Source organism: Allorhizobium ampelinum S4 (genome assembly GCF_000016285.1).
GTDB classification, from domain to species: Bacteria; Pseudomonadota; Alphaproteobacteria; order Rhizobiales; family Rhizobiaceae; genus Allorhizobium; species Allorhizobium ampelinum.
In genome coordinates, this window is sequence record NC_011989.1 from 1,893,005 (window position 1) to 1,948,787 (window position 55,783).

64 protein-coding genes (1 of these 64 only partly in view) are annotated in these 55,783 nt (G+C 56.5%); 48 read left to right on the forward strand and 16 right to left on the reverse strand.

Annotated elements, in window-relative coordinates; genetic code table 11:
* The first annotated feature begins 529 nt into the window (after positions 1-529).
* Positions 530-1,168: a hypothetical protein gene (locus tag AVI_RS09020; protein WP_139192390.1), complete on the forward strand. Its 639-nt coding sequence runs from the start codon at positions 530-532 to the stop codon at positions 1,166-1,168.
* A gap of 226 nt (positions 1,169-1,394) precedes the next feature.
* Here the strand turns inward: AVI_RS09020 and AVI_RS29555 are convergent, their stop codons facing one another.
* On the reverse strand, positions 1,395-1,586 hold the full coding sequence (locus AVI_RS29555; RefSeq protein ID WP_080516976.1) for a YegP family protein: 192 nt from the start codon (positions 1,584-1,586) through the stop codon (positions 1,395-1,397).
* A 164-nt stretch (positions 1,587-1,750) separates the two neighbouring features.
* On the opposite strand from AVI_RS29555, the gene AVI_RS09025 reads away from it, so the two are divergent.
* The 23 genes from AVI_RS09025 (at position 1,751) to AVI_RS09140 (ending at position 23,584) form a co-directional block, all read left to right on the forward strand.
* Positions 1,751-2,380 (forward strand): phage tail protein, encoded by a 630-nt coding sequence (locus tag AVI_RS09025; protein WP_015916069.1) that lies wholly within the window; start codon positions 1,751-1,753, stop codon positions 2,378-2,380.
* 244 nt (positions 2,381-2,624) lie between these two features.
* Positions 2,625-3,227 (forward strand): hypothetical protein, encoded by a 603-nt coding sequence (locus AVI_RS09030; RefSeq protein WP_015916070.1) that lies wholly within the window; start codon positions 2,625-2,627, stop codon positions 3,225-3,227.
* On the forward strand, positions 3,224-5,239 hold the full coding sequence (locus AVI_RS09035) for a terminase gpA endonuclease subunit (RefSeq protein ID WP_015916071.1): 2,016 nt from the start codon (positions 3,224-3,226) through the stop codon (positions 5,237-5,239). The genes AVI_RS09030 and AVI_RS09035 overlap by 4 nt, the downstream gene beginning before the upstream one ends.
* Positions 5,236-6,873: a phage portal protein gene (locus tag AVI_RS09040; RefSeq protein WP_015916072.1), complete on the forward strand. Its 1,638-nt coding sequence runs from the start codon at positions 5,236-5,238 to the stop codon at positions 6,871-6,873. The genes AVI_RS09035 and AVI_RS09040 overlap by 4 nt, the downstream gene beginning before the upstream one ends.
* Complete coding sequence (locus AVI_RS09045; RefSeq protein WP_041696611.1) at positions 6,873-7,139, forward strand: hypothetical protein; 267 nt, start codon at positions 6,873-6,875, stop codon at positions 7,137-7,139. The genes AVI_RS09040 and AVI_RS09045 overlap by 1 nt, the downstream gene beginning before the upstream one ends.
* Positions 7,140-7,148: 9 nt before the next feature.
* A complete protein-coding gene (locus AVI_RS09050; RefSeq protein ID WP_015916073.1) occupies positions 7,149-8,069 on the forward strand; it encodes a S49 family peptidase in 921 nt (306 codons plus the stop codon).
* 145 nt (positions 8,070-8,214) lie between these two features.
* Positions 8,215-8,667, forward strand: coding sequence for a hypothetical protein (locus AVI_RS09055; protein WP_139192389.1), 453 nt, complete (start codon positions 8,215-8,217; stop codon positions 8,665-8,667).
* A gap of 3 nt (positions 8,668-8,670) precedes the next feature.
* On the forward strand, positions 8,671-9,033 hold the full coding sequence (locus tag AVI_RS09060; protein ID WP_015916075.1) for a head decoration protein: 363 nt from the start codon (positions 8,671-8,673) through the stop codon (positions 9,031-9,033).
* 11 nt (positions 9,034-9,044) lie between these two features.
* Entirely contained in the window at positions 9,045-10,061 is a 1,017-nt protein-coding gene (locus AVI_RS09065) for a major capsid protein (RefSeq protein ID WP_015916076.1), read from the forward strand.
* A gap of 77 nt (positions 10,062-10,138) precedes the next feature.
* Positions 10,139-10,618 carry a hypothetical protein gene (locus AVI_RS09070; protein ID WP_015916077.1) on the forward strand — a complete coding sequence of 160 codons (480 nt, stop codon included), beginning with the start codon at positions 10,139-10,141 and terminating at the stop codon, positions 10,616-10,618.
* Positions 10,619-10,621: 3 nt separating this feature from the next.
* Positions 10,622-10,993 carry a hypothetical protein gene (locus AVI_RS09075; RefSeq protein WP_015916078.1) on the forward strand — a complete coding sequence of 124 codons (372 nt, stop codon included), beginning with the start codon at positions 10,622-10,624 and terminating at the stop codon, positions 10,991-10,993.
* Between the two features lie 2 nt (positions 10,994-10,995).
* Positions 10,996-11,781 (forward strand): hypothetical protein, encoded by a 786-nt coding sequence (locus AVI_RS09080; protein ID WP_041696613.1) that lies wholly within the window; start codon positions 10,996-10,998, stop codon positions 11,779-11,781.
* Positions 11,778-12,320, forward strand: coding sequence for a phage baseplate assembly protein V (locus tag AVI_RS09085; RefSeq protein ID WP_015916079.1), 543 nt, complete (start codon positions 11,778-11,780; stop codon positions 12,318-12,320). Before AVI_RS09080 ends, AVI_RS09085 begins: the two co-directional genes overlap by 4 nt.
* A complete protein-coding gene (locus AVI_RS09090) occupies positions 12,317-12,712 on the forward strand; it encodes a GPW/gp25 family protein (RefSeq protein ID WP_015916080.1) in 396 nt (131 codons plus the stop codon). Before AVI_RS09085 ends, AVI_RS09090 begins: the two co-directional genes overlap by 4 nt.
* A gap of 3 nt (positions 12,713-12,715) precedes the next feature.
* Entirely contained in the window at positions 12,716-13,573 is an 858-nt protein-coding gene (locus AVI_RS09095; RefSeq protein WP_015916081.1) for a baseplate J/gp47 family protein, read from the forward strand.
* On the forward strand, positions 13,570-14,703 hold the full coding sequence (locus AVI_RS09100; RefSeq protein WP_015916082.1) for a phage tail protein: 1,134 nt from the start codon (positions 13,570-13,572) through the stop codon (positions 14,701-14,703). Before AVI_RS09095 ends, AVI_RS09100 begins: the two co-directional genes overlap by 4 nt.
* Positions 14,704-14,715: 12 nt before the next feature.
* Positions 14,716-17,925, forward strand: a complete 3,210-nt coding sequence (locus tag AVI_RS09105; RefSeq protein ID WP_015916083.1) for a DUF4815 domain-containing protein — start codon at positions 14,716-14,718, stop codon at positions 17,923-17,925.
* 9 nt (positions 17,926-17,934) lie between these two features.
* The gene (locus tag AVI_RS29035; RefSeq protein ID WP_015916084.1) at positions 17,935-19,092 is read left to right on the forward strand and encodes a hypothetical protein; all 1,158 of its coding nucleotides are present in this window, start codon (positions 17,935-17,937) and stop codon (positions 19,090-19,092) included.
* On the forward strand, positions 19,092-19,316 hold the full coding sequence (locus tag AVI_RS09120; protein ID WP_041696617.1) for a hypothetical protein: 225 nt from the start codon (positions 19,092-19,094) through the stop codon (positions 19,314-19,316). Before AVI_RS29035 ends, AVI_RS09120 begins: the two co-directional genes overlap by 1 nt.
* A gap of 96 nt (positions 19,317-19,412) precedes the next feature.
* A complete protein-coding gene (locus AVI_RS09125) occupies positions 19,413-20,675 on the forward strand; it encodes a phage tail sheath protein (protein ID WP_015916085.1) in 1,263 nt (420 codons plus the stop codon).
* Positions 20,676-20,701: 26 nt separating this feature from the next.
* Positions 20,702-21,235 carry a phage major tail tube protein gene (locus tag AVI_RS09130; RefSeq protein ID WP_015916086.1) on the forward strand — a complete coding sequence of 178 codons (534 nt, stop codon included), beginning with the start codon at positions 20,702-20,704 and terminating at the stop codon, positions 21,233-21,235.
* On the forward strand, positions 21,232-21,702 hold the full coding sequence (locus AVI_RS09135) for a phage tail assembly protein (RefSeq protein WP_015916087.1): 471 nt from the start codon (positions 21,232-21,234) through the stop codon (positions 21,700-21,702). Before AVI_RS09130 ends, AVI_RS09135 begins: the two co-directional genes overlap by 4 nt.
* A gap of 4 nt (positions 21,703-21,706) precedes the next feature.
* A complete protein-coding gene (locus AVI_RS09140; RefSeq protein WP_041696618.1) occupies positions 21,707-23,584 on the forward strand; it encodes a phage tail tape measure protein in 1,878 nt (625 codons plus the stop codon).
* Positions 23,585-23,731: 147 nt separating this feature from the next.
* Here AVI_RS09140 and AVI_RS09145 read toward each other — a convergent pair whose 3' ends face one another.
* Complete coding sequence (locus tag AVI_RS09145) at positions 23,732-23,995, reverse strand: Arc family DNA-binding protein (protein ID WP_041696620.1); 264 nt, start codon at positions 23,993-23,995, stop codon at positions 23,732-23,734.
* 93 nt (positions 23,996-24,088) lie between these two features.
* Between AVI_RS09145 and AVI_RS29560 the strand changes: the two genes are divergently transcribed.
* The 18 genes from AVI_RS29560 (at position 24,089) to AVI_RS09230 (ending at position 33,944) form a co-directional block, all read left to right on the forward strand.
* Positions 24,089-24,256 carry an Arc family DNA-binding protein gene (locus AVI_RS29560; RefSeq protein ID WP_080516977.1) on the forward strand — a complete coding sequence of 56 codons (168 nt, stop codon included), beginning with the start codon at positions 24,089-24,091 and terminating at the stop codon, positions 24,254-24,256.
* Between the two features lie 50 nt (positions 24,257-24,306).
* A complete protein-coding gene (locus tag AVI_RS09150; RefSeq protein ID WP_015916089.1) occupies positions 24,307-24,615 on the forward strand; it encodes a hypothetical protein in 309 nt (102 codons plus the stop codon).
* A complete protein-coding gene (locus AVI_RS09155; protein WP_041696622.1) occupies positions 24,612-24,884 on the forward strand; it encodes a hypothetical protein in 273 nt (90 codons plus the stop codon). The genes AVI_RS09150 and AVI_RS09155 overlap by 4 nt, the downstream gene beginning before the upstream one ends.
* A complete protein-coding gene (locus AVI_RS29040) occupies positions 24,881-25,672 on the forward strand; it encodes a BRO family protein (RefSeq protein ID WP_015916090.1) in 792 nt (263 codons plus the stop codon). The genes AVI_RS09155 and AVI_RS29040 overlap by 4 nt, the downstream gene beginning before the upstream one ends.
* A gap of 90 nt (positions 25,673-25,762) precedes the next feature.
* A complete protein-coding gene (locus AVI_RS29045; RefSeq protein WP_015916091.1) occupies positions 25,763-26,698 on the forward strand; it encodes a Rha family transcriptional regulator in 936 nt (311 codons plus the stop codon).
* Positions 26,699-26,780: 82 nt separating this feature from the next.
* Positions 26,781-27,200: a phage tail protein gene (locus tag AVI_RS09170; RefSeq protein WP_015916092.1), complete on the forward strand. Its 420-nt coding sequence runs from the start codon at positions 26,781-26,783 to the stop codon at positions 27,198-27,200.
* Positions 27,197-27,430, forward strand: coding sequence for a tail protein X (locus tag AVI_RS09175; protein ID WP_041696624.1), 234 nt, complete (start codon positions 27,197-27,199; stop codon positions 27,428-27,430). The genes AVI_RS09170 and AVI_RS09175 overlap by 4 nt, the downstream gene beginning before the upstream one ends.
* Positions 27,430-28,443 carry a phage late control D family protein gene (locus AVI_RS09180; protein WP_015916093.1) on the forward strand — a complete coding sequence of 338 codons (1,014 nt, stop codon included), beginning with the start codon at positions 27,430-27,432 and terminating at the stop codon, positions 28,441-28,443. The genes AVI_RS09175 and AVI_RS09180 overlap by 1 nt, the downstream gene beginning before the upstream one ends.
* A 64-nt stretch (positions 28,444-28,507) precedes the next feature.
* The gene (locus tag AVI_RS09185; protein ID WP_041696625.1) at positions 28,508-28,753 is read left to right on the forward strand and encodes a DUF7940 domain-containing protein; all 246 of its coding nucleotides are present in this window, start codon (positions 28,508-28,510) and stop codon (positions 28,751-28,753) included.
* Positions 28,740-29,318 (forward strand): lysozyme, encoded by a 579-nt coding sequence (locus AVI_RS09190; protein WP_015916094.1) that lies wholly within the window; start codon positions 28,740-28,742, stop codon positions 29,316-29,318. Before AVI_RS09185 ends, AVI_RS09190 begins: the two co-directional genes overlap by 14 nt.
* Before the next feature lies 1 nt (position 29,319).
* Positions 29,320-29,664: a ubiquitination-like system serine protease family protein gene (locus AVI_RS09195; protein WP_041696627.1), complete on the forward strand. Its 345-nt coding sequence runs from the start codon at positions 29,320-29,322 to the stop codon at positions 29,662-29,664.
* The gene (locus AVI_RS09200; RefSeq protein ID WP_015916095.1) at positions 29,661-30,065 is read left to right on the forward strand and encodes a secretion protein HylD; all 405 of its coding nucleotides are present in this window, start codon (positions 29,661-29,663) and stop codon (positions 30,063-30,065) included. Before AVI_RS09195 ends, AVI_RS09200 begins: the two co-directional genes overlap by 4 nt.
* A complete protein-coding gene (locus AVI_RS09205) occupies positions 30,040-30,246 on the forward strand; it encodes a hypothetical protein (RefSeq protein WP_041696629.1) in 207 nt (68 codons plus the stop codon). The genes AVI_RS09200 and AVI_RS09205 overlap by 26 nt, the downstream gene beginning before the upstream one ends.
* A 27-nt stretch (positions 30,247-30,273) precedes the next feature.
* Positions 30,274-30,900: a hypothetical protein gene (locus AVI_RS09210; RefSeq protein WP_081358837.1), complete on the forward strand. Its 627-nt coding sequence runs from the start codon at positions 30,274-30,276 to the stop codon at positions 30,898-30,900.
* A 91-nt stretch (positions 30,901-30,991) separates the two neighbouring features.
* Entirely contained in the window at positions 30,992-31,294 is a 303-nt protein-coding gene (locus AVI_RS09215; RefSeq protein WP_139192388.1) for a hypothetical protein, read from the forward strand.
* A 3-nt stretch (positions 31,295-31,297) separates the two neighbouring features.
* Positions 31,298-31,480, forward strand: a complete 183-nt coding sequence (locus AVI_RS09220) for a hypothetical protein (RefSeq protein ID WP_041696633.1) — start codon at positions 31,298-31,300, stop codon at positions 31,478-31,480.
* Positions 31,477-33,396 (forward strand): hypothetical protein, encoded by a 1,920-nt coding sequence (locus AVI_RS31335; RefSeq protein ID WP_015916098.1) that lies wholly within the window; start codon positions 31,477-31,479, stop codon positions 33,394-33,396. The genes AVI_RS09220 and AVI_RS31335 overlap by 4 nt, the downstream gene beginning before the upstream one ends.
* Before the next feature lie 26 nt (positions 33,397-33,422).
* On the forward strand, positions 33,423-33,944 hold the full coding sequence (locus tag AVI_RS09230; RefSeq protein WP_041696635.1) for an NAD-dependent epimerase/dehydratase family protein: 522 nt from the start codon (positions 33,423-33,425) through the stop codon (positions 33,942-33,944).
* A 357-nt stretch (positions 33,945-34,301) separates the two neighbouring features.
* Here the strand turns inward: AVI_RS09230 and AVI_RS29055 are convergent, their stop codons facing one another.
* Positions 34,302-34,700: a hypothetical protein gene (locus AVI_RS29055; RefSeq protein ID WP_015916099.1), complete on the reverse strand. Its 399-nt coding sequence runs from the start codon at positions 34,698-34,700 to the stop codon at positions 34,302-34,304.
* A 323-nt stretch (positions 34,701-35,023) separates the two neighbouring features.
* Here AVI_RS29055 and AVI_RS30510 point away from each other — a divergent pair, with 323 nt between their 5' ends.
* Positions 35,024-35,203 (forward strand): hypothetical protein, encoded by a 180-nt coding sequence (locus AVI_RS30510; protein WP_139192387.1) that lies wholly within the window; start codon positions 35,024-35,026, stop codon positions 35,201-35,203.
* 418 nt (positions 35,204-35,621) lie between these two features.
* Here AVI_RS30510 and AVI_RS09245 read toward each other — a convergent pair whose 3' ends face one another.
* The 5 genes from AVI_RS09245 to recG all read right to left on the reverse strand — a co-directional run bounded on the left by AVI_RS09245 (position 35,622) and on the right by recG (position 40,436).
* Positions 35,622-36,851, reverse strand: coding sequence for an RDD family protein (locus tag AVI_RS09245; RefSeq protein WP_015916100.1), 1,230 nt, complete (start codon positions 36,849-36,851; stop codon positions 35,622-35,624).
* 476 nt (positions 36,852-37,327) lie between these two features.
* Entirely contained in the window at positions 37,328-37,546 is a 219-nt protein-coding gene (locus AVI_RS09250; RefSeq protein WP_139192604.1) for a hypothetical protein, read from the reverse strand.
* A 67-nt stretch (positions 37,547-37,613) separates the two neighbouring features.
* On the reverse strand, positions 37,614-37,853 hold the full coding sequence (locus AVI_RS09255) for a hypothetical protein (protein ID WP_015916101.1): 240 nt from the start codon (positions 37,851-37,853) through the stop codon (positions 37,614-37,616).
* A 233-nt stretch (positions 37,854-38,086) separates the two neighbouring features.
* On the reverse strand, positions 38,087-38,218 hold the full coding sequence (locus AVI_RS31710; protein WP_267889558.1) for a hypothetical protein: 132 nt from the start codon (positions 38,216-38,218) through the stop codon (positions 38,087-38,089).
* 112 nt (positions 38,219-38,330) lie between these two features.
* A complete protein-coding gene (recG, locus tag AVI_RS09260; protein WP_041697990.1) occupies positions 38,331-40,436 on the reverse strand; it encodes an ATP-dependent DNA helicase RecG in 2,106 nt (701 codons plus the stop codon).
* Positions 40,437-40,903: 467 nt separating this feature from the next.
* On the opposite strand from recG, the gene AVI_RS09265 reads away from it, so the two are divergent.
* From AVI_RS09265 to AVI_RS09275, 3 genes are all read left to right on the forward strand, one after another.
* Positions 40,904-41,251, forward strand: coding sequence for an FAD assembly factor SdhE (locus AVI_RS09265; RefSeq protein WP_015916104.1), 348 nt, complete (start codon positions 40,904-40,906; stop codon positions 41,249-41,251).
* Positions 41,248-44,775: a transcription-repair coupling factor gene (gene mfd, locus AVI_RS09270; protein ID WP_015916105.1), complete on the forward strand. Its 3,528-nt coding sequence runs from the start codon at positions 41,248-41,250 to the stop codon at positions 44,773-44,775. The genes AVI_RS09265 and mfd overlap by 4 nt, the downstream gene beginning before the upstream one ends.
* A 65-nt stretch (positions 44,776-44,840) precedes the next feature.
* On the forward strand, positions 44,841-45,818 hold the full coding sequence (locus AVI_RS09275) for a hypothetical protein (RefSeq protein ID WP_015916106.1): 978 nt from the start codon (positions 44,841-44,843) through the stop codon (positions 45,816-45,818).
* A 44-nt stretch (positions 45,819-45,862) separates the two neighbouring features.
* Here the strand turns inward: AVI_RS09275 and AVI_RS09280 are convergent, their stop codons facing one another.
* From AVI_RS09280 to AVI_RS09290, 3 genes are all read right to left on the reverse strand, one after another.
* Positions 45,863-46,798, reverse strand: coding sequence for a DMT family transporter (locus AVI_RS09280; protein WP_015916107.1), 936 nt, complete (start codon positions 46,796-46,798; stop codon positions 45,863-45,865).
* 92 nt (positions 46,799-46,890) lie between these two features.
* Positions 46,891-47,562 carry a DsbA family oxidoreductase gene (locus AVI_RS09285; RefSeq protein ID WP_015916108.1) on the reverse strand — a complete coding sequence of 224 codons (672 nt, stop codon included), beginning with the start codon at positions 47,560-47,562 and terminating at the stop codon, positions 46,891-46,893.
* 75 nt (positions 47,563-47,637) lie between these two features.
* Positions 47,638-49,443, reverse strand: a complete 1,806-nt coding sequence (locus AVI_RS09290) for an extracellular solute-binding protein (RefSeq protein ID WP_041697993.1) — start codon at positions 49,441-49,443, stop codon at positions 47,638-47,640.
* A 371-nt stretch (positions 49,444-49,814) separates the two neighbouring features.
* On the opposite strand from AVI_RS09290, the gene AVI_RS09295 reads away from it, so the two are divergent.
* A complete protein-coding gene (locus AVI_RS09295) occupies positions 49,815-50,450 on the forward strand; it encodes an invasion associated locus B family protein (RefSeq protein ID WP_015916110.1) in 636 nt (211 codons plus the stop codon).
* 81 nt (positions 50,451-50,531) lie between these two features.
* Here the strand turns inward: AVI_RS09295 and hspQ are convergent, their stop codons facing one another.
* The 3 genes from hspQ to AVI_RS09310 all read right to left on the reverse strand — a co-directional run bounded on the left by hspQ (position 50,532) and on the right by AVI_RS09310 (position 52,860).
* Positions 50,532-50,861, reverse strand: coding sequence for a heat shock protein HspQ (gene hspQ / locus AVI_RS09300; protein WP_041697996.1), 330 nt, complete (start codon positions 50,859-50,861; stop codon positions 50,532-50,534).
* A gap of 189 nt (positions 50,862-51,050) precedes the next feature.
* On the reverse strand, positions 51,051-52,460 hold the full coding sequence (glnA, locus tag AVI_RS09305) for a type I glutamate--ammonia ligase (protein ID WP_015916112.1): 1,410 nt from the start codon (positions 52,458-52,460) through the stop codon (positions 51,051-51,053).
* A gap of 61 nt (positions 52,461-52,521) precedes the next feature.
* Entirely contained in the window at positions 52,522-52,860 is a 339-nt protein-coding gene (locus AVI_RS09310; protein ID WP_015916113.1) for a P-II family nitrogen regulator, read from the reverse strand.
* 336 nt (positions 52,861-53,196) lie between these two features.
* On the opposite strand from AVI_RS09310, the gene AVI_RS09315 reads away from it, so the two are divergent.
* Complete coding sequence (locus tag AVI_RS09315) at positions 53,197-54,678, forward strand: bifunctional ADP-dependent NAD(P)H-hydrate dehydratase/NAD(P)H-hydrate epimerase (protein WP_015916114.1); 1,482 nt, start codon at positions 53,197-53,199, stop codon at positions 54,676-54,678.
* Here the strand turns inward: AVI_RS09315 and AVI_RS31945 are convergent.
* Together AVI_RS31945 and AVI_RS09325 are read right to left on the reverse strand one after the other, a co-directional pair.
* Complete coding sequence (locus AVI_RS31945) at positions 54,675-55,304, reverse strand: GNAT family N-acetyltransferase (protein ID WP_470207170.1); 630 nt, start codon at positions 55,302-55,304, stop codon at positions 54,675-54,677. The two genes, AVI_RS09315 and AVI_RS31945, sit on opposite strands and share 4 nt — an antisense overlap.
* Positions 55,222-55,783 carry the 3' portion of a DUF72 domain-containing protein gene (locus AVI_RS09325; RefSeq protein WP_015916116.1) on the reverse strand. The gene runs 242 nt beyond the window's last position, so the window shows 562 of its 804 coding nt (coding positions 243-804); its start codon lies off the right edge, out of view; its stop codon occupies positions 55,222-55,224. Before AVI_RS09325 ends, AVI_RS31945 begins: the two co-directional genes overlap by 83 nt.

Genomic DNA, 55,783 nt, shown 5'->3' on the forward strand with positions numbered 1-55,783 from the left:
CTTGGCTTATCCGAAAACCTCATCTACCACGGTTGTGGTATTCATCTGTCGTGTCGGCCCTTAGGCTCGACGCCCTTCCCCGTAACCCCTTCGCCGACCGGGAAAGTCGAAATAACTGTCTGAAATCTGACAGTTTTGACAGTTCGTCTGACAGTCGCACCGACAGTTTAAGCCGAAATTCACCAACGAAATCAACAAACCCTGACAGTTCGGATAGTTTTTCGACCCTATACGTATAAGGGTTTGGGGAGGTCGGGAGGTTGATGTTGAATTTTCTCTATATGTATGTGTGAAATAACTGTCAAAACTGTCTAACTTATTGTAATATATAAACATAACTGTCAATAAACTGTCAGGTCAACTGTCAAAACTGTCAGAAAGTATTCTCATGAAGAAAATGAGCATTGAAGCCTTTCTGAATTGGGCTTTCACGAAAGAACTGTGCAAAGTCGGATCTGGATCGAATGTCGGTCTGGCTTCAATTCCATCGTCTTGGGGTATGATCGGCTCATATGCCGCGTTAGGCACGATGATTGACCGCAGCCCGAACGGTTATGGCGTCATTCCTGATTTCATTGAGGATGGCCTGCCACATGCGGATGCGGTGCGGGCAGGGGATGCAGTGCGGCGTCTGACTTCAGTCGCTCTCGATATTCCGGAAGGTTGGAACCCGTTCCCGGAATGGGCGGATGATCATGGTCTGGTTGCTGCTGAGGTTGAGCGGGTGCGGGCAGAAGTGATGATCAAGGGCGATAGGCTGGCCGGTCGCCATGTTGCCGCGCTTGTCACCACCTGCGTCCTTCTTAACCGTGGCCCGGACTGGCAGGCCTCAAAACCGCGTGAAACCATGATTGCCGACAAGGATGGCACGCCGCGCTGGTTTTGCCAGAAAACATCGAAGGATGCCTTTGGCCGGTCCTATACCATTGAGACGGACGGCTATAACCGCCGCGCCCGCAAACCGCACCGTGGCGCCTACCATAAATACCAGCTTGCATCGTCCATCCGGGGTGCGATCCTCGACCGGATGGAATGGCAACAATGGCAAGCCGCCCTGTCCATCCTCGCCGCCGACCTGAAAAATGATTTGCTTGCCCATGAAATTCTACCCTTCGAACCGGATCTTGAGCCGTGGGCGAGCGAAGAAAAAATGCAGGAATGTGCGTAGTTCATTGAAAATACATCGAAATAATCGCAATTGCGGTCAATGGACGGCGGCCAAAGTTTGACATAGGTTGAACACACTGAAAAAGGTAAGAAAAACCCGCTGGCGGAAACGCTCGGCGGGTTTTGAGTTTTTGCGAACTCGGTGGGCTTGATAGCCCATCAAGAGAGTATCAATGTTATCATGGCGCATGATGTTGCCAGGCTGAAGGGCTCGGCTTAAGTCTTTTTTATTCGGTGTAGAACACGTCGGCGCTACTCGATCCCTTCAGTAAATTGATACTGTGTGTGCAATCACTTCGATTGACGTAACTTTCACTGCTGCGCGCAATCTCTTCTCCATTTTTCGCGTAGTATATCCAATACCACTGGCCGCGATTGTCCTTTTTTTGCCAGTAGCAAGGGTATGTTACTTCTGCCATTTCGAACTCCTTTAGTTGTAACGCACTGAAGTTTGAGCGCGAAGTTCAGCACGTGCAACGCAAAAGTTGCTATTCACAGCTATTCACAGTCTAGGATCGAATTAATGCTTGGTAATTCAGAAACTTCTTGATTTCTGCCGGAATCAAAATTTTGAAGGTATTCGATGGCTGATTTAACTGTGCGTTGGGGCGATGTTACTGGCCTTAAGCGTCTGGAAAACGCCATGAAGCGCCTTGACGGCCCGCAAAAGCGCATCGTGCTTCAGCGGGCGGTCAATCACACCGGTGATAAGGCGCTAACGCAGGTTAGCCGGACGCTGGCGAAGCAGACAGGCCTGCCCTACGGCGTCATCAAGAAGGCGTTGAAGGTTCGAAAGGCGACGGGAACCGGTATCAGCCGGGAAACTGGCGAGATCGTCTCGTTTACCGATGCCTCGTTCAACTACACGATCACATCTCGGGGCGGCGATATCGCCCTGAAATACTTCAAGGCTCGGGAAACCAAGGCTGGCGTGACCGCTGCCCCGTTCGGTAAGCGCACGCTGTTCGCCGGTGCATTCATGAAAGGCGGGCGTTTCCCTGGCCGAGTGAATGCGCCTTCCCTTCACGGTCACGTCTTCCGCCGGTCGGGAAAAGGTCGCAACCCTATCGAGCTTCAAAACTCTGGTGTGGTCATTCCGGCCGAGATGGTCTCAGGCGCAAGCGCCAAGGTCTTTACCGAGACGGTCGAGACCAGCCTGCCGACGCGTGTCATACATGAGATCGGGTATCTGATCCCCGGTTTCTTTGAATAAAAACAAAGACTTGAAGGTGAAAACGTTGCATTTTTGCATCGATTTCAACCCCAAAAGCCGGGTGTGGCAACCCTGCCACATCCCCCCCCCCGGTCTAGGGACCGTACCCAAGCCCGACAGACCCACGAACAGATTTGTGCCCGGGTTTCGGGCAGTCTCAGAGGTTTGAATGTTGGGTTAACGGGGTTGACGGGGTTAACGGGGGCGGTTGACGGGGTTGACGGCTGAAAGGTGATGGTGATCGATGTCTGATGTGATGTGGTCAATCACCGAAATTGCGGCGCGGGACAGTGTTTCGAAGGCGGCGATTTCCAAGGCGGTCAAGAGGTTGCTGGAAGCCCACCCGGATACGCCTGTTGATCGTGGTCCGCAGGGGCAAGTCATGCGGGTGTCTCTGGCGCACTATGACCATTACCGGGCGCGCTATATCAACCCTGCCAAGGCCACCGCGCCTGTTCGGCCTATTGGGTCAGATGAGGCGGCGGCAGGCGCAGGGCCGCAGGTGCCGCAGGGTGATAGACTGGAGGAGGCTCGCCGACAGAGAGAATGGTTGGCTCTTGGCCGTGAGCGATTGCGGGACCAGGAAGAACGCGGACAACTTGTTCGAAAGGACAAAGTGGATGCTGCGGTTCTTGCCATTGGCGCGGAATTACAGGCGATTCTTCGGCGGCTGCCAAACCGGGCGGACGATATTGCCCTGGCTGTCTCGAAAGAGGGCGTGCATAGCGTGCGGGTCCTGTTGCGGGAAATCGCTTTCGAGATCGGCAACGAGATGGCGGACAAGCTGGAGGCGATTGCCAGCGAAGCGCCGACCGGTGATGCTTTGATCGAGGAAGAGGAAGCGTGACAGTGCATCCTGGTGCGCTGCGCGGTGTTGCGTCCACGTTGGCGACAGCCATCAGGCCGACACCGCCGGTACCCTTTGATCGCTGGTTGACCCAGAATGTCGTGCTGGTGGACGGGCCGAAAAAGGGTGAACTTTGGTCCGCTGCGGATGCGCCTTACCTGGTCGAGATCGCGGAATGTCTTAGCCAGGAGCACCCGTGCAATCTGGTTTCGGTGCGCAAGTCGCAGCAAACAGGCGTGTCCATTCTGGCGTTGTCCTGGATGATGTACATTGCGGAGACCTGCCCTGATAACGCGCTGTATGGCGTTCCGGGCATCGATGCTCTGCAAGACATCAACTCCGGAAAGCTCCAGCCGCTGATTGACGCCTGGCAGAAGAAGACGAAAAAAGAGACGATCTACCCGTCGACCAGCCGTTCCGGGGTTGGATCGACCACGTATGAGAAGAAATTCGCCGGCGGTTCGATCTATCTGGCCAATGCCAATACGGTCATGGATCTGTCGGCCAAGACGGCGCGCTTCGGGGTTAAGGATGAGGTGTCCAAATGGAACCCTCTGCCGAATGGCGCAGACCCGGAAAACCTGTTTTTCGGTCGCTTTACAGCGTTCCGCCGGCAGAAGACCTATAAGATTTTTGAGCTGTCCACGCCGGAGCTGGACAGCGGTGATGCGCTGGGCGAGGGGCCGGGCCATTGCCGTATCGACCGGTCGTTCCGGCGTTCGGACCAGCGATTCTGGCATATCAAATGTCCGGAATGCGGTGTCGAGCAGGTTCAGGAAGATCAGAACTTTCTGATCAACCGGGGCCAGCCGCATAAATCTGTGATGCGGTGCGTGAAATGCAGGCATCATATTTCGGAAATGGAGCGGGTATCGGCGGTGCGGGAAGGGCGGTATATTCCGTCTCTCTCTGGGCCGGATCGTCATCCTGGCTTTCATGTCGATGCCTTCATGTCGTTGATGATGTCCTACGAGGCGATTGCCGAGGACAAGATCAGCTACGAGGCAAAGGGTGAGGCCGGCGCGAAGGACTACCATAATCTGATCCTGGCCAAGCCATATCAGATGAAGGGCAATGCACCGGACCACAAACGGCTGATGGAGCGCCGGGAAGATTACACGCCCGGCGTCATCCCATCTGGCGGACTGCTGTTTGTGGCCGGTGCAGACGTTCAAGGCTACGGCATTTACTGCGAAGGCGTTGCCTTCGGTGAAGATCGGCAGAGCTGGAACGTCTTCGCCGAATTCTTCGAAGGCGCGACGGACAATCCGCAGGCGGGTGCCTGGCTGCTGTTTGAGGAATTCGTTTCGCAGGAATTTCCGGATGCGTTCGGGGTTCTGCGGAAGATCGATGCTCTGGGCGTCGACGCTGGCTGGCGCACCAACCAGGTCATGGAATGGTGCCGTCGCCATCCGAATGCCTATGCCACGAAGGGCCAAGGCGGGCGGGGCCTGCCGGCTATCGGTATGCCGTCGCGCAAGACAGTCACCAAGCGGGGCAAGCGCAAGCGGTTCGGTTCGGCGATGTCCTGGCCGGTCGGCACATGGTCATTGAAGGCAGAGTTTTACGGCAATTTGCACAAGATTGGTCTTGCGGCTGGAGAGGCGCAGGACCCGTCCGGCTATTGCCATTTTCATAAGGAGCTTGGCGAGGAATATTTCCAGCAGATCACGGGGGAATATTTTCATCAGGCTTTGGTGAAGGGCAAGCTGCACGAAGAGTGGAAGAAGCGGCGGGAGCATAACCACTTTCTCGACTGCAGAATCGGCGCGATGGCCATGGCGGAACACCTTGGCCTGTCGAAGATGAGCGCCAGTGAGTGGGCAAGACTGAGGGCCATGCTGGAGCCGGAGATTGTGCCGGATCTTCTGTCCTCGGCCAGCCACAAGCTCTTGCATGAGGATCGGCCAGCAGAGCCGCAGAAAATACCGGTTGCCGCGCCAGCAGCGGCGGTACCGGCGCAGACCAAAGCAGACAAACCGACTGAAAACAGGTGGAAAAAGCGCAAATGACGGAAAAGCCACGGGTGAGGGTGAAGGCGGGTAGCGTGAGTGCGCCCGCAGTGCGCCCAACTGGTGCGCCCCGCAATGGGCGCGCTTCGTCCGCCTATATGCGCGATAGTCAGTCCGGTATCATTGCCTCTCGTCCGGCGTCTTTGCGTGAGCATCGTGACGAGGTTCGGCGCATCTGGTGGCGGGCAGCGGGCCTTGCCATGGACATGTTGCAGAATTCCGGCCGGTTGCGCGGGGCTGCTGACCAGATCCTGGCCGATACCATCGGTGTCGAGCTGCAATTGAACCCGAAGCCTGATCTAACCCGGTTTGGCTATGACACGCTTGAAGCCATCGAGTGGACGCGGCTGGTCAAGGCCGAATGGAAGACATGGAGCTGGAACCCGCGTGAATGCGATTTCCGCGCCAAGCTGACCATTCCGCAGCAGACAGATGTCGGCATGCGAAACTGGCTGGCTTTCGGCGAAAGCACGGGTGTTGTAGCGTATTTGCCGCGCTCACAGCGTCTTCCAGGCTGCCGTACCGGCACGAAAATGCTGATGCTGTCGCCTCAAAAGCTGGTGCAGGATACCAGCGAGATGATGGGTCTCTATCAAGGCATCTTCCATGATGCCTATGGCCGCCCACAGGTCTATCGTTTTAAGGAATGCCGGGACGGTTTGACCTATACGGTGGACTATGCGGCGGCGGATGCGGATGGGCGACAGCTTGTTTTGCATGCATTCGACCCGTTTTCGGCGGAAGACGTGCGTGGCATTTCCGTTCTGGTGCCGACGTTTCGCAAATATCTGATGGCCGAGAACACGGATGACGCGACGGCGCAGATCATGTTCATGCAGACCATCTATTCGGCGGTTCTGAAGAGCGATAAGCCGAGTGCCGAGGCGTTTGAGGCTTTGGAAAGCTTGAAGGATAGTGGTGCTCTTGGTGTCGAGGGCATTGCACAGGATTTCGTTGATTACTTTCGCGCCCAGCTCGACCGGGCCGCAGAATCGGAAATCCGGATGGGTGCCGGAGCTGGTGTGTCGCATCTCGCGCCCGGTGAAGATCTGGAGTTCAAGAACATCACGGCGCCTGGCTCCTATTATAAGGATTTCATGGCGTCGTTGCACCGGGAAACGGCCCGTGCGCTTGGTGTCAGCTATGGCGGGTATACGCTTGACTATACGGCTGCCACCTATGCCTCGACGATGATGGAGAATTCGGCGCTTTGGCCGATTGCCCAGCGTCGGACCCAGCGAATTGCCGCACCGCATGTGCTTGTGCCTTACGGTAGCTGGCTGGATGAGATGATCGAAGAGGGGCGCATTCCCTTCAAGGGTGGTCTCGAAGTCTACCGCGCCAACCGTGATGCGGTGCAATGGGCGCTGTGCAACGGTCCGGCCAAGCCGACAGCCGACGATTTGAAGCGGGCCAAGGCTTCCAGTGAGCGGATCGCGAACGGAACGGGTGACCTGACTGAGGAAATCAGCGAATTGGGCGGCGATGCCGAAGAGCGGTTTGAAAGCCGCCTCTGGTGGCACACTCGCTACAAGGATGCAGGAATGCCATCGCCATTCGAGCGTGGTTTGCCGAGCGATCCAGCCGGCAGCAATGAAACTGGCGCGAGCCAGGAACAGACGGCAGGTGCGTGATGGCGCTGGTGAAGATCAACGGTGTCGAGGTCGATCAGGACGATCCTTGCGCGCTGTTTCAGGCGCTTTATTCGGTGAAATTGAGGGCTTTGGCGGGCGAGCATGTCAGCCAGATGTCGATTCAGTCGCCTGTTACCCGCGACCAGGTGGTGTTTTCATCGGCCAATCTGTCGGCGCTCGACACCGAATTGAACCGGCTTGCCTCCGCCTGCCACGAAAAGACCACCGGACGGCGGCTTAGCCGCCGGTGGACCCTCAAGTATTAGAGGAACGTTATGAGTTTTCGCTATGGCCATATCGCGCAGCGGGTGTTCAACACACCGTTGCTCTACGATCCGCGCAAGGCGGAAGCTTTCTTGCAGGGCATGGGCAGCCGGATCGCCGGTGATACCATCGTCATCGCCAACCCGGCGGGCGCTGCGGATCATGTTGCTTTCGGCAATGGCCGTCCACTGGCGGGTAAGGTCGGGAACCGGCTGGAGCGAGCCTACCAGCGGGCCAATATGTTGCCGTTCGACATGATCGACAACATTGCAATTATTCCGGTCGAGGGCAGCCTTGTCCACAAGGGTGGGTGGGTCGGTTCGGCATCTGGCGAGACCTCCTATCAGGGTTTGCAGGCTCAAGTCGCGGCGGCGCGCAAATACGCGGGCGTCAAAGGCGTGGTGTTCGAATATGACAGCTATGGCGGCGAGGTGAACGGCGGGTTTGAAACCGCTGCTGCCATGCAGGCGCTTTCGCGAGAAAAGCCAACCTTGGCGATCCTGACCGATTTTGCCTATTCGGCGGGGTATCTGCTGGCATCGCAGGCGCGGGGCATCGTCATGCCGGAATTCGGCGGGGCCGGGTCGATTGGCGTGATTATCATGCATGCCGATTATTCGCAGGCCCTTGAACAAGATGGCATCAAGGTCACCATCATCCGTTCCGGCAAGAAAAAGGCGGATGGGAACCCCTACGAACCATTGTCCGCCGATGTTGCCGACCGCTGGCAGGCGCAGGCCGACCAGATGCGCGACAAATTCGCCGAAACCGTCGCCAAGGGCCGCAAGAACCGGATCACTAAGGCGAAGGCGCTGGCGTCTGAAGCCGATGTCTATGATGCAAAACAGGCCCTTTCCATGGGTTTGGTGGATGCCATCGGCGATCCCATCGAGGCGTTCGACGCCTTCGTGAAGGAAGTTAACCGGAGTTGATCCCATGACCAGTTTGATTGCCACGATCCGGGGGATTGTTTCTCCGGGATCGCACCCCCTTGCCCTCGATGAGGGTGAACCGGACGCAAATGCGTCCCTATTCGAAGCGCCTCTGACCCCTGAGGCATCAACCACTGGAGGTGACATGTCTGTAAATCAGACAGTGCCCGGCGCGGCTTCCGCGACCGGAGTAACCGCCGCCGTCGCTGCCGCCGTTCAGGGTGGTGTCGATGGCGCGCAGGCAGCCGTAGACCGGATCAATGCGATCCTGTCGGCAGACGGCATCAAGGGGGACGGCACCCGTATGAGCGCCGCCCTCGAACTGGCCAGCGCGGCCCCCGGGATGACGGCCGATCAGGTCGTGGCATTCGTGACGGGCAATGTTGCCGGTGCCAGCACCGCCGCGCCTGATGCTGCTACGGCGCCAGCGCCAGCCGCCGCTACGGTTAGCCCGCCCGGCGCATCCTATGAGCAGCAGCGCATTGCTGCCGCCAATCTTGCCATGCCCGGCGGCGGACAGCCGGCGGCCAAGGAAACCGTAGGTGCATCCTGGAAGGATGCCATTGCCAAGGCCGGCGTCGGCCGGAAGGGAGCATAACCCATGACCGTCCTGACCGAAAAACTCGGCCCCGGTTCCTGCATCATCCAGGAAGGCGACCACTTTTACAGTCGCGACGTTGTTGTCGTCGCGGCTGGTGTTGGCGTGACATATCCGGCCAATACCGTGCTGGGCAAAATCACCGCTTCTGGCAAGTACGCCATTTACAACCCCGCCAACAATGATGGCAGCCAGACGGTTGCCGCCATCCTCATTTATCCGGTGACCGGCGAGGACGAAGCGACGGTCCTGCGCCGTCATTGCCAAGTCAAGGCGCCAATCCTGAACTGGTTCAGCGGCGCCACCGACAACCAGAAAACCGCTGGGATCACCGCACTTGCGGCTCTCGGCATCATCGCGCGATAAGGAGCAATACCATGGCATCCATGGACATTTTCAGGGACGATGCCTTCAGCATGGTGGAGCTTTCCGCTGCGGTGAAGGAAGTCGAATACGTGCCTCAGTTGCTGGGATCGCTCGGCATTTTCGAGGAAAAGGGCGTATACGTCCGCAAGATTGCCGTCGAGAAAAAAGGCGATACTCTCAGCCTGATCCCGACCTCGCCGGATGGCGCTCCACCGCGCCAGTCCACACCAACAACGGGCAATATCCGTGATTTCCGGTCTGTTCGCCTGGCTGACGGTTTTACGCTCTACGCTTCCGAAGTTGCGGGCTTCCGTGCGTTCGGCACGGAAAGCGAGCTGAAGGTGGTGCAGACCGAATATGCCGAACGCATGGCGGATGTACGGACCAATATGGATCTGACCCACGAATATCATCGCCTCGGCGCATTGCAGGGCAAGCTGCTCGATGCCAATGGCACATCGGTCATTTATGACTATTTCGATGAATTCGACATTGCGGAACCTGCTGCCATCGATCTTGCTCTTGATGTCGATACCACTGACGTTCGTGGCAAATGCCATGAATTGACCCGCAGCATGGCGCGTTCCGCCAAAGGAGCGTTCACGACTGCGACAAGTGTTCACGCTCTCACTGGCGATGAATTCTACGACACTCTGGTGAACCATCCGAAGGTCATCCGGACTTATGAAAACTGGGCTGCGGCTGCCGATCTGCGGCAGAATATTGCGTTCCAGGCTTTCACCTTCGGTGGCGTCACCTGGCACAATTATCGCGGCACGGACGACAATTCGACGGTTGCCATTCCAACTGATGAAGCCAGCATTTTCCCGGTCGGTGCGAGCAATGTCTTCAAAAAGTTCGTCTCGCCTGCTGATGAATTTATGCCCTTCGTCAACACCAAGGGCCAGGATGTCTATGCCATGAACATCCTGGATAAAGACCGCGAGGCCTGGGCGAAGGGTGAGCTTTACTCCTACCCTCTCTACATGTGTGTTCAGCCGCAGGTCCTGCGCCGCGCCACGCTGTAATCTTCCATCCGAGATCGGAAAGGCGGGGTGACCCGCCTTTTCAGTTCTTTGTTTGCCTGGAATTGGAAGGAAAAATCATGGTTTCCTATGCTGTGACGAATAATGGGTTTCGGTCGCAGGCTATCCGCATTCGCGGCGGCCACTGCACCATCCGTCCCAACAGGACCGAGACGTTGACCCCTGATCCGGTGCTTGACGATGAAGACATTGAACGTTTGACTGCGCTCGATCTTGTCTTCGAGCAGGTGCTATCTGCTGATGAGCTGGCCGAGCAAGCTGCTGCCAAGGCGAAGGCCGATGAAGAGGCCGCCGCGAAGGCAAAGGCTGAGCAGGATGCTGCGGACGCCGCCGCTGCCAAGGTGAAAGCTGAGGAAGAGGCTGCCGCCAAGGCCAAAGCAGAGCAGGACGCCGCCGACAAGAAGGCTGCCGAGGATGCTGCTGCCAAGGCAAAGGCCGAACAGGACGCTGCGGACAAAAAGGCGGCTGACGAAGCTGCTGCGAAGAAGGCCGCTGATGAGGCCAAGCAGCTCGATTTGTCCGGCCAGAGCAAGGCTTGATCCATGGATATCGCTGCTGCCCGTGCTGCCTTGCCATCGATGACGCGGGCTCTTCTTGGTGAGCCCGCGACCATCACGCCGATGACGATCAGCAAAATGAAGTCAGGGCGCGACCTGTCGCGCGATTTGCAGACCGGCGTCATGGCGCGGTTCGATTCTGTGCCTGACGATACGGCATTGGGTGGCGGTGATGTGGTGCGCACCCGCGCCACCGTGGGCGCGGCAACCAAGACGGTCAGCTTTGACCGGGCAGCACTTGCCTGGTTGCCCAAACAGGGGGACCGGATCTCGCGTGCCAACGGCGATGTCTTCGAAGTCGTGCGACCCGGCGAGGATGCTGGCGCCGGCGTGATTTTCTGGCTGTCGGAGGTCTAATCATGGGTGTTGTTCGCCAGCTGATCCAGATTGCCGCGACGGAAGCGCTTCTTGGCCGGACCATTGCCGAGGATCGCGTCAAGGACAGCCTGATCATGGCGTTGCCGTTGATCATGGATGATGACCCAAAGCCAATCATCGCCGTTTCTGTCGAGGACAGTCTTAGCCCATCGACTGGCGACGGCTTGTTTCGCACGGATGTCAGCATGACATTGCAGTTGCAGATGGCCGTGGCGAAATCTGTTTCAGTCGCGGTGGAAGATGAAAACGGCGATCCGGGCAGCATGTCCATGCTGGAAATCGGCACCACGGATGCGGCGCTGGAAGCAAGTTTGAACCTGATGGACCGGCAATGGCGGCTGGCGCTTTCCGACCCGGGTAATGAATGGTCTCAGATCCTGCTTGGTCTTATCGGCGGTTTTGGGCGGATCAGCGATGTTCGCATGGTCGATCCGGAAAGCGGGCGAAAGCATGCGGCCCGGATCATCGAAGTCACGCTCGACCCGATTGCCGAGCCATCCCTGAGGCAGGATGTACCAGAGGTGATTGCGACCGGGTTGGCGAAAATGACCGCAACGGACGAATATGCCGATCTGGCGAGGATCTTCTCGGCCTCGCTGGCTGGTGGCGCCGGTCTTGCCAAATGGGAAGAGGTGCAGGCGATGCTGGGCGTCACCAAGCCGGTTCCCGCGCTGATCGGGGTTGGCACGCCGGATGATGGCATTGAAGTTCTGATCAGCGACGTGTCGTTGAACATCGCCGGTGAGATCGAGGTTCCCGGCGCATGAGCGACCAGGTGCTTGTCAACATCATCCTTGAGCTGAAGGCCGAGGTTGCAGGCCTGCGCCGTGCGGTGCAGGGCATGCAGCGTGTCGGCACGGTTCACGCGGTCGACGGCGATAGCCGACGCCTGCGGATGAAACTGGCGGGCGATGCTGGCAACGAATTCCTGACGCCATGGCGCCCATGGTCGGAAGTGGCTGGCGCAGAAAAGAGCTGGCGGCCACCATCCAAGGGCCAGCAAATGATACTGCTGTCGCCGTTTGGCGATATGCGGCAGGGGGTGGCGGTACCATTGACGTTTTCGGATGCCAATGGCGCCCCATCTTCGGGGCTCGATGCGCGCATCCTGTCGTCGTTTGGCTCCGGCCTGATCGGGTTTTCCGACAATGGCGGGGTGACCGAGCTGCATGGAGAGCGGGTCAATCTGGCTGGGACGGATGGCAAGCGGGTGGCGCGGCTGGGTGACCGGGTGCGCGTTGCCAGCGGTTCGTCTGCCGGTTTGTGGCCTATCGTCGAAGCGTCGGACAAGGTTTTTGCTGAATGAGCACGCAATATGGCATGGACCCGACGACCGGAAAGTGGGTTTCCGGCTGGGATAGCGTGGCGGTTGCTATCGGCAAGCTGCTGACGACGCGGTATTTCGAGCGGGTTTTGCGCGAATATGTCGGATCGCCCGTGCCAACCATCCTTGGTCAGACGGCGAATGTGCAGACGATCCTGAAATTCCGCTGGGCCTTGGTGTTGGCTATCGAGCTGTTCGAACCGCGCTTCAAGCCTACCAAAGTCACCATGGACGCGCTGGATCGCAAGGGAAACTCGACCTGGACCATTCGCGGCACCTATCGGCCACGGGCGCATCTTGGCGACCTGACCGAAGCCGGTGAAGTTTCGCTTTCATTCGGTTCTGACGGAACCTCAACGATCATTGCAGGGTAAATCATGGTCGATCTGACGACACTGCCGACCCCGCAGATGCTGCAAAGTATCGACGCGGAGGCGATGATTACCACCATGGCCACGGCCTTTGTTGCATGGGCGCAGGACAATTACGGTGTGGATGTGACCGGCATTGTCTCGCTGGAGGGTGAGCCGATTGCCGTGCAGATCGAGTTTCAGGCCTATCAGCGGGCGGCGCTCTATGCGTCTTTCAACGATGTGCTGAAATCCAACCTGCTGGCCTTTGCCGCTGGCAACGACCTCGATGCTCTTGCCGCCGATCATGGCGTGACCCGTTTGACCGGTGAGACGGACGCGCAGTTGCGGGCGCGGATCGTGCTGGCCGATCAGGGATCGTCCACGGCGGGGCCGGAAGAATGGTATGCCTATCAGGCCCGGTCTGTTTCCGCCGAGGTCGAGGCTGTTGCTGTCTACCGGACGGGCAGCGGCCCCGAAATCGAGGTGGCGATCCTTTCGACGGCGGAAGGCGGCACGCCATCTGCGGCGCTGTTGGCGCAGGTTTCGGCGAAAGTCACGTCCAACGCGGTGCGGTGCGTGAATGATATCGTGTCCGTCGTTTCCGGCGCCAAGACCACGGTCGATGTCGTGGCGGATGTCTGGCTGTTGCCGGATACGCCTCTTGCCGTGTTCGATGGTCTTGAGGCTGGGTTGCGGGCAGCAGCCGATAGCGAAGGGGGATTCGGCTTCGACGTGAACCGGGCCTGGCTGATTGCAAAACTGATGGTGTCCGGTGTGTCCAAGGTGTCGATAACGGCGCCAGTCGCCGATGTGGTGATGGACAGTAATTCGGCGGCGACATTCGGAACGATCACCTTGAACTATAAGGGCCGCTCGAAATGACGGCGGTGCTTGTTCCCAGCAATTCGACGGTGCTGGAAGAGGCGCTGGCGGTTGCCACTGATCCTTATGACTGCACATTGGCTGATATCGAGGCGGTGCGTGGGTTTCGTTATCAGCGCCCGCTGAATGCGACGGTTGCGCCCTATCTGGTGCAGGAATATGGGCTTGGGCCAATTGCTGACTTCTTCACGACGGTCGAGGATCTGATTGATACCGGCCGGGCGTGGCAGAGAATTCGCGGCACGCCGAAAGCCGTTCTCGATGCGCTGCGCTGGATTGCCTATTACGGCGCGCGGCTTGAAGATCAGGTGAAAGGCCGCCGTCGCTGGCATCTTTATCAGATCGCCATGGGTGAATTGCCCGGCGATGACGAGGTGCAGCGGCTGTATAATGCCTGGTATCTTGCGGATCTGTCAGACCCGGCGCGGTCGGAATTCTTCCGCGGCTATTTTGGTTATGACGTTCGCGGACTTGTCTGGAGCCGTCATCGCTGGGGCGGGGCGCTGTGGGGGGATTCGTCGGGCACGCGGATCGATGGAAATCCGGTCAAATGGAGCCATGGCCGCAGCCATGCGGTTGCCATCGAAGAGACATTCTACGAATGGGAATTGTTCGGCTGGAACGATCTGCTTTCCGCGTTCGGGGATGGTGGATGGCCCGGCATTGCGTGGTCGCAGGCGACAATTCCGTGGTCTGCCGCTGGTTCGTCAACAACCATGAAGGCATGGCTGCTGTTGCAACAGACAGCCTTTCTCGCATTTTATTCTGCTGGTGGGGACGTGATCGGCTATGCGCGGGTGATCATGGCGGCGGAAAACCAGACTGACGCCGATGATGAGCTGGTGACCGTCGCCTATAAGGTCCGGACCCGGTTCGGGAATGGAGCTGGGAAATCCGTGGCGAAGATCAGCATCATCTACGGACTGGAGCTTGCCGATGGGGTCAAGCCATACAAGGCCTGGCTGGAACCATCCGAGGCTATTGCCGGATCGGGTGTCGAAGTTGGCAAGACGAATTTTGCATTCACGTTCTTCAAGACAGTGCGCGAGTTGATCACCGTGACGCTGACCATCAATCCGATCCAGGTTGTGCCGGTGCATTACGCAAACCCTGCTCTGAGCCTCGGCTAATAGGATTTATCAATGACAACCAATGTTTTCGATACCGGGACGTACCCGGATCTTGCCAATGTGCATGACCGGTCGACGGATCGGCCGAACATTGACCGCGTCTATTTTGGCGAGGGTGACTTTGCGCAGGGCGCCGATATCAATGAGGCGTTTTCCATCGAGGAAAAGAAGCGCAGCGCGATTGGTGATCTGGTGGCCTCCGATGGCGACCGGCTGTCCGGTGCTGACATTGTCGTCAATGCCGACGCGGGAACCGTGCTGATCACGCAAGGGTCGATTTATCTGAAAGGTGCACCCCGCAGTGTTGACGCCCGAACGCTGACAGGCGTTGCGATGTCTGGCGATGTTTCACTGGGTGTGCGGGTTGTAACCTCGCCTGTGACTGCGGCTGATGACAGTATTTTCTACGGTCTGGTTTCCGGCACGGAAGGTTATGGCGAAGAAGGTGCGGTGCGCACCAATATGGCGATCACCTGGGCAACGGCGACGGACGGCGGGGAGGGCGATTTCTACTCCTACGCCATGCTGCGTGACGGTGCTGTCATTTCGCAGGACGCCCCGCCGACGCTGACCGGTGTGCAAAAGCAGATCGGCACCTATGATTATGATGCCCATGGCAATTATGTGGTGCGAGGCTGCGTTGTCACCGCGCTCGGCAAGACCGGTGCAGCGCAGGTGTTTTCCGTGGGTGCTGGCGTCTGCAATGTCCAGGGGACGAAAGTCACCCGAGGCAGCGACAACCGCCTGACCGTGGCGGAAGAACCCGATGTGGCATCGGTTAGCCTGGAAGGGCATACCTTTGCCAGCGGCGGCACGGGCACGGTCACCATTACCGTTCGCCGTCCGCCGATTGCGGCTATCGAAGATATCGTGATCACGCGGGAAAAAACCGTTTCGCTGACTAAAGGTGTCGGCGGCTCTTCCGACGCGCTGCCCGATACGGGCGTGGTCAGCATCATCAGCGTGGCGCAGCTCTCGACCACCTATGTGGTGGATACCGATTACATCCGATCCGGTGACAGTGTGAACTGGTCTCCCGCTGGCGCCGAGCCTGCGACCGGGTCGAGCTATCAGGTGACCTATCGCTATTATGACAATGTTGTGCCTGACAGCTTCACTTCGACCACGATTGTGGTTTCGGGCGGTGTCGATGGGACGGATATGTTCCTCGAATATTCCTACAAGTTGCCGCGCTATGACCGCATCCTGATTTCCTCCGATGGTTCTCTATCCTATCTCAAGGGTATCTCCTCGGTTGCCAATCCGCACGCGCCAGCAGAGCCGGAAGATGCCTTGTCGCTCTGCACCGTCCAGAATGATTGGTATGGCACGCCTGTTATCAACAATGATGCGACCCGGGCGATTGGTTACAAGCGGCTGAACTATCTTCAGGACAGGCTTTCCGAGGTGATCGACCTGGTGCTGATCGAGCGGCTGAAATCCGACGCCAATGCCCGCTCTGCCGGGCCGACGCTGGGGGTGTTTACCGATCCATTGTGGGATGACAGCTACCGGGATTTCGGGGTGGCCCAGACGGCGGCGGTGTTTGACGGATCGATGCAGTTGGCAATTGACGCCGATGTGCGGTCCGTTCGGCTGGCCGATTGGGGGCTGCTGGATTACAGCGAGGAAGTGGTTGTTTCGCAGGAGCTTTATACGGCTTGCGAAAAGATCAATCCCTACCAGAACTTCAACCCGGTCCCATTCGAAATCACCATTGACCCGTCGACGGACTATTGGACCGAAACCCAGACGGTTTCGCTTTCGGCGGTTACGCAGGTGTTTGGTTCCGGCAGCGAAAGCCGCGTCCGGTCCTCGACCGTGTCATCGACTACGACCAGCACGGTGATTGCCTATCTGCGCCAGATCGACATTGATTTCGAAATCACCGGCATGGGCGGCGGCGAGAACCTGTCGGGCCTCACCTTCGACGGTCTGGATGTGAACCCGGGCGGGATCGTCGCCGATGTGAATGGCAAGGCCACCGGCACGTTCCAGATCCCGGCCAATGTGTCGGCTGGAACCAAGAAGATCGAAGCGGTTGGTGGGGCAGGGCTTTCGGCGTCGGCGACCTTCCGGGGTGAGGGCCGGTTGGAAACGACGACGACGCAAACCACCACCGTCATCGAGCGATTTTCGACTGTGACCGTGACCCGTGAGCATGAGAGTGGCGGCCATAACAGTTCCGACCCGCAGGCGCAGAGCTACGCTTTGACCGAGGGGCGCTATATCACGTCGCTTGATGTGAAATTCTGCGCTATCGGCACCCGCTCCAAGCCTGTTGATATCGATTTCGTGGAAATGGAAAACGGCTTTCCGACCAATTCGGTGTTTGCCAACAAGCGGATCGATATGAATTCCGTTGCCACCGGGGACTGGACGAAAGCGGCGCTGGATTGCCCGGTTTACAATCCGGCCGATACTTATCTGGCCTTCAAGCTGCGCACCGACGATGCCAGCCATTCCATCGGGATCGCCACGCTTGGCGATTTCGATTCGGGCGCGCAGGCGTGGGTGACATCGCAGCCCTATACGATTGGCGACCGGTTTTCCGGGTCGAACAATGAAAGCTGGCTGCTGCATCCGTCCAGTGACATCAGTTTCAAGATGCGGGCCGCCGTGTTTTCGCCGATCACGAAAAGCATTGCCATCGGCGATTTCGTCGTGGCTGACGTGTCCGACATTCTGATCCGCTCCGATGTCATACTGCCGGAAAGCAGCTGTTCCGTGGTGTTTCAGGTGAAGGTGCCGAAGGTAACCGAAGGCGTCACGACCTATACGACCTACACGGTCTCCGTCGATCAGACGCTGGAGCTGGACTATTTCGCCACGGGAACGGTTACTATCACGGCTGTTCTGTCCGGCACGTCGAAGGTTTCGCCGCTGCTGAACAAGGATGTCACGGTGATTTTCGGAACCATGCGGGCAATGGGCGACTATGTCGGCCGCAGTTTTACGATGGGATCGGGTGTTGAGCTGGACGTTGTCTTCTCTGGCCTGCTGCCGAACGGGTCGACGGTGGCTGTCTCTGCGGATGCAAACAACGGCACGTTCGTTCCGGCCTCCCTATCGAAGGCCGAGGCCCTGGACGATGGCTGGGTGGAATACACCTATAAAATTGCCAGCCATGCCGCGCCGGACGGCGGGCGCCTTAAACTGGTGCTGACCGGTACGCCAGCGGCCCGCCCTGCCATTGCCGACCTGCGCGCCTGGACGTTTTGAGGGTAGAACATGACCGTCGATCTTGAGACCAGCAACCGAGACTACCCGCTGCCAAACATCGAAAACACCATGGCGCATGATGTTGCCAGGCTGATCAGCGCGCTGACGGCCATCGATGTGGATGTGGCCAGCATCTTGACGGCCCTGGCGCTGAAGGCCGCCATTGACAGCCCGGGCTTCAGCGGCAACCCTACGGCACCCACCCAGCCAGCTACTGCCAACAATGCCACGTTGGCAACGACAGCGCATGTGAAGGCGGCGCTTTCGCAGTTCTTGTCCGATGCGGAAGGGGCGATTGCCACCATTACCGAGTTGCAGGCAGCGCTTGGCGATGCGGATGCAGTGACGGGATTGACGGCGCTGATCAATACCCGTGCACCGCTGGACAGTGCCAATCTGACCGGGACACCGACGACAGTCACGCCGGACGCTGATGATAATTCGCAGAAGATCCCGACGACCGGATGGGTCCAGGCGATCAAGGCGACGATCCTTGGCGGCGTGGTGGCGGATGGTAATACCATGGCCAAGCTGTTTGCAGCGCTTGGCGGGGACAAGAACTTTGCCGCTTCTGTGGCATCCGATCTTTCCAACAAGGCGTCATTGGCAAGCCCGGCTTTTACCGGCAATCCGACCGCGCCGACGCAAACGGCGGGCAGCAGCAACACGAGGATCGCGAATACGTCCTTTGTCGCCACGGCTGTTTCGAATGCCATCGCCTCGATATCGTCTGCGATCTCGAATCTTTCCACCATGTATGCGCCGCTTGTCCGCAAGATTTCGGCGGGTGCTGGTATGTCGGGTGGTGGCGATCTGAGCGCGGACCGGACGATTTCACTTGGGGCTGCCAAGCCGATCAGCAACAGCACGACCGGGACAGTCGATAATACCGGCCACGATCATCCTCTTGGCTTCGTCGCCGCAGAAGTCTTTCAGGGTGGTGCAGTGAATGAAATCAACTTTCCGGTCGGGAGGGTTCTGCTGGTTTCAACCAATGGCGGGCTTCCGGTGCGCAATACGCAACAGGTGCCTTGTCTCAAGTCTGACAACTCATTCAGCTACGTGACCGCCAATGACAGCAAGGCCGGTGCGGTTCTCAGTGGCATATGGTTTTCCGCTGGTAACGCGGCGGGATCGAATATCTCGCTGGTGCAGAGGGCTGGATAATGTCGAAGCTGAGTTTTGCGCGACTGACTGCCGTGGACAGGACCACCGAAGACAAGGTCTACGTGGCCTCCATCATCTTTAAAACCGAAGATGGTGCGGAGGTTTCCGGCACCTATGGCAGCCGGCCCAGCGACACCTATGGAATGGCGGTTGAAGTCCGGGCTGCAATCACCGAATGGATCGCCGCCGGAAAATCTGTCGGCACCTGGAAGCCGTCCGCCTGACCTCTGACCCATCCGTTCCAGCCGCCTTTCTGGCGGCTTTTTTTATGGCCGTATTTGCCCGCTGGCCGGGGCTTATCAGCAATAGGAGCTTCGGTCATGACCGACCCGACATTTGGCATTACCATCAACCGAAGCGCCAACGAGGCGACGACGGCCTCGAAAGCGCAGATGAGCGTCGTTGGCATTTGCATGCCGATCGATAAGGCCGCCAGCGCGGATCAGACGGCGTTCAACACGGCGTTTCCGCTGAACACCTGCGTCAAGCTGAACAGCAATGACACCAGCATTCTGGCGCTCTGCGATCAGGATGGCGGCTTCATTGATGCGATTGAAGGCATCAACGATCAGCTTGGCAGCTACCAGACGGCGGCGACCCTGGTGGTTGTTCGTGTTGCCGAGGGTGTCGATGATGCAGCGACCATGGCCAACATCACCGGCACCTCGGTGGCAGGCACGGGCATCTTCGCATTTCTCGATGCCGGTCCGGATGTCGGCGTCTATCCCCGCCTGTTGATCTGCCCGGGCTTTACCAAAACCCACGCCGATGGCGCCGCCAACCCGGTGCTGGCTTCGTTGCCGACCGTGGCCAACCAGATCCTGGCGCAGGTGATTGCTGATGGGCCGGCCGGGCTGGACGATTTCACCGATTGGGTTGAGCAGCATGCAGGCATGCGGATCATTCCGGTTTCCGGTGGCGTCTATGCCACTGATAGCACCGGCGCGGACGTGTTGCGGCCGATGAGCCCGCGCGTGGCCGGTCTCTTCGTGCGGAGGGATTACGAGAACGACGGCTCGCCGTTCAAGTCCATTGCCAACCAGACGGTCTACGGCATTACCGGCGTCGAGAAGAACCTGCGGTTTTCGCTGACGGACGGCTCGACCGAGGGACAGCAGATCCTGGCGGTGCACGGCGGGATCATCGTGCGGGGCGAGAGCGGCGACGATTTCTCGATTTCCGATGGCGGCTATGTTTTCATCGGCACGGACAACCTGTCCGAGGAAAGCGTCTGGGACCAGTATCACAAGGTCCGTGGCCGCGACTTTGTCGAGCTGACCGTGCTGCGTACCGTGCGCTCCTACCTCGGCAAGTACAATCTGACGACACAGACCATCCAGTCTGTCGTCAACACCATTTCGACCATCCTTCAGAACCGGCAGTCAAATGGCGATATCCTCGGGTTTCGTGCGCGGTTCGACCCGGACAAGAACAATGCCAGCGACCTGCGCGCCGGGCATATCTACGTGGATATGCAGTTTGAGGAAGCCCCGGTCTTCAAGCGTCTGACCGTGGCCTCCCGGCCTTACGCGGCGGCGCTGGATGCCACCATCGATGAAATCTTGGCGGCACAGAACGCCTGACCGCTGGCGAGATAAGGAACACGCACATGGCTGAAAAACTGCTTATCCTCGAACAGGTCAACATCTTCGTCGGTGATGCTGACCCTGAGGACACCAACCACGTCAAGCTGCAAAGCCTTGGCCTGCCGACACTGGAGCGCGCCGCTGTCTCGCATCTGGGCGGCGGTGCGGTGATGAGCGTCAACTGGACGGTCGGCGCCTTCAACGCGCTGGAGCCCAGCTTCAAGCTGGCCGGCTTTACCGAGACATCCTATAAATATCTTGGGATCGGCAGCAGCGAGAGCCAGAAATTCACCGCCTATGGTGTGCTGCGCAACAAGCAGACCGGGGTGATTTCGCAGGCCAAGGCTGTGATCCAGGGCATTGTCGGCAAGGTAACGCCCGACAGCTTCGACCGGGCAAGCGCCTTTGGCCACGACCATGGCATCACGGAAGTGACTCATTACCAGCTCACCGTTGACGGCACGGAATGGTTCTATCTGGACTATTTCACCTCGACGGTGCGCCAGTTCGGCAATGATGAAACGCAGTCCGTCCGCGTGGCGCTGGGGATTGAATGATGGTGGAGCCGCGCCGCAACCGCAAGCCGGTCGATGATCCTTTGGGGCAGGCCCTGGCCGGGCCTGCACCCGCCGTGCCGGAAGTGCCCCCCGCGCCAAAGGCCACGATGGTCGACCTCGACGCCTTCACCACATCGGTAGGCGAGGTTTACAATTCGCCTGATGCGGATGACGAAGAGCGTGATCCGGTTGTCGTTTACGAGGACGAGCGTGCCGGATCACGGTCTTACACGCTGGTGCATAAGCCCAAGGTGGACGGCGTGTTGCTGTCCACCGTCACCATGCGGCTGCCGGAACAGCAGGATATCGATGATTTCTATTCCGGCGAAATCTCTGGCACCCGCGCCATGCTGGCCCGCCTGACCGGGCTGCATCCAGCCGTGATCAAGCGGCTGAAATGGCCGGACGCGGAGGCTGTGTTTCAGCTTTACCGCGATGTCGTGCCGTCCTTCATGATCGGGGAATGATCCGTTGAGCAAGTTGCAAGCCTCGCTGGTGGTCGATCTGGTCGACAAGACCGGCGCGAAGACATCGGCTGTTATTGGCAATATGAATCGGCTGAAGCGAGCCGAGCGCGATTACATGTTGGCTGACAAGGGTCTTCGGCTGTCTAATAAAGACAAGGCAATGGAACGCTTGCTAACGGAACGCCATATGGCTTCCGAAAAGAGAATGGCAAGAATGGCCATGATGGGCCGGACAGTCAGCGCTGTTGCTTTGGTGGCGGGTGCGGCCGCGACGAAATCTTATCTGGATTTCGCCTCCAGCGAAGACAAGGTGAACCGTATCCTGATCAATGCCAACAAGGGATTCGGTGATCTGTCGCCGGCGATGCGGGATGTGCAGCGGGTGGCAAACCAGACAGCATTGAGCGTCGGGAATGTTACCGGCGGTCTGGAAAGCCTTGTGTCGGCTGGCCAGCCAATGGAAAAGGCGCTGGCCTTCCTGCCATCCGTTGCAAGGACAGCCCAAGCATCAAACTCCGCTGTGAGCGATATTGCAAATACCGCCGATGCCATGTCGAATTCGTTTGGTATCAGCGCGGGGCAAATGGAGAAGGCTTTCGATATTCTGGTTGAGGGCGGTAATGCCGGGAAATTCGAGCTGAAGGATATGTCGCAATACCTGCCAAAGCTGCTGCCAGCGTTCGCGACGATTGGTTACAAGGGTGAAGAGGGCTTGGCCAAAGTTGTCGCCATGCTCCAGATGGTTCGGCAACAGACGGGAAGCAGTGAGCAGGCTGCAACGGCATTGGGCAATGTCGTTCAGAAAATGTATTCCAATGAAACGGCGAATAAGTTCAAGAGATTCGGCATTGACCTTCCAAAGTCTTTGGACAAGGCCAAGAAGGAAGGCAAGGATGTGATGGATACCCTTGTCGATATGTCCATCATTGCGACCAAGGGCGATCTTTCGAAGCTCCCATTGATATTCGAAGACACTCAGGCGCAGGATGGTATGCGTGCATTGATCCAGTTGCGCATGGGAACCAAGCAGTTGACGACGGCACTTTATGGTGCGTCTGGCGCCGTTGAGCGAGGCTTGAACCAGGCGCTCCAAGCCAGTCAGCAGAAGATCCAGAAGATGTCAAATCTCTGGGATGCATTGATGACCAAGGTGGGCGGCGGCGTGGCGACGGTCGTGAACCCAGCTCTGGAAAAGATCACCAACACATTGGATGAAAGGGCGGATGAAGCGGCTGGGGTGCAGGGGCAGTCCCTTAGCTACAATGATTTGCAGCAGCGGCAATTGGAGTTCTTCAAGCAGTATGGCGAGAAAAACCCCGGCGCGTCGGTCATGGATAAAAACACAGCCTTCCGCAAGGCTCTTGCCCAGATGGGGCGCGGCGAAATCAAGGATGTGATGGATTTCTTCAACCCGCCAGCCAGCAAGGAACCGCAGGTTTGGGGGCCTTCGGGCCGTGGCACCCCGCAGCCGTGGGAGAAAGTTCCGATACCAGCGGAAAACCCGAGATCAGATGCCTATAACCGCCGTATGTATGGTGAGGGCCAATTGGCGGCACAAAGGGCAATGCGGGATGCTGTGCCTTCCATGCCGACTGAATTCAGGGATGCTCAGGATGCGCTGAATGCATCGCTGACGGGCACGAATGGATCGCCCAACATCGGCGCCGTGCTGTCTGACAAAATCGCCGAGGGTGGCGACAAGGCTGCTACGGCAATGCAAAGTCAGGCGAACACCATCGGATCGGCTATCGGGGCGGCTTTTCTTTCGAAGGTATCCGGCGCACTGGGTTCATTCATGGCCAATCCGGGCGGTGGGCAGCCACGCAGCACGGGGCAGGCGGTGCAGCAGCAGTCTAACGGGCAGTTTATCGATGCGCCATAGGAGACTATCATGTGGATTTTGAAATGGGACTATGTATTCAGCCTGAAGCGGCTACAAGCGGTTAATGCATAAGATCGGGTATTTGATCCCCGGCCTTTTTGATTGATCGAGCAAGGAGCCAAAGGGCATCACTTTTAGTAAAACCCTTTACTCTTTTCCGTCACTCTCCCGTTTCTTCTTGGAATGAGCTTGGACGAGATTGTATTTTACGATGTCAATCTGCCGGATGATCGATTGGAGGTCGTCTTGTTCCATCTCTGGAAGAGACGCAAACGAGTTTTCGAGGCGGTGGATAATCTCAGCATTCAGGCTGCGATTATTTCTCGCCGCCTCATCTTTGAGGCGGTCTCTCAAGCCATCGGGGAAACGAAGGACGTATTTGTCTTGGTCTTGTGGAGTGCGATCAACCATAAAAGGCTATGAGCCATAAAATATCGCTTGACGCAAGCGCGGCTATGAGCCACGTTTACATTGTGGCTATGAGCCATTAAATCGGAAAGAACTATGAAGCAGACCGACGACAAACTCATTATCCGCCTCCCGGATGGCCTTCGCGAGATCATCAAGAGGGTAGCAGCTGAGAACGAGCGGACCATGAATGCCGAGGTTGTCTATCACCTCAAGCGCGCTTACAGCGACGAAAATGAAAAGAGCGGGAAAAAGGCCTCGTAAACCTTCCCGCTCTTTCTGATACGTAAACAATCCTAGAAAGGATCATCAACATGCGGAAGCATGATAGCAAAACCGTGCCCGGTTTGGCAAGCCACCAGCAACCTTCAATAAAACCCGAGCCTTTGGTCTGTCTACTCGCGGATGTCGAGGGCAAGATCTTATCTATTCAGCGTATCGTCTGCGCGATCAACGATCTGCTGGTGATCGAAGACCCTGAAACAACATATCGCCGCAACAAATCTGCGCTGGAGCTTGCATGGTATCTAGAAGGCCTGGTAGGCGATGCGGAAAAGTATCTTCTCACCGTAATCGAAACGCAGGAACGAAATGAGTCCCGAGAAGGAGGGCTCATATCATGACCGTGATGGATATTCGCCATGAAAAATCGAAATTCAGCAGATCGCGGCGGACGTTTTTGAAAAGACTTTGGCTGGCCGGCGCGGTGCTTTCCTTGTCTGCCCCATCATCTGCCAAGCGCGTTCTTCCGGTGGAAGACCGTGTCACTGAGGCTTTGCAGGACGTCCACTGCCTGCTGGCGGAAATGTATGGTGGAACATGGATTGTGACCAGAGATAATGATTTCGTTCTGTTCCGTTGCCTTCCTCAGCCAAATGGAGTTTCAGAATGAGCGGGTTTCTCACCTTTGATTTTGAAAACCAGGCTGTGCGGGCCTTCGAGCATGACGGGCAAGAATGGTTTGTGGCGGTTGATGTATGTAGATGCCTTAGGTTGGAGAACAGTCGCCAGGCACTGACAAGACTGTCTGATGACGAAAAGAGGTCCTGCAATCTGAATACACTTACCGACAGTAAGGGTATTATTTTCAATGCCATCAATGATAGCGATGGCATTCGTGCAGGCAACCCGAATGCCACTATCGTCAACGAACCTGGCCTTTACCGATTAATCTTCACCAGCACCAAGCCTGAGGCCGAACGCCTGAAGCGGTTTGTTTTCCATGAGGTTTTGCCAGCTTTGCGCCATACCGGGTGCTTCGCCCCTGAGCCGGTGATCGACTGGGAGATTGCTCGTGAGCAGCTTTCCTTGGTGCGTGAGGCACGTCTCGCGCATGGCAAGGAAGCGGCAGCGGCATTGTGGCGGGAACTGGGCCTGCCGATGCCGAAGGATGAGACGTCGGATAAAGAGCGCAGGCAGGCCCAGGGGCTAATGAAATATGTCTACGATTTCATTGATGAATGCATGGTGTTCGATCAGAAGGCTGAGGTCACCGGCAAGGAGGTTTATCAGCGTTATCAGCAGTGGTCTGCAACGAACAATGCGCCATATATCATGAACTCTTCATTTGGGCGGTTTCTGATCCGTGCGGGCATCGTGAAGCGGCATGTCAGCACTGGATCGCGTTATATTGGTGTGCGTCTAAAGCACCACATCCAGATCACCGATCAATCGTCCTAGCCTTATAGAAAGGCGAATCATGAAGATGGATTTTTTGGCTTTGCAGGCGTCGGCCCTGCGCGATCAGATGCAGATGATGGGAGTAGCAGCATGACCACGGAAACCATGGAAAAGACAGAAGTGCAGCCGGTCGTGTTTGTGAAGGCTGGCGCGGTGTTTGCGAGCAGCGTCGATGTGGCGGAATTTTTCGAAAAAGAGCACCGTGAAGTTCTTCGGGCAATAGACAATCTATTTGAAATTGCCCCTGATGTATGTTCGTGCAATTTTGCACCATCATCGAGAGAAGTAAAAATGCCCAATGGTGGCGCTCGCGACTTTCGGGCGTTCGATATGAACCGCGATGGCTTTACGCTTTTAGTGATGGGGTTCACTGGGCCTAAGGCGGTGAAATTCAAACTTGATTATATAGCCGCTTTCAATGCCATGGAAACTGAACTCCTCGCTCAAGCTAAGCGGGTCCAGCCGCATCCGGCTGACGATCACCTTCCTCGGGGCCGCGACCGTAAGGCTTGGGGCATTCATATCCAGAAGATCAACTCGGTGGCACGATACGTCGGTATGATCAACCAGGTCTATGGACCCGAGGCCGCAAGGGCGCTTTTGGAAGCCGACAGAGATTTGCCGAACGTGTCAAACAAGGCCCTTTCGGTGCTGTGTGGATCGCCGGAAGACGATCCGGTCGGTTGCTTCTTTCACCTGATGCGGGCAGCAGCCGGCAACGGCCGCACTCTCGGTGAGCGTGTCTACGCCGCGTTCAGCGACCCAGTGGAAATGGGCAAGGTCAAGAGCTTCGGCATTCTGGTCGGGCCGGCCAGTGACAGCAACTTCATTGCCATTGCCACCCGGCATGAATTTCTGGCTCGGCATTTTGCCGATACCCAATGGACCGGAGCATGGGATGTTGCTTTCGGTCTGTTGAGCGGGGCGAAAGCTTCGAAACGAACCTTGCAATTCGGCATGGTCAAGTCCCGTGCGGTGATGGTGCCGCGCGCCGAGGTGATCAAATTGCTCAACAAGAGCGGCTGAAAACCTGAAAAAACCTGAAATTTGCACCCTGCCGGGTCTCTCGGCGGGGCGCTCGTGTTTGTGGCCAGCCTAAGGCAGGATGATGCTTTATCAAATCGGTGTCGTAACCTTCGATCTCAAGTTCAACCTCGATGGGGTTTCGCGCGAGACGACGGCGGATTTTGTTGACAAGCCAGTGATTGGTGCGCGCCCGCCGCTGGAAGCCATGGGCGAGGGGCCGGAGCAGATGACCCTTGCCGGTCGGTTGTTTCCCGACAAGCTCGGTGGCCTGTCCAACCTGAAGACCTTGCAAACCCTGCTGAAAAACCAGGTGCCGCAACTGGTGCTGCGCGGCGATGGCGAGGTGATGGGCTGGTTTGTCATCACCCGCATTACCGAGGGGCACACCTATCTGAATACCAAGGGTGTCGGCCAGGTGATCGATATGCAAATCGAGCTGAAAAAGTCCGATGCACCGGACGGCGAAAGTTACTTCTCGACTTTGTGGGAGCTGGTGTCTTGAGCGATACGGAAACCATCATCGTTGGCCGCGACGGTCTGACCTTATCTGGCGTGCTGGCCCGACATTACCGTGCGGTGGTCACGGGTGCCTGCGAACAGGTCTGGTCGCTCAACCAGGATCTTGCCCGCAAGGGTGCGGAAGTCCCGCGCGGGACGGTGCTGACCGTGCCGACCAAGGATGCCTTGTCGACCGACACGACCGACAGCAAAGTTACAGGCCTGTTCGACTGATGGCAAAAGCGCATTTTCTGGTTTCAGTTGACGGGCGGGTGGTGACGAAAAACTTCCTGCCCGTCTTGCTGTCCGCCTCGATCACCAAGGGCGTCGACAAGACGGCGGATGCGGCGCAGTTCGACCTCGACGACAGCGGCGGCACGCTGCGCTGGCCGCAGACGGGGCAGAAAGTGCATGTTGAGCTGGGCCGAGAAAATGGCGCGATCCGCACATTCGACGGTGAAGTGGATACGGCCAGTTGGTCCCTAAACCGGGGTTCCGGTTCGGTGCTTTCGGTAACGGCCCGGTCTGTTTCGTTGAAAGGCAAGGCAAAGGCTAGCAAGGAAAAGCATTGGGATAGCAAACCCTTGAAGTCCGTTCTTCAGGATGCAGGTGAAGATGCGGGTATCTCGGTTTCTGTCCATGCGGATTATGCCGATACGGTTCTGGACTGGGAGGCGATGGATGCGGAAAGCTTCATTGCCTTTGGCGAGCGGCTGGCGCGCGAGCATGGCGCAATCTTCCGGATTTCCGGCACATCCGCCGTGTTTGTACCCTACGGCAAGGGTGTGACCGGGGCCGATCTTTCGGCCTTTACCGTCACGCGGTCAATCCTGCTTTCGGCGTCGGGCTTCGCCCCGGTCACGGATCGCCCGCGTATCAAACAGAAGGTCGAGACTTATTACGATCTCGACAAGGCTTCGCGGCTGGCGGCGCAATATGCCAGTGGCGACACGGTGGACGCGGATCTGCAATCCGGGTTTTCCACCTCATCAAAGGACCATGCTGATCGCAGGGCGAAGTCCGGCGCCAGGAAGGCTGCCCGTGACAAGGCCGAAGGATCGGTTGTCATCAATGGCGATGCCACGCCGCAGCCGGGCGGCAAATGCATTCTCTCCGGCCTGCGGGCCGGGGTGGATGGCACCTATACGATCAAGAGTGTGACAGACGAGCTTTCCCGCTCTTCCGGCTACACGACCTCGATCAGCCTGAGCGAACCGCAGGGCAAGGCCGGCCAGGATAGCCGCTAGATTTTAACGAACATAAGGAAACGATCATGGATCGCGAAGAACTCTTCGTGGGTGGCGGTGTGCCATGCGCAAATTAAGGCCTGTCGAAAATTGGCGAATGGTTCTGGCTCGGGCTTGGTCTGTCCGCTTCACGGCTGCCGCTGGACTGATTTTTGTCATCCAGCCTGTTGTCGACGCTCTTGTCGATGGTGCCTACGGCCTTGAGGCGTGGGTCAATCTCACTCTGCGCGCACTCCAAGGACTGCTGACTTTTGCTGCGATATGGGCGCGCGTCGTTGCCCAGAAAGGATTGTCCGATGCCGATCAATAAAATCAAACCGACGAAGAGGGCATCAATTGTGATTGCTGGTATCGTCGCCATTGCGACCGGTGGCGTTGTTTCCGTCTTCGGTGGCTATTCTGTCCCCGACGACGTTGCCCTTGCCGTCAAGATCATCCAGCCTTGGGAAGGTCGGTCGCTTAAGGCCTATTACGACACGATAGCGCGCCCTCCGGTCTGGACCATTTGCGACGGTGATACCGATAAAGTCAGCCCTGGAATGGTTGAGACCCAAGAAGGCTGCAACAAGCGGCTTGTCGTGAAGCTGGTCAAGGATTACCGGGCTCCGGTTGCTAAATGCGTGGGAGACTGGGACAGGAAGCCGCTTTCCTGGCGGGCCACCATGCTGACATTGTCGTGGAATGTCGGTGTTGGAGCAACGTGCAATTCGACTGCCGTTCGTCTCGCGAAGGTGGGTAAATTCCGGGAAAGCTGCGAAGCGGCCACTGCGTTCAATCGCGCCGGTGGCAAGGTGATCACCGGTCTCGTTAACCGCAGGGAAATGGGTGACGCCAATCGGATAGGCGAAGCCGAACTTTGTGTAAGTGGTCTGTGATATGGCTGCGATCAGCAAGAAACTCAGATCCATCGAAGGTGGGCGCCTCGGCTTCATGTGCCCTGGCTGCAATGGATTGCACCAGGTTGCCGTTGGCCATGGACCGGGGCCGCGTTGGCAATGGAATGGCGATAAAGATCGACCAACCTTCTCGCCATCCATTCTCGTGACATGGAAAGAGCCAAGTGACAACCCGGATGAATTTGACGACGAAACCAAGGATATTCCTAAGGTTTGTCACTCGTTTGTAGGTAGCGGGAAAATTCAGTTTCTCGGTGATTGTACCCATGCGTTGGTGGGGCAGACGGTCGAAATTCCAGATTTGCCAGCGCGGGGTGAAGAATGACCATCGCCCTCACAATCCTCAAAGCCATCGGCTGGCGCGGCCTGGTGCTGATCGGCGCGCTAGCCGCGCTGATCGCCTGGCACCTGCATGGCATTTCCGCCGCAAAGGAATCTGGCCGCGTCGAAGTCCGCCAGCAATGGGCCGAGGCGCAGCGCCGGGCGGACCTGAAACAGATTGCCAAGGTTGAGGCGCAGCAAAAGCAGATCAATGCCGCCGACGCGGCCTTGGTCACCACCATCGCCGCGCATGTCGGGCAGGTTGCTGGATTGGAAGCAGCGCTTGCAGACGAAAGGAAAAGAAAGAATGCGAAACCCAATGCTGCTGCTGGCGTTGCTGCCTGCGGTCCTATCCCTGACGGGGTGCGGAACGCGCTCAATGCAATCGGCGCCGCCAAGCCATGACCGCAGGCCGAACGTATCGGCCGCCGTGATGGCCGAGTGTCCCAATCTGACTTTCATCCCGGCCGATGTTGACCGGGATGACGAATACCGGCTGTGGGGCCAGGACAGAAAGGCTCTGGCGGATTGCCGTGCCTTGAATGCTGCCAAGGCGGCGATAATCAATTCATTGCAGGGGACGTAGGGGCTGATGGCGACAGGAGAACAGGACGTGGCAGCCAGCACCAATTTGTTCGACCCGATGGCGTCCTGGGCAAGGTTGAGCGAGCGCGTCGAAAACCAGGGCAAGGACATTGTCGATCTCAGATCGAACATGAACACCGGGTTCCAGAGCGTGCAATCCTCGATCAACGCTTTGTCGAATGAATTGCGCAGCTCCAGCAAGACACAGTGGCCGGTGATCTGGGCAGCGGCTGGCGTCTGTTTCGGGATTATCGTTGCGCTCGGCTCGCAAGCTCTTAGCCCGATCAAGGAGGCGGTTTCCGAAACCAAGACGGATTTGCGCGTCACGGCGCAAAATTCCCTGTCGGTTGCGGCTTTTACGGATTTCAAGGCGACCTATGAAAACAACAGGGTCGTTTCCCGTAATGACCTGATCGACAAATTCGGCCAGGTGAATTCGCAGCTCGAAACCATCCGTAAGGACCAGGTGCCTCGGGCAGAGCTGGAACGGGCCTGGCAATCGGAAGATCAGCAGCGCGCGCAGATGCAAAAGCAGATCGATGAACTGAAGCAGGGACAGGCCACCACCTATAGCGCCCGCGACCTGCTGCTGGATATGCGCGACCGGCAGGACCGCTTCGAGCGCCAGCTTTACGGCCAGCGCCCGCCGAGCTGACTACCCGGCCTGATCGGGCAGCCACAGCAACGTAATTCGACAATTCAAACCCTTGATGGAACCGCCAGATCTGGCGGCGAAAGGATTTCCCATGGCCCTGAAAGATGGTGCGGTCTTGTGTCAGGCATCGCAATGGACACTGATCGCCGGCGGCGTGCTGAATATTCTCGTCAACCTGCCAAAGACCGGCACGCTCTACATCCGTCGTGTGGAGGCTGGATCGGGCGAGCCAGACGTTGCGCCGGACCCGGATGCCTCGGCCAGTGATGCCAGCTTCCACTTCATGACCATGACTGCCTTGAAGCCCTACGCCGCCAGCTTCACCGAGGCCTGCGATGTCTATGGCTATCCGGAGGGCGACAGCGCCCTGCGGATCGAAATGCAGGGTGATTGACCCATGTCCCTGCATTTTGGCCGACCCGGCCTGTCGCTGGGCTCTCTCTGTTCCTGGACGCCTGTCGCGCCCACCGAAGACCTGCCTGATGGCATGGGCTGGGTCGTGCGCACCGGTTCCACCGAACTTTACCTGATTGATCGCAACGGGGCCTACGTTTACGCGCCCCTGGAGGCTGAAGCATGAGCAAGGTCCAGAGCAAAAACGCATTTCTGTATGACCTCAATGGTGACGCCGGCGAGCTGAAAATCGCCTTGCGCGAAGCTATGGAGCTTGGCAGCGCGGCTGATCTGGATGCATCCGAATTCGCATCCGCGGGGCAGGGGGATAAGGCCGACACGGCAATCCAGCCCGCCGCATTGGCCGCGACGGTAACGGAGGTGATCAACCGCGCGAACCACACCGGCGAGCAGGCGATGGCCACGATTACCGGATTGATCGCTGCGCTGGCCAGCAAAGCCACGCCAGCTGATATCTCGGCTGCCATTGCCGCGCTGGTCAATAGTTCGCCTGCGGCGCTCGATACGCTGAATGAGCTTGCCACGGCGCTTGGCAACGACCCGAATTTTGCAACGACCATGACAACGTCGCTTGGCAACCGGCTGCGGGTGGATACAGCAGCGCAGGGATTGACCGCGGATCAGAAGGCTAATGGTCGCGCAAACCTCGACATCAAATCAGCAGCGCTTCAAGAGGCCTCGTTTTTTGCGCCGGCGCTGGCGTTGCGTGGATCGTACAACCTGGCGCAAGCCTCCGGCGCTGGAGCTGGTGACGCGGCTGCCGACACGGCGGCATTTGCGGCGGCAATCACGGGTGGATATGGCAAGATCATTATTCCCCGTGTTGGCAGCGTTTGGCAATTTAACCCGACCACGGTCAATGCGGCGCTGGAAACTCGACGAAATGGGTCTAGTGTGTATGAATTAGACATCGAAGGTCGGGGAATGCCTGAGATACGGGCGTCGGCGGTCGGTACATATCTGTTTAATATTCTGGCCGGATCAATGGAGGTGTCTGGTCTCCGGTTTACAGATGGGGCAGGCCGGTTGCAGTCATTTATGAATCTGAACAAGACGACACCATATCGATTGTCCGTCCATGACATTGAAGTGCACACCACTGCGAAAGGAATCCGCGTCGAAGCTCTGTCGAAAGCGGTTATTTCTAAAATTTACGGGATTGATGTGCCTCTCCTGATTCATAGGCCGGCAGTGGAGAGTACGATATGCGTGGACGCGACTTTTGAAAACATTAGCGGCGATAATTCCAAGATCCTGTTCCAGGGCACGGGTGAAATTGTAACTGAAGGTGTCACTTTCCGAGAGATCCGCCTCACAACTAATGCAGGGGATTCCTTTACGATTGAACAATCTCTTGCCTGCCAGATCGTCAATTGTATGTTGGATGGTCAGTATTCTCCAAGCGAGACGGTTGGTGCGGGCGGCATGGGTCTCGTTTTAGGGTCCGCTGCTGGCGGCGCCAACGTCGGTCTTAGCATCAAGGATACATGGCTTGGTGCGGGAAAAAATGCCAAGGCACATATGTACTCAGTGCCGGGTTCAAACAATGCCGCGATTATGATTGATGGCATTACTTGTGGTGCACAAGATGGGGCAGTTGGAACAATTCCGTCTCGATTGAATCTTACCGGGATCAATGGCTTACGTGTGGGCACTGTCAAGTCTACAGGGGCGGCACCAACCACTGATGTGTTTACTAACTCAAGTGAGATGCCCCGCGATTTCTTGCCAGCCATTCCTGTGGCGATCAGTCAAGCCACTGGAATTGCCGTAGAGTCTGGGGCCATCACAGCTGCATCAGGGACCGTTAATTATCGCAAGTCCGATGGTGTGGTTTATGTTGATGGTACCGTCACGATCACGACAGCGGGCACGGGCAACGGTATCTTGATCTTGTCTCCTACTGGCCTCCCGGCGCCCGCGTTTGTTGACGCGATCATTCCATGTTTCTTATCTACGGGCGCTTCGGGCCGGGCAACTGTATCATCTGGCGGCTCTTTACTTCTGGTGTCCAGCTCAGGTGCCTCGGTCATTGCTTCGGGCACAACAATAAAGTTCAACGGTTGCTACAGGGCGGCTTAAGATCAACACAAAAAAGGAATACCTACGTGATCGTTGTTTATGGTGCTCTTGGGAAGATTGGCGCTATCGTCGTGGCGGAACTTCTGCGCTCTCGACAAGAGGTCTTGCCCGTCGATATCGGACTAAATCAAGACCACGACCTTATCGAAGATTGCACTTTGATATGGTGCGCAACCTCGCCGCCGCCTCACGAGACGATGAAACCTTTTGCTGATGACGCGCTTGCGTTCATAAACGTTCTGTCGGCGAGTTGGCAGCGGGTCATTTTTACCAGCTCATTCGGGATCGAAGATGGTAATGGCGTCCGGGCGATCAATCCTTACGCTGCCTGCAAGATTGCTTCAGAGGCTTTTCTCGAAGCATGGTGTCGCGGGGATAATAGAAGATCAGGGATATCAATCCGCATGGGTGGTTTCGGTCCACTCACGCCGCCAGGAAGCCCAGTGGTTATGTCAGAGCTAGAGGTAGTGCAGTGTTATATTAAAGCGTTGACGATGCCACATGGGTTCCATGTTCAGCGGCCGCTTGTTGAGCGGTCGGCGGGTTAATGATTGCTGCGGCTAACGCCTTATCAAACGGAGCAGAGATGCCTTCACTCCGGACGGCTTGGTCATGATTTCTGTCTGTTGCGCCGTCTTACTTAATGCATCTAAGTGCAGAAACTCTCCTATCCACTGGTTACGTAGTATCTTTAATTGAGCCTCAGACCTATCGAGTTTTTGGAGCGCTTCGTTAAAAGCTGCCGCATCCAAGTACCCAAAGCCCCACTCCTAAAGACGCTTGATTGCGCCGTGCGGTGGAACATAATGCTGTGATTTCAAAAGGAAAGGGGAGGGGCTCGCAAAATAGCAACCCTACCTTTGAGTAGATTTAAACGATAGACGATCGGCGACGCAATCGCTGCGTTAGGGTGTCTTGGGACCCGGCTTACTTCCAGCAACTGGTTTGGTCGGGATTTTTTCAGCCGGAGTAGCGTTGCAGCCCTTGCTTCGCATGGCCGATTCCATTGCGTTTATCTTGCCCTTGGTCACTGCAACTTGCCCTTCTTTGTCCCCGCCAAAGGTGCTTGATACGGGTACGCCGAGAAGGAAGACGCCGAGAGCATCGCCATTTGCAGCATCATTTTGTTGTTTCGATATAGCAGCGAGATGGCCCTGCTCTTTCAGCGTTTCCTGGGCAATCGCCTGACAGTCCATGTTCGTATAGGCAGCCATCGGAATGTCTACAGGAACAATTGCATCAGGACGTTTTGCACAACTGGAAATGGCCGCCAAAACGACCAAGGCAACATATTTAACTCTCATGACAGCCCCCTAACTTAATCCCCGTGTATGAGTAATCACTTATCGCGGATAAGTGGAAGGGGGCGACGTGGGGTTTTCCCGGTTTGTGTAAGGTTTGAAGATCGCAACAGGTGCATCTGCCGGCTTAGGTTCGATAATAATTTCTTCGAAACAACCTGGAAATACATATGAATTTTAAACTGCAATTTTTTGGATGTATATTGTCGTATATCCTGTCGTCGTGCGACTAAGTTCAATTGGTATGTGACCAATACCACTATTGATTCAGGGATGTTTTCATCAATCGTTTTGTTATCCTTCGACCATTGGTTGGGGATATAAATATGAACAAAATTATTGCTGAGCATTTGAACGTGGCAAAACAGTTGGCGGAAAGGGAAGGTGAAATATTCCTATCGTACCTGATAAGTATGGCTCAAATGGAAAACGATCCAGACGGGCGATTGCTGGCAACAAGAACTTGCGAGGCGCGGAAGACCTTGAATTTGTCGCTGCCGAGTTAAGGCGGGTTCTGGCCATCGCCGAGGCAGAGGGCAAGGTGATGCTGGCCTACCTCTTGTCTCGGGCAATTGAAGAGGCGGACAGCGAATTACGAGATCGGGCAGTGCCTCGCTCCGAAACTTAGACAAAAGGCCGGAAGAGTGATCTTCCGGCCTTTTTTATAGCGCAGGGCAACGTTTATGGAGCGCGCAGATTTTCTGCCGGATCTGCGTGAGCGGTTGGATCGCATTGAAAGAGGTCGAACAGGGCAGTAGCCTTAAGAAGGGCGTCTGCATGTCCAGGTAAATCCGGCCAATATATTCTTCGCCGTCATAACCAACATAATCATCCGCCGAATTTGGCTCATCGGGCCAAGTTCGCCGCCACCGATATTTCTTTTTCCATGTCATGATCAAGAAACAAGTAACGCCCGCCGATAGTTCAATTCGCCGTTCCCAGCATGGCTTGTACAAACTTATCTTTCTCTGCCGCCTGTGCGGGCGAATTCCCTCTGGCAAATATGAGCGTCCTCCAGGCGTCGCGTCCTTTGACCACGACAGTCACTTCAACAATGCGGTCAGTGTATTTTACAGATTTTCCCGTCGCCCTGAAGGCTGACATGCCTTCGATAGTGACGGGCCTCCACTGCGAGTCGAGGCTGACATCCGGGGCGACAGCCAACTTCAGCGCATCGGCATAGGCGGCGACCGTCGCCCCGCCAGATGGAAACTGCTCGTAGCCAAAGATTGCCTCGACAAGCAATTCGTTGGAGGCGAAGTAAAACACCCGCCCGCTGTTGATCTTCACCTCCTGTGCCTGCCAGGTCTTCCCGATGGTAGCCGTCTTATTCGTAACTGGGTTCATCCAGGTCTGTTTGGTGTTGAGATTTGTCTCGGCCTTCTGATCTTCAGTCCCCAGGATAATATTACCCGTGAACAGGGCTGCGACGACGACGATCCCCGCGGCCAGACGCACTTTCGATGGATTGGCGATGATTTCAGGATTGCCTTCATCGTAGCTGGCGACGTTGCCTTCTGCAAGAAGACGATATTGGCGGATTTGAGTAAAGAGCACGACGAAAGGGATGCCAAGCCCAAGACCTTGAGTCCAAACCTTGAACTCTCTGGAAAGGAAGAAAGTAATCCGATTCCGGCCCTGGGGGACAGGCACTCGCACGCCGACAATGGCCTTCCCAGGTGTGGTGCCGACGACAATCATAAAAAAAGCAAGGAATATGGCGATGAGCGGAAGCAATAGGATCCTGAAAAGGAGGTCATTCATCGTCAAGATCTGGAGGTAAATATCCGGAGCATATAGAACCGACCAAAAGCCTATTCCGAAGCTGAATAGCGGAGTGAAGATGAGATTGTCGATGGACCTCGCCCAAAAACGTGGCCAAGGTCGCGAGGTGATCACGATTCCCGGTTTAACTATAGGTGGTTCAAAAATTGGTGGTGGTCTCTTTCCTGATGACGCAACAGGCAATGGAGGCGGTATCGAGAGCGCGCTTGACAGGTCTGGATGCTCTGCCGCTTGTTGCCAAGCATCCATGCCTTCACGCCATACATTGGTTTCTCTTGTGATCTGCCCGTTCTTTATGAGCGCACGTATTTCGTCTTCTCCGACAGGGCCTTTTTGATCTTGCCCTGCTGCATAGTACCAAGCTGCCATCTGCTTCCCCTGTCCCCATGACGGTAACCGGTATCAAGGTTAGAAAGCAGGGTAAAGTTGTGCCGACGACAGATCGGTAAATTTTAGCAAGCTTAACGTTGAAACCAGCAGGCCATTTGATCCTGAAGCCTGTGCTACACGACGACAAATTTCCCAGCTTCGGACATATGTGCAACCTCTCGCTTGTTCTCTAAACGTTCTCATTTTGGAGAGGAGTCAATGACCTTGTTGGCAGAGGCTGTGGCCAATGAGATTTTTTACCGACGGTAGGTCCGTCGCAGTCTATTAGAGATCAAGCGATAGTTTGGAATCGGTCGATAAGAAGTTGAATTTTGTCATTGGCTAGTGACGAGAGTTTGGAGCTTTGCTCTTGTTTTTATTGGTCTAAAATGAGACTTCTAAGCAGGTTGTCGCAGGTTCGAGTCCTGAAGGGATCGCCAATCTCTAAAATTTACTTTGTAAGGCTCTGAAATTACTCATTCATTCTTAAGGTGAGGGGTTTGTGGTTCAGGGTGAGGGGATAGGATGTTCCCGTTCAGTTTCGTTGCCGCCGCCTGTGAGAGTTTCTTACGGTCGGCTTTTTTAGTATAAAGCGCGGCCATCGCGTCGGAATTCCAGCCGAATAATGCTTTCAGTTCGGCGTTACTGCCGCCCACTAAGGCGCGTTTTTGAGAAATGGATTCTGGGATGACCAATGTCATGTCCTCAAAAGCGGAAATGACATCAAGATCTTTTAAAAATTTGGTTTGATGCGCTGCTCGATCAGTCTGGAATCAAGTCGGAGATCTGTCCGTGTGATACCAGCAAGCGTGGGTTCGTCATGCTTCCATTTTCCTCATCGATTGTGACTGCGTATGCGGCAACGCCAATGTAGCGAGTGGCCATCGCACCAGCAATTTTCTCTGCTGAAGCTACGCTTGACGCTTGGCGCATATCGCCCGGCACAATACCGGCGCGGTTCTTTTTGAACTGCACGACAATAATTTTTTCAGCGTCAGACATGATACTATCCTCTCTCTTTTGTTCTCTTTATGTTCTTTTCTCGAGAAAAGTCAATGCCGTTTTTTCACGTGTCCATTGGAACGCGGTGAGCAAAATTCTTCGAGATTGCCACTTGTGGCCAGGCAGTCGCCGCAAACGGATATCGTGGCGACTGGCCAACTTGGGTGAAGGCGACGTATAAATTGCGAAGAACTGGCGTTCGTCCTGCCGGGCCTTGGCTAAGCCTTCCGCACTTATTTCTTTTTTGTCGAGGATTCGCTGTTCTTGACCTGTGAGCCGAGCGTGGGCGCTACGGCTTTATCAACTGTCTTGTCCTTCTTCGGCTTTCGCGTTTCCTTGTTGCCGCGTACTTGACCTTTAGCCATTGTCGTTTCCTCCGTGTTGAGAATGACAGCTAGCCGCGATTGCCGGGTGAAAAGCAAGCGAAATCCGACAGATGAGAAGTGCCTCAAACCTGTTTGCCTACCTTGTCATTCCTCATCCAGCCCGCAGGAACCGGACGGCCTCATCGCGGCGGTGCAGGTAGAGCAATGTGCGCACCGCCTCGCCGCGTGCCGAAGTCAGATCGGGGTCGCGTTCCAGCAGATAGGCGGCGTCCTTGCGGGCGACTTCCAAGAGGTCGGCGTGGTGTTCAAGGCTGGCGATGCGAAAGCCGGGCGTGCCGGATTGGCGGGTGCCGAGTAGCTCGCCTTCGCCGCGCAGTTTCAGGTCTTCTTCGGCAATCAGGAAGCCGTCTTCGCTGTCGCGCAGGATTGACAGCCGCGCCTTGCCGGTTTCGCCCAGCGGGCCTTTATAGAGAAGGATGCAGGAAGAGGCCTCAGCGCCGCGCCCGACCCGACCGCGCAACTGGTGCAGTTGCGCAAGGCCAAAGCGTTCGGCGTGTTCGATCACCATGATCGTCGCATCCGGCACGTCCACCCCGACTTCGACCACTGTGGTTGCTACCAGCAGCCGTGTTTCACCGCTCTTGAAAGCCAGCATGGCGGCGTCTTTTTCCTCGCCTTTCATGCGGCCATGCACGAGGCCGATGGGCGCCTTGAGGCACATTTTCAGCACCTCGAATCGCTCCTCGACCGACATCAGTTCTGATTCCTCGGTTTCCTCAACCAGTGGGCAGATCCAATAGGCTTTCTTACCGGAAGCAATCGCCGCCTGAAGCCGGTCAACGATATCGCCGATTCGCTCCACAGGCACGGTTACGGTCTGGATCGGTTTGCGGCCCGCCGGTTTTTCGGTGAGCTTGGAGACATCCATATCGCCGAAGGCAGCCAGAACCAGCGTGCGCGGAATGGGCGTGGCGGTCATGACCAGCATGTGTGGCGAAACGCCCTTGGCTGTCAGTCGCAGCCGCTGGTGGACACCAAAGCGATGCTGCTCATCGACTACAGCCAGCATGAGATTGTGATAATTGACCGAATCCTGAAACAGCGCGTGGGTGCCAATAACTATTTGCGCTTGGCCGGAGGCTATTCGCTCCAGCACCGCTTCACGCTCGCGGCCCTTGGTGCGTCCAGTCAGCACATCGACGGCGATTCCGGCAGCCGCCGCCATTTTTGATAGAGTCGCATGATGCTGGCGCGCCAGAATTTCGGTCGGCGCCATCAGCACGGCCTGGCCGCCGTTTTCCACCACAGCCGCCATGGCCAGCAGCGCCACCAGCGTCTTGCCCGCGCCGACATCGCCCTGGACCAGGCGCAACATGCGGCTGTCGCTTTCCATATCTTTCAAGATATCGGCAACAGCGTCCTTCTGGCTGTTGGTGGGGGTAAAGGGCAGGGCGGCAAGGATTTTTCCGCTCATTTCGCCCGTGGCGCGAACCGGTGTTCCCGCCACCTTGCGCAAGCGTTGACGCACCAGTGCCAGAGAGACCTGGCCCGCCAGAAATTCATCATAGGCCAGCCTGCGCCGGGCCGGGGCCTGCGGATCCACATCCTTTTCATCAAGGGGGCTGTGCAATCGCTCAAAACTTGGTTTGACAGCGTCGAAACCTTGTTTCGTCACCAGTGCCGGATCGATCCATTCGGCAAAGTCCGGCAAGCGTTCCACAGCGTGGTCTACCGCCTTTTTCAGCACTTTCGGCGAAAGGCCGGCCGTAAGCGGATAGACCGGCTCGACCAGCGGCATGGTCGCCGCCTCGCTGGCCTTGACCATGAAATCCGGGTGGACCATCGAGGGGCGACCATTGAACCAGTCGATTTTTCCCGAAACCGTGATGATCTCATCGACCGGCAAGGCTTTTTCCAGCCAATTGCCCTTGGCGCGAAAGAATGTCAGCGCTAATTCACCGGTCTCGTCATGCAGGAAAACCCGGTAGGGCGCGTTGCGATTTTCCTTAGGCGCAGGCGTGTGGCGGTCTACCCGACCCGTCACGGTGACAATGGCACCTTGCGGGGCTCGGGCAATTCCTGGCTGGTTGCGCCGGTCGATCAGGCGATGGGGGCTTAAGAAAAGCAGATCGACGACGCGGGCGTCTTCAGCATCTTCGCGGCCCAGCAGGCTCGCCAGCAATTGCGCCAGCTTCGGACCAACGCCCGGCAGGGTGGAAACGGAGGCAAACAGGGGATCGAGCAGGGATGGACGCATGATGGCGGCAAAATGCCGTGTGATGAGGCGCATTGCAAGGCTGACAAGGCAATTGTGAGCGGGTATACAGCATCGGACTGAAAAGTGGGAACCGGTTTTCAGAGATATCCGATGCGAAGAGAAAGGCATCGGACTGAGAAGTGGGAACCGGTTTTCGGGCATATCCGATGCGAAGAGAAAAGCATCGGACCGAAAAGTGGGAACCGGTTTTTTGGTGGGGCGATGTTGTGAGGAAGCACCGGGTTCTCGGCTTCGCCGCCCCCTCATCCGCCTGCCGGCACCTTCTCCCCGATGGGGAGAAGAGGGATGGAGCCGACAGGTGCGGTGCGTTTTCAGTGAGGCGAGGACCGCCGAGCGAAGGCGGGGGAGTGACGAACTGCTTGCTCCGTCATGACTTGTGAAAACCGGTCTACGAGAAAATTCGATGCGAAGCCAAGAGGTTCAGCATCAACAGGAAGGTGAATGACATGACTGGTCTGGTTCGCAGCAGCGCCGATCTCGATCCCCGCCGCAGGCGTATTCTGTTTCGCTGCTGGCATCGGGGTATCAGGGAGATGGACCTGATGCTTGGCCAGTTTGCCGAAGCAGAAATCAGTGCGCTCAACGATGCTGAGCTGGATGATCTCGAACTGATCATGGCGGAAGAAGACAATGACCTGATCAGCTGGATCAATGGTGCTGCCCCTGTGCCTGTTCATATGCAGATCCCGTTGTTTGAGCGCATTGCCGCCACCCGCCCCGATTTTTCGCCTGTCGATGGTTCGGCCATTGCATTGTCGTCCAGGCCTGATGCGAGTGCTGTGACCGAAAAATGATTTCCCTGTTTGATGCAAAGAAGACGGCAGCGGCGGCGTCCGCTGTTACCCTCTCGCCTGTGCCTGATGGTATGGACGCTTTTCTGGTGGCGGAACTGGCGCGGCAGGGCAGGCCTGTCGCCTATCTTCTATCGGATTCCAGCCGGATGAATGATATCGAGCAGATGCTCGGCTTCTGTGCGCCGGAAATTCCGGTGCTGACCCTGCCTGCCTGGGATTGCCTGCCCTATGACCGGGTTTCGCCCAGCGCCGATATTTCCGCCCGCAGGCTTTCGGCACTGTCGGGGCTGATTGCCCATGCCCGAAAGCCACATCCGGGCATTGTTCTTGTCACTGCCAATGCCATGCTGCAAAAGCTGGCACCGGCTGATGTTATCGAAAGCCTGTCCTTTTCGGCCCGCCCCGGCAATCAGGTGAAGATGGACGACGTTGCCGCCCGCTTGTCGCGCAACGGCTTTGAACGCGTCGATACCGTGCGCGAAGTCGGCGAATTTGCGGTGCGTGGCGGTATTCTTGACGTGTTCGTGCCGGGCTCTGAGGAGCCGGTGCGGCTGGATTTCTTTGGTGATACGCTGGAAAGTATCCGCAGTTTCGATCCAGCCAGCCAGCGCACTATCGGTCAGGTCCGCTCACTGGACCTCAACCCGATGAGCGAAGTGACGTTGACGCCGGAAAGCATCAGCCGGTTTCGCAAGAATTACCTGTCGCTGTTTGGCGCGGCCACCCGCGACGATGCGCTGTACACCGCCGTGTCCGAAGGCCGCCGTTATGCGGGCATGGAACACTGGATGCCGCTGTTTCATGAAAAGCTGGAGACGGTGTTCGATTATCTCACCGATTTCCGGGTGGTGCTCGACCATACGGTGCGCGAATCCGCCGAAGAACGCGGCAAGCTGATCCGCGACTATTATGAGGCGCGTTTGAACAGCGCGACACCCGGCAAGGGCCATCTGGCGCAGGGCACGCCTTATAAACCGATACCGCCGGAATATCTCTATTTAGGGGCGGCGGAATTTGCCAAGAAGCTAGAAGCGCTGAACCCGATCCGTCTGACACCGTTTGCCGAGCCGGATAGCGAAGGCCGCAAGATTGTCGAACTCTCGGCTCGTTCCGGCCCGCGCTGGGCGAAGCTGGCCGCGCAGGAAAGCAGCGAGACCAAGGCTGATGGCGAGGCGCAACGGGTCAATGTCTTTACCCAGGCAGTAAAATATATTTCCGACAAGCGGGCTTCCGGCTCCAAGGTGCTGATTACCGGCTGGTCGGAAGGTTCGCTCGACCGGCTGTTGCAGGTGTTGAACGAGCACGGGCTGGAGCGGCTAAAGCCTGTTACTGCCCTGAAGGATCTCGATCAGCTTGGCAAGGGTCATGCGGCAACCGCCGTCCTGGCGCTTGAGGGCGGGTTCGAGGCGGGCGAACTCGTGGTGGTCGGCGAGCAGGATATCCTCGGCGACCGCATGGTGCGCCGGTCCAAGCGTCGCAAGCGGGCAGCCGATTTTATTTCGGAAGTGGCCGGGCTGGATGAAGGCTCGATCGTTGTTCATGCAGAGCATGGCATTGGCCGGTTTATCGGATTGCGCACCATCCAGGCGGCGGGCAGCCAGCATGCCTGTCTGGAATTGCAATATGCCGACGAGGCAAAGCTGTTCCTGCCGGTCGAAAATATCGAGCTTCTGTCGCGCTACGGCTCGGAAGGCAGCGAAGCGCAATTGGACAAGTTGGGCGGCGGTGCCTGGCAGATGCGCAAGGCCAAGCTGAAGAAACGCCTGCTGGACATGGCCGGTGGGCTGATCCGCATCGCCGCCGAGCGGATGATGCGGTCGGCACCGGTGCTGGCCACGACTGAAGGCTTTTACGACGAATTCGCCGCGCGGTTCCCCTATGAGGAGACCGAGGACCAGATGAATGCCATCGAGGCGGTGCGCGGCGATCTGGCTGCTGGACGTCCAATGGACCGCCTGATCTGCGGCGATGTCGGCTTCGGCAAGACGGAGGTGGCGCTGCGCGCCGCCTTCGTGGCAGCGATGAACGGTATTCAGGTGGCGGTCGTGGTTCCGACCACGCTTTTGGCGCGCCAGCATTTCAAGACGTTTTCCGAGCGGTTTCGCGGGTTGCCAATCCGCATCCAGCAGGCCTCGCGGCTGGTGGGTACCAAGGAGCTGAACCTCGTCAAGAAGGAAGTGGCTGAGGGCAAGACCGATATTGTCGTCGGCACCCATGCTCTCCTGGGGTCGGGCATAAAATTCGCCAATCTTGGCCTGCTGGTGATTGATGAAGAGCAGCATTTCGGCGTCAAGCACAAGGAACGGCTGAAAGAGTTGAAGAGCGACGTGCATGTGCTGACGCTGTCGGCGACGCCCATTCCGCGCACCTTGCAGCTGGCGATGACCGGGGTGCGCGAATTGTCGCTGATCACCACGCCGCCAGTGGACCGTATGGCGGTGCGCACCTTCATTTCGCCCTTCGATCCGCTGGTGATCCGCGAAACGCTGATGCGTGAACATTATCGCGGTGGGCAGAGCTTTTATGTCTGCCCACGTCTGGCGGATCTTGCCGATATCAAGGCATTTCTGGAGTCGGATGTGCCGGAATTGAAAGTGGCGATTGCCCATGGCCAGATGGCGGCGGGCGAACTGGAAGACATCATGAACGCCTTCTATGAAGGCCGCTATGATGTTCTGCTTTCCACCACCATCGTTGAATCCGGTCTTGATGTGCCGACCGCAAACACTCTCATTGTCCATCGCGCCGACATGTTCGGCCTAGCCCAGCTCTACCAGATCCGCGGCCGGGTTGGTCGCTCCAAGGTGCGAGCCTTCGCGCTGCTGACCTTGCCGGTCAACAAGGTTCTGACGACCAGCGCCGAGCGGCGGCTGAAAGTGCTGCAATCGCTGGATACGCTGGGCGCGGGCTTCCAGCTTGCCAGCCACGATCTCGATATTCGCGGTGCTGGCAATTTGCTGGGCGAGGAACAATCCGGCCACATCAAGGAAGTCGGCTTCGAGCTTTACCAGCAAATGCTGGAGGAGGCCGTGGCCGAGGTGAAGGGCGAGGACGAGGTCGTCGATAGCGGCTGGTCGCCGCAAATCCAGGTCGGCACATCTGTGATGATCCCCGACGAATACGTGCCAGACCTGCATCTGCGTCTTGGCCTGTATCGCCGCCTGGGCGAATTGACCGAGTTGAACGATATTGACGGCTTCGGTGCCGAGTTGATCGACCGGTTCGGGCCGCTGCCAGCGGAAGTGCAGAACCTGTTGAAGGTCGTTTACGTCAAGGCGCTGTGCCGCAAGGCCAATGTCGAAAAGCTGGAAGCCGGTCCGAAGGGCGTCGTGGTTCAGTTCCGCAACAAGCTGTTCCCCAACCCGGCAGCTTTGGTCGGCTTCATCGCCAAACAGGGCAGCATGGCCAAGATCCGTCCAGACCACAGTGTGTTCCTGACCCGCGATCTGCCAACGCCCGAGAAACGGCTGGCGGGTGCGGCGACCATCATGGCGCAACTGGCGGAACTGGCCAAGGTGAAGTGATTTGGTAATTTAGTATTTGCGAATCCTGCTTTAGTTATGCCAGATACACGTAAAAGGAGAATTAGATGCGTGATATCGGGCAAAACAACAGCAATTCAATTACTGCTACTGACGAGACCGCAGAAGTTAGTATGCAGGTTTTGCAGAATATGTATGCAAAGATTACAGGAAAGCGCGAACAAATATCTCGAAGTGTCAATGTAAACCATGTTACTAAATTTGAAGATTTAGAGAATCTTCATATTAAGATTTATCAGTCTTGCGAGCAATATAATATTGTTACTAAAAATGAATCTATAGTTATTTATCATGTAGATGAGAGTAAGGAGCAATTTAGCAGTTTTGATAGATTTAGAGCTTACAATAAATCATCGTTGAGCGCTATTGAAAATATACATTTTGAGTACAATATTTTAATAAAATTGCCGCTTGTTAATGAACCTCAAAATTATAAAATTACGATAGATATTCACTCTCGAACGTCCATTATTAAAAAAATGCAAAAAAATGAGGGAGTTGCTGCAATATTTTTTTCAATGATTGCTGATAATACCGGAAACATAAAGATTTCTTATGTTGATTATACGGTTGCGATGAATTTCATGAACGTTATTGATGGTTGGTTTAATTCTCTCTTTAGGGGAAAGCAAAGAAATTGGGTTAAATTTCCCAAAAAATATAGTCATGAATTTTCTGGAATTTTAAAATTAGCATCTCTCGCATTATTCTTAACAACATCCTATCTATATTATATTAGCAATCCCGTTAACTTGGAAAAAATATTGCCATATTCAATAATGATATTTGGCGGCGCTCATGTTTTACTATCAATAAGCGGCAGGATAGGGAAATCCATAGAGAAAAATATAGATTTAATACATTCGTCTTCATATGTCCATCTTAATAGAGGAGACGAAATGTCTATCACTGAAGATAAGGATTCAACAAATAGATCTGTTGTAATAATTTCATTAAATATAATATTGGCATTTGCTGTAAATATATTTAGTAATTATATTTGGTTTTTTATGGGCTTCAAGTAAATAATCATCTGCCTCAGAGCAAAAATATTACGATTTTTTTGATTTTACTTTAATTGCTCATCCTCTTCCACCGCCAAACTGGCCTGCGGACCAGTTGCAACAGCCGGTGGAAGTGGAACACCCTTGGTTCTCTCCCGCATCAGGGTAATCAGGCCGGAGCCGATGATCAGGGTGATGCCGACCAGCATGGGTAGATCGACATGGTCGCCGAAGATCAGGTAGCCAAACAGAATGGCCCAGAGCATCTGGCTATATTGTGCAGGTCCCAACACGGCCGCAGGCGCAAAGCGGGTTGCCAGCATCATCAGCACGGTGGCCAGCGCGGCAAACAGGCCGTAGCTGAGCAAGAGCAGCCAGTCCGTTCCTTGCGGCCAGGAGAAAGCGGGCAGCATGGCGATGCCGGAAATGATGATGGTGCCGAAGGCTCCGGCGCCGTAGAGCGATGTGGATTTTTCACGCGGGCCGATGGCGCGGTAGACGACGATGGAAATTGCGCCGCCCAACCCGCCGATGACGGCCCCCAGATGGCCGATGGACAATTCCCTAAAGCCGGGCCGTAACACCACCAGCACGCCGATAAAGCCGATGATGACGGCGCTCCAGCGGCGCATGCCGACCTGTTCCTTGAGGAACACCACCGACATGATGGTGACGAAGCAGGGCAAAAGGAAAATCAGGCAGAAGGCTTCCGCCATCGACAGATGGGTGAAGGCGGTCACCGCCCCAATGGCGCTGGTTCCTGACGCGACGAAGCGCAGCAGCCAGAGCTTCAGGTTTGAGGTCCTGAACACATCCGTCAGCGAATCGCCGCGCTTCAGCAGAAAGGGCAGGGCAGCCAGACCGAACAGCGATCCGAAGAAGGCCGATTCGAACGGACTGATTCGTCCATCAACGAGTTTGACCGATGCATCGCTGATGGCGAAGGCGGCAAAGGCCGCAAAAGCGAGCGCAAGGCCGCGAGGTGTCGTATCGGAGGTCACGAGCGGGTCGTCCTGGAGTTTGGCCGGGGAAATCCGTCATCAGGTTTCCACCGGCAGGGGCCTCTCGTGAGTATGGCCGATATTGCGTTGCGTCAATTCAGTTTCGACTGCTCGACTGCCTTTTCAGCGGCGATGTCGCGCAGGGCATTGGCCAGAACCTCGGTCGGCTGGGCCCCACTCACGGCATATTTCTGGTCGATGATGAAGAAAGGCACGCCATTGACGCCCATCTTCTGGGCGGCGTCGATTTCATCGATCACCATGTCCTTATCGGCATCGCCTGCCAGCAGGGCCTGCATCACCTTGCGGTCCAGCCCAGCCTCCTGGACAATATCCAGCAGGACGGCATGGTCGCCGAGATTGCGACCATCCTCGAAAAATGCCTTGAACAGGCCTGAGACCACAGCACCCTGCGCTTCACGGCTTTCCAGTCCTGCCCAATGGATGAGCCGATGCGCGTCCAGCGTATTCGGACCGATCTTGATGGCTTCGAAATTGAAGGCAATACCAACCTCGCGGCCAAGCTCAGCCAATTGCTGATGGCCGCGCTCGAGGTTTTCCTTGCCGCCAAATTTTTTGGCCAGTTCGGCCTGCTGGTCAACGCCTTCGGGCGGATAGTCAGGATTGAGCCGGTAGGGGCGCCAGTTGACGTCGATGCTGACAGTGTCCTGCACCTCGGCAATGGCCAGATCCAGCCGGGCCTTGCCCAGATAGCACCACGGGCAGACGACATCGGACACGAGATCGATGGTAATACGTTGCATAAAAGAGTCTCCATCGGTATGCGGCAGCGATGACACGCCGCAGATCCGTGCGCAGTCAGCGCACGGTGGTTGAATTCATTGCGCCCTGGCATCCCACCAGGTGGGGAGTTGATAGCCCAGCATCGGTACCTGGTCAGGCCTTGCAATGCGCTTCCAGCGCGCCAGCCATTGTTCGCCATTATAATAGAGCGGCACCACGTAATGCCCGGCCACCAGCAGGCGATCCAGGGCCCGCACGCTGGCCTGATAGTCCTCGAGGCTTCTGGCATTGACCATGGTGTTCAGCACCCGGTCGATATCCGGATTGGCAACACCGGCATAATTGAAACTGCTTTGCCGATCCCGGGCAGTGGAACCCCAGCGGTTGAATTGTTCGATACCGGGAGCCAGCGTCGAAGGATAGGCCATGACGACCATGTCATAATCGAAGCTGTTGGAGCGCGCCTGATATTGCGCGTCATCCACCGTCCGGATGCTCATGCCGATGCCGATCAGCCTCAGGGTGCGCTGATAGGCAAGCGCCATTTTCTCTTGGCCGGCATTCTGGGTCATGACCTCGAAAGACAGTGGCTTGCCCTGGGCATCGACCATTTTTCCATCATTGATCGAATAGCCAGCCTGGCTGAGCAGCGCGACGGCCTGGCGCAGAATATTACGGTCGGCGCCCGAACCATCGGAAATCGGCAATGTATAGGTGCCTGCCAGGATTTCCGGGGCAATCGTGTTGCGCGCATTGCCGAGAATTGCCAGCTCACGGTCGTCGGCGGCATGGCCAAAGGCGCCGAGCGGCGAATTCTGCCAGTAACTCTGGATTCGCTTGAACGCATTGCCGTAGATGTTTTTGTTGACCCACTCGAAGTCGAAGGCGAGCGTCAGCGCCTCGCGCACCTTCACATCGGCAAAGATCGGGCGGCGGGTATTGAACACGAATCCCAGCATGCCCGTCGGTTTTTGTGGGGTAAAGGTCTCGCGCACAACATCGCCATTCACGGCTGCCGGAAAATTATAAGCCCGCAGCCAATGGGCCGAATCACCATCAGGGTAAAGATCGATCTCACCCTTCTTGAAGGCTTCGAACAGGGTGCTGTCCTGCAAAAAATAGGTTACGCTGACTTCGTCGTAATTATCGAAACCCACCTTCGAGGGAAGATCCTTGCCCCAATAATTCGGATCGCGCTGATAGGTAATCCGCTCGCCGGGGCGTATATCCTTGATCTTATAGGGGCCGGAGCCAACAGGCACATTCAGCGACGATTGTTCGAACAGGTCCGGGTCGATGGCGTGTTTCGGCAGGATCGGTGTTGCATAGGCCAGAAGCAGCGGAATTTCCCGGTCGGCCTTGTCGTTGAAGGTGAAGCGGACACTATGCTCGCCAACCTTTTCCATCTTGGCGACGCCATTCAACCGCTTGTCGAAAGGTGCACGGCCTTTCTGCTGGAGGATCTGGAGCGTGAAAATCACGTCATCCGGCGTCACGGGCTGGCCATCGTGCCAGCGGGCCTTGGGGTTGAGGTTGAACTGGATGAAGCTGCGGGCATCATCCCACTCCACGCTCTGCGCCAGAAGACCGTAGAGCGTGTAGGGTTCGCCGGCCGAGCGCGTCATCAGCGTTTCGTAAAACAGGTTGCCGTAGTCAGGGTCCCAGATGCCGCGCGCCGTTGTGCGCATGCCCTTGATGACAAAGGGGTTGAAGCTGTCGAACGTGCCGACCACGCCGTAAGAGATCCGACCGCCCTTCTTTACGTCAGGGTTGACGTAAGGCAAGTGCTTGTAATCGGCGGGCAGGGCGGGTTTGCCATACATGGATATGGCATTGACGGGCTCGGCCAAGGTAGCCGATGCGGCAAACACGCCGCAGAACGGCAGGACCAAGACCAGCAGGGTCGACAAAAGACGCCGCAAACCATTTCCTCTCGAGATCAGTATTTTAAATTTCGCGGCAAATTATCACGAACTGCCGGAAAGCCAACCGCTATGGCACAATTCCTGCCATGGAAGCGCCATGTAAGTGACTGGGTGGAATTGTCCAGTAAAACAAATGGCGCGTGCGCTCAATCGTTCCACAAATTGGATGCATCTCTCCCAAACACCAAAGAAGCACTGGATATTCGCAGCGATGCGCTGTAACAGGATCACCACACACATCGGGTCATCTATTTGCCTCATTTAAAACCCAGGGGATGAACGAATAGGCCGATCTAATCGGGTGAGAACTTCGGTTCGACAAAAGTTTTCAGGAGACGGATCTCGTTATGACGTTTACAGCAGCCAAAACCGCGCGTGCGGCACTCTCCGCTCTCGTTCTCTCCACTGGCTTTGCTGGCGCATCTTTTGCCCAGCAGCAGCCCGCTGGCGATGCCGGCTTGCCGCCGCAGGGTTGGTTCAAGACCTGCGCCAAGCAGGAAGACAACGATATCTGCACGGTGCAGAACATTCAGGTCGCGCAGAACCGCCAGATGATTATCGCCGTGGCGATCATCTCCATCGAAGGCAAGATGAACCGCAAGCTGATGCAGGTTTCCGTGCCTTCCGCACGGCTCGTCCCTCCGGGCGTCGTTTTGCAGATCGATGGCGGCAAGGGCCAGAAGATCGATTACGCCGTCTGCTTCCCGGACCGTTGCACAGCTGAAATTCCGCTGACGGACGCGATGATTGCCAGCCTGAAGAAGGGGCATGACGTGGTGTTCACGTCGATGAACTTCCGCCGCGTTCCAAACCCGATCAAGATTTCGCTTGATGGCTTTACCGGCTCTTACGATGGCCCAGCTATCACCCAGTCCCAGGCGCAGGAGCGCCAGCGTCTGCTGGAAGAAGCCATGCAGAAGAAGAACGAAGAATCGCAGAAGGCCCTGGAAGACGCCCAGAAGGCCGCCAAGGAAACCAAATAATCGGTTATTCCTTTGCTTCATTGAAAAAAAGCCCCGGTCGTTAAACCGGGGCTTTTTTTATAGGACATAATGATCAACTGATCAGTGAGCCAAATTCATCCGCGGCTTGTAATGACCGGCCTGCTCTTCCACGAAGATCTGGTTGATATGCGGATTGCGCAGCGGTTCGCCGCTTTCGTCTGTCTCCAGATTTTGTTCGGAGACGTAGGCGACGTATTCCGTCTCGGCATTTTCAGCCAACAGGTGATAGAAGGGCTGATCCTTGCTGGGCCGCAATTCTGCGGGGATCGCGTTCCACCATTCTTCCGTATTGGCGAATTCCGGATCGACGTCGAAAACGACGCCGCGAAACGGAAATACCTTGTGACGAACAATGTCACCGATTCCAAACTTTGCGTTGCGTTGTTTCATGGCTTTGTTTCCTTTCGTCAAATATTTGGGAAACGGGACAACGAACATCAAGGGCCTCGACATGGTTTTGTCACAAAACGGCTGAGGCATGGCCGCCCGGTTTAACGAGATGTGTAATTACAAAAAAATACCAATGATACTGCAATAAAAAAGCCGGCAGGGTTGCTGCCGGCTTTGGTTTCGATCTGATCAGACCGAGTAGTACATGTCGTATTCCACCGGATGAGGCGTCATGTCGTAACGCATGACTTCCTGCATCTTGATGTCGATGAAGGCGTCGATCTGGTCGTCGTCGAAGACGCCGCCTGCGGTCAGGAACTTGCGATCCTTGTCGAGGCTTTCCAGCGCTTCGCGCAACGAGGCGCAAACCGTCGGGATCTTCTTCAATTCCTTCGGCGGCAGGTCGTAGAGATCCTTGTCCATGGCCTTGCCAGGATGGATCTTGTTCTTGATACCATCGAGACCAGCCATCAGCATGGCGGCAAAACCGAGATAGGGGTTGGCGGTCGGGTCAGGGAAGCGGACTTCGACGCGCTTTGCCTTCGGGTTGGAGCCGAACGGAATGCGGCAGGAGGCGGAACGGTTGCGGGCGGAATAGGCCAGCAAAACCGGTGCTTCATAGCCAGGCACCAGGCGCTTGTAGGAATTGGTCGAGGGGTTGGTGAAGGCATTCAGTGCCTTGGCATGCTTGATGATGCCGCCGATGTAATAGAGGCAGCTTTCCGACAGGCCGGCATATTCGTCACCGGCGAAGGTCGGCTTGCCATCTTTCCAGATCGACTGATGCACATGCATGCCCGAGCCATTGTCGCCAAAGATCGGCTTAGGCATGAAGGTTGCAGTCTTGCCATAGGCATTGGCAACCTGATGCACGACATATTTGTAGATCTGCATCTTGTCGGCATTGCGCACCAGCGTGTCGAACTTGATGCCAAGCTCATGCTGGGCCGCAGCCACTTCATGGTGATGCTTTTCGACGACAACGCCCATTTCGGAGAGCACTGTCAGCATTTCCGAGCGCATATCCTGGCAGCTGTCGATTGGCGGAACCGGGAAATAACCGCCCTTGACACGCGGACGGTGTCCGAGATTGCCGGTTTCATAATCGGTATCGTCGTTGGACGGCAATTCGGTGGAATCGAGCCTGAAGCCGGTATTGTAAGGATCGGCCTTGTATTTCACGTCATCGAAAATGAAGAATTCGGCTTCCGGGCCAAAAAATGCCGTGTCGCCGATGCCGGAGGCCTTGAGATAGGCTTCCGCCTTCTTGGCCGTGCCGCGCGGATCGCGATTATAGGCTTCACCGGAGACCGGATCGAGAATATCGCAGAGAATGACCATGGTCGACTGGGCGAAGAACGGGTCCATATGCACCGTTTCCACGTCTGGCATCAGCACCATGTCGGATTCGTTGATCGCCTTCCAGCCTGCGATAGAGGAGCCGTCGAACATGACGCCATCGGCGAACATGTCTTCATCGACACAGACGATGTCCATGGTGACGTGCTGCAACTTGCCCTTGGGGTCGGTGAACCTGAGATCGACAAATTTTACGTCATTGTCTTTGATTTGTTTAAGAATATCCTGTGCGGTCGTCATTAGGTTTGTTCCTCGATTTGATGACGATTATAAGACCCGACCTCCCTCAGCCGGGCCGCATTCAAATGGCGTCGACGCCGGTTTCGCCGGTTCTGATCCGGACGACTTCCTCGACGTTGGAAACGAAAATCTTTCCATCGCCAATACGCCCCGTTTGCGCGGCATTGCGGATCGCGTCGATGACTGCCTCGACGTTTTCATCGGCTAGCACGACTTCAACCTTCACTTTAGGCAGGAAGTCGACCACGTATTCGGCGCCGCGATACAGCTCCGTATGGCCCTTTTGCCGCCCAAATCCCTTGGCTTCCGTGACCGTTATGCCTTGCAATCCTACTTCCTGAAGGGCTTCCTTCACTTCGTCCAGCTTGAAAGGCTTTATGATCGCTTCGATCTTTTTCATGAGAAAATTTCTCTCCGCTTCCCTCATTGATGCAGGTAACACCTGTTTGCCCTGCGTTGATGCACTTACCGTGCCAATTTGGTCCGCGAATTGCGAAAAAAACAGAAAATCACCCGCATTGCCGAAACAGTTTTGCCTAAACCCGGGCAAAACACCAGAGCTAAGTGCCTATTTTTTGTGAGAATTAGTCAGATTGAATTTTTTGCTGATTTTATGGATTGTGCAGATTTTTTGCATAAATTCATGCTAGTTCGATAGGCATATGCACAATAAATATCCAATATTAATTTCCTCAACGCCATTGCCGTTTGGTTCGGCTTTCGATTTGATATTTGCATGATGCAAACATCTTTTCATCACCTGATTTCTCCCTCTTCCATGGCGCTGGTGGACCTTGATGCGGCCAACTCGGGCATCGATAGTTATGGCCTGATGCGCAAGGCCGGTTCTGCCGTGGCGGCAGCGGCACTCCGGCTTTTCCCCCAGGCGCTGAGGGTGGCGGTGCTGTGTGGGCCGGGAAACAATGGCGGTGACGGCTATGTTGCGGCTGAAGCGCTGCGTCAATCCGGGGTTTTGGTGCAGGTCTTTTACCTGGGCGAGCCGGAAAAGTTGAATGGAGATGCCGCTCTGGCTTTTGCCGACTACCAGGGCAAGGCCGAACCCCTAGCTCTCTATGATCCTCAGCAGGGGGATCTGGTGGTAGACGCTTTGTTCGGAGCAGGCCTCGCGCGGTACTTGCCTTTGCCGGTGACAGAACTGATCGAGCGGGTCAATCGGGTCGGTATCGCCGTTGTCGCGGTCGATCTGCCCTCCGGTATAGACGGCCGCACGGGCCAGCCCCGCCCGGTGGCGTTTCAGGCAGCCCATACGGTGACATTCATGGCAAGAAAGCCGGGACATGTGCTGCTACCTGGACGTTCGCTCTGCGGCACGGTGGAGATCTACGATATCGGCATCCCTTGTCGCACCATTGAACAACATCGAGGAGACGTTGCTGTCAATCATCCCGATTTATGGGCGCATCTCCTGCCAAGGATCTCCGGCGCTAGCCATAAATTCACCCGCGGCCATCTTACGGTGTTTTCCGGGCGCAGCAGCGCGACAGGTGCCGCGCGGCTGTCCGCTATGGCAGGATTGAAGGCCGGGGCCGGGCTGGTGACACTGGCCTCACCGGCCAGTGCCGTTCTTGTCAATGCCGCGCAGACCACTGCCGTGATGGTGAAGGCCATCAATGATCTTGATGACCTTGAGGACTATCTGACTGACCAGCGGATGAGCGCCTTCGTGCTCGGACCCGGATTTGGGATTGGCGAAAAGGCGCGGGAATTCACCCTTTCGCTGTCCAAACGCAGGCTGATTCTCGATGCCGACGGTATTTCTTCTTTTAGGGATCAACCAGACGAGCTTTTCGACGCATTTTCCGGCAATGAAACCCGCTTGGTTCTGACGCCGCATGAGGGCGAGTTTGCTCGCCTGTTTGCCGATATTGCCGGTGAGAAGACGTTGGGCAAAGTTGAAAAGGCCCAGGCTGCCGCCAGAAAAGCCAATGCGGCGGTGGTCTACAAAGGTGCAGACACAGTGATTGCCGCTCCCGATGGCCGGGCGCTGATCAACGAAAATGCGCCGCCGTGGCTTGCCACAGCCGGTTCCGGCGATGTGTTGGCCGGGATCATCGGCGGACTACTAGCGCAAGGCGTTCCGGCCTTTGAGGCTGCGGCAGCAGGTGTCTGGCTGCATGCTGAAACGGGCGCAAGGCTCGGCGAGGGATTGACAGCAGAGGATCTGGCTGCGGCTGTGAAACCCTTTCGCCAAGGCTAAAACACCAGAACCATGGCGACGCGGCGAAGTGGATTGAGGCCTTTTACCGCTTCTGCGGCAAGAATCTCTTTCAGCCGGACGGGACAGGCGTCCCCCTCAATGGCTTGAAACCCAAGAGAAGAATAAAAGGGCGCGTTGAAAGGCGCGAAACGGTCCGTCGTCAGCATCGCACCCACGAGATGTCTGGTCCGTCCTTCAGTGAGCAGAGCGTTTATGAGCCGCCGCCCAATTCCTTGTCGCTGCCATTCAGGATGAACATCCACTTCTCCTATGTGCAGCCATCCCTCGCTGATATAGCCCCCAGCATATCCGACCGAACTCTCCGTTCCATCGAAAGCCGCCAGAAGCAGACCGGCATCGAGATACACTTGCAATTCCTCGTCGCTGCTTGCAGCAGGGTCGCCTGTTACGGCCCCAGCAGCCCGAAGGGTTTCGAACGAGGCCAATTCCACATTTCGCAAATTGCAAAAATGCCGCGTTGTAGCTGGACCGATATGGATCGTGTCAGAAGGCTCGCCGATGGGTGTCGTCATCATCAGACCTTCAGTTCGATAGCGCTTTCTGAAGCAATTGCGCGCCATTCGGCGCATTGACCTTGCCGCCCGTGATGAAAAACGCAAAGACATCGCGTGGTTTTTTATCCACTATCCGTTGCGGCGCGATCAGCGGCAAATCCTGCGGCACCCCGCCTTCGGCATAGGCGGAAAACCGCTTTGCCCAGTCCTTCACCTGGGTTTCAGGATAGCAGGTCTTGACCTCACCCGTTCCCTTTTGCAGCCGGGCATAGACGAAATCCGCGGTGACATCGGCAAACATCGGATAATCGTGGTGATCAGCACAGACTGCGGCCACACCATGACGCTCCAGCATGGTGATGAAATCAGGTGTCTGGAACGAGGGATGGCGTGGCTCGACCACATGCCGCAGCGTCAAACCATCAAGGGTTTTCGGCAGGAGCGACAGAAACCCCTCGAAATCCTCAGGTTCGAACTTTTTCGTTGCCATGAATTGCCAGAGAATAGGGCCAAGATGGTTCCCCAGCTCCGCGATACCCTGGCTCAGGAACTTCTCAATAGACGGACCGGCCTCCGCCAATATCTTGCGA

Coding starts and splice junctions, on each gene's coding strand:
- AVI_RS09020 (WP_139192390.1), top strand. CDS start 530: ATGATTGACCGCAGCCCGAACGGTTATGGCGTCATTCCTGATTTCATT.
- AVI_RS29555 (WP_080516976.1), bottom strand. CDS start 1,586: ATGGCAGAAGTAACATACCCTTGCTACTGGCAAAAAAAGGACAATCGC.
- AVI_RS09025 (WP_015916069.1), top strand. CDS start 1,751: ATGGCTGATTTAACTGTGCGTTGGGGCGATGTTACTGGCCTTAAGCGT.
- AVI_RS09030 (WP_015916070.1), top strand. CDS start 2,625: ATGTCTGATGTGATGTGGTCAATCACCGAAATTGCGGCGCGGGACAGT.
- AVI_RS09040 (WP_015916072.1), top strand. CDS start 5,236: ATGACGGAAAAGCCACGGGTGAGGGTGAAGGCGGGTAGCGTGAGTGCG.
- AVI_RS09045 (WP_041696611.1), top strand. CDS start 6,873: ATGGCGCTGGTGAAGATCAACGGTGTCGAGGTCGATCAGGACGATCCT.
- AVI_RS09050 (WP_015916073.1), top strand. CDS start 7,149: ATGAGTTTTCGCTATGGCCATATCGCGCAGCGGGTGTTCAACACACCG.
- AVI_RS09055 (WP_139192389.1), top strand. CDS start 8,215: ATGTCTGTAAATCAGACAGTGCCCGGCGCGGCTTCCGCGACCGGAGTA.
- AVI_RS09060 (WP_015916075.1), top strand. CDS start 8,671: ATGACCGTCCTGACCGAAAAACTCGGCCCCGGTTCCTGCATCATCCAG.
- AVI_RS09065 (WP_015916076.1), top strand. CDS start 9,045: ATGGCATCCATGGACATTTTCAGGGACGATGCCTTCAGCATGGTGGAG.
- AVI_RS09070 (WP_015916077.1), top strand. CDS start 10,139: ATGGTTTCCTATGCTGTGACGAATAATGGGTTTCGGTCGCAGGCTATC.
- AVI_RS09075 (WP_015916078.1), top strand. CDS start 10,622: ATGGATATCGCTGCTGCCCGTGCTGCCTTGCCATCGATGACGCGGGCT.
- AVI_RS09080 (WP_041696613.1), top strand. CDS start 10,996: ATGGGTGTTGTTCGCCAGCTGATCCAGATTGCCGCGACGGAAGCGCTT.
- AVI_RS09085 (WP_015916079.1), top strand. CDS start 11,778: ATGAGCGACCAGGTGCTTGTCAACATCATCCTTGAGCTGAAGGCCGAG.
- AVI_RS09090 (WP_015916080.1), top strand. CDS start 12,317: ATGAGCACGCAATATGGCATGGACCCGACGACCGGAAAGTGGGTTTCC.
- AVI_RS09095 (WP_015916081.1), top strand. CDS start 12,716: ATGGTCGATCTGACGACACTGCCGACCCCGCAGATGCTGCAAAGTATC.
- AVI_RS09100 (WP_015916082.1), top strand. CDS start 13,570: ATGACGGCGGTGCTTGTTCCCAGCAATTCGACGGTGCTGGAAGAGGCG.
- AVI_RS09105 (WP_015916083.1), top strand. CDS start 14,716: ATGACAACCAATGTTTTCGATACCGGGACGTACCCGGATCTTGCCAAT.
- AVI_RS29035 (WP_015916084.1), top strand. CDS start 17,935: ATGACCGTCGATCTTGAGACCAGCAACCGAGACTACCCGCTGCCAAAC.
- AVI_RS09120 (WP_041696617.1), top strand. CDS start 19,092: ATGTCGAAGCTGAGTTTTGCGCGACTGACTGCCGTGGACAGGACCACC.
- AVI_RS09125 (WP_015916085.1), top strand. CDS start 19,413: ATGACCGACCCGACATTTGGCATTACCATCAACCGAAGCGCCAACGAG.
- AVI_RS09130 (WP_015916086.1), top strand. CDS start 20,702: ATGGCTGAAAAACTGCTTATCCTCGAACAGGTCAACATCTTCGTCGGT.
- AVI_RS09135 (WP_015916087.1), top strand. CDS start 21,232: ATGATGGTGGAGCCGCGCCGCAACCGCAAGCCGGTCGATGATCCTTTG.
- AVI_RS09145 (WP_041696620.1), bottom strand. CDS start 23,995: ATGGTTGATCGCACTCCACAAGACCAAGACAAATACGTCCTTCGTTTC.
- AVI_RS29560 (WP_080516977.1), top strand. CDS start 24,089: ATGAAGCAGACCGACGACAAACTCATTATCCGCCTCCCGGATGGCCTT.
- AVI_RS09150 (WP_015916089.1), top strand. CDS start 24,307: ATGCGGAAGCATGATAGCAAAACCGTGCCCGGTTTGGCAAGCCACCAG.
- AVI_RS09155 (WP_041696622.1), top strand. CDS start 24,612: ATGACCGTGATGGATATTCGCCATGAAAAATCGAAATTCAGCAGATCG.
- AVI_RS29040 (WP_015916090.1), top strand. CDS start 24,881: ATGAGCGGGTTTCTCACCTTTGATTTTGAAAACCAGGCTGTGCGGGCC.
- AVI_RS29045 (WP_015916091.1), top strand. CDS start 25,763: ATGACCACGGAAACCATGGAAAAGACAGAAGTGCAGCCGGTCGTGTTT.
- AVI_RS09170 (WP_015916092.1), top strand. CDS start 26,781: ATGCTTTATCAAATCGGTGTCGTAACCTTCGATCTCAAGTTCAACCTC.
- AVI_RS09180 (WP_015916093.1), top strand. CDS start 27,430: ATGGCAAAAGCGCATTTTCTGGTTTCAGTTGACGGGCGGGTGGTGACG.
- AVI_RS09185 (WP_041696625.1), top strand. CDS start 28,508: ATGCGCAAATTAAGGCCTGTCGAAAATTGGCGAATGGTTCTGGCTCGG.
- AVI_RS09190 (WP_015916094.1), top strand. CDS start 28,740: ATGCCGATCAATAAAATCAAACCGACGAAGAGGGCATCAATTGTGATT.
- AVI_RS09195 (WP_041696627.1), top strand. CDS start 29,320: ATGGCTGCGATCAGCAAGAAACTCAGATCCATCGAAGGTGGGCGCCTC.
- AVI_RS09200 (WP_015916095.1), top strand. CDS start 29,661: ATGACCATCGCCCTCACAATCCTCAAAGCCATCGGCTGGCGCGGCCTG.
- AVI_RS09205 (WP_041696629.1), top strand. CDS start 30,040: ATGCAATCGGCGCCGCCAAGCCATGACCGCAGGCCGAACGTATCGGCC.
- AVI_RS09215 (WP_139192388.1), top strand. CDS start 30,992: ATGGCCCTGAAAGATGGTGCGGTCTTGTGTCAGGCATCGCAATGGACA.
- AVI_RS09220 (WP_041696633.1), top strand. CDS start 31,298: ATGTCCCTGCATTTTGGCCGACCCGGCCTGTCGCTGGGCTCTCTCTGT.
- AVI_RS31335 (WP_015916098.1), top strand. CDS start 31,477: ATGAGCAAGGTCCAGAGCAAAAACGCATTTCTGTATGACCTCAATGGT.
- AVI_RS29055 (WP_015916099.1), bottom strand. CDS start 34,700: ATGAGAGTTAAATATGTTGCCTTGGTCGTTTTGGCGGCCATTTCCAGT.
- AVI_RS30510 (WP_139192387.1), top strand. CDS start 35,024: ATGAACAAAATTATTGCTGAGCATTTGAACGTGGCAAAACAGTTGGCG.
- AVI_RS09245 (WP_015916100.1), bottom strand. CDS start 36,851: ATGGCAGCTTGGTACTATGCAGCAGGGCAAGATCAAAAAGGCCCTGTC.
- AVI_RS09255 (WP_015916101.1), bottom strand. CDS start 37,853: ATGTCTGACGCTGAAAAAATTATTGTCGTGCAGTTCAAAAAGAACCGC.
- AVI_RS31710 (WP_267889558.1), bottom strand. CDS start 38,218: ATGGCTAAAGGTCAAGTACGCGGCAACAAGGAAACGCGAAAGCCGAAG.
- recG (WP_041697990.1), bottom strand. CDS start 40,436: ATGCGTCCATCCCTGCTCGATCCCCTGTTTGCCTCCGTTTCCACCCTG.
- AVI_RS09265 (WP_015916104.1), top strand. CDS start 40,904: ATGACTGGTCTGGTTCGCAGCAGCGCCGATCTCGATCCCCGCCGCAGG.
- mfd (WP_015916105.1), top strand. CDS start 41,248: ATGATTTCCCTGTTTGATGCAAAGAAGACGGCAGCGGCGGCGTCCGCT.
- AVI_RS09275 (WP_015916106.1), top strand. CDS start 44,841: ATGCGTGATATCGGGCAAAACAACAGCAATTCAATTACTGCTACTGAC.
- AVI_RS09285 (WP_015916108.1), bottom strand. CDS start 47,562: ATGCAACGTATTACCATCGATCTCGTGTCCGATGTCGTCTGCCCGTGG.
- AVI_RS09295 (WP_015916110.1), top strand. CDS start 49,815: ATGACGTTTACAGCAGCCAAAACCGCGCGTGCGGCACTCTCCGCTCTC.
- hspQ (WP_041697996.1), bottom strand. CDS start 50,861: ATGAAACAACGCAACGCAAAGTTTGGAATCGGTGACATTGTTCGTCAC.
- glnA (WP_015916112.1), bottom strand. CDS start 52,460: ATGACGACCGCACAGGATATTCTTAAACAAATCAAAGACAATGACGTA.
- AVI_RS09310 (WP_015916113.1), bottom strand. CDS start 52,860: ATGAAAAAGATCGAAGCGATCATAAAGCCTTTCAAGCTGGACGAAGTG.
- AVI_RS09315 (WP_015916114.1), top strand. CDS start 53,197: ATGATGCAAACATCTTTTCATCACCTGATTTCTCCCTCTTCCATGGCG.
- AVI_RS31945 (WP_470207170.1), bottom strand. CDS start 55,304: ATGTCTTTGCGTTTTTCATCACGGGCGGCAAGGTCAATGCGCCGAATG.